This is a genomic window from Cyanobium sp. T1G-Tous, from assembly GCF_024345455.1.
Taxonomy (GTDB): domain Bacteria; phylum Cyanobacteriota; class Cyanobacteriia; order PCC-6307; family Cyanobiaceae; genus Cyanobium_A.
The window spans coordinates 1-43,035 of the sequence record NZ_JAGQBD010000023.1 but is presented as its reverse complement, the minus strand read 5'-3'; the positions used below and the strand labels follow the sequence as shown (position 1 = coordinate 43,035).

Sequence of the window (43,035 nt, the reverse complement as noted above, 5' to 3'; positions counted from 1 at the left end):
GATTAAGCGAACAGCAAAGCGGTGTTGATCATCAGGAATCGCGTCCGCCACGGCTCCGTTTGGAGGTACGGCGACGTTTCCGGAGCACAAACCGATTGCTGGGTTTGTTCCGCTTACGGGTTTTGTAGCCAAGGGCTGGCTTGCCCCAGGGGGTGACCGGACCGGCGCGGCCGATCGGGGCGCGGCCCTCACCACCACCGTGAGGGTGGTCGCAGGGGTTCATCACCGAGCCGCGCACTTCAGGCCGGCGACCAAGCCAGCGCTTGCGACCAGCCTTGCCCAAGCTGGTGTTGCGCACTTCGGAGTTGCCAACTTCACCGAGGGTGGCGTAGCACTCGCGGCGCACCAGGCGCACCTCGGTGGAAGGCAGCTTGAGGGCTACGTAGTCGCCCTCTTTTGCAACCACCTGGGCACTGGCACCAGCGGTGCGGACCATCTGGCCGCCCCGCCCGGCATAGAGCTCCACGTTGTGGACGCTGGAGCCGAGGGGAATGGCAGATAGAGGCAGGGCATTGCCCGTTTCAATCGGCGACTCGGGTCCGGAGATCACCTGTTGGCCGATCTCAATGCCAGCCGGAGCAAGGATGTAGCGCTTCTCGCCATCGACGTAGAAGAGCAGAGCCAGGCGGGCGTTGCGGTGCGGGTCGTAGTGAATGGCCGCCACTTTGGCGACGACTCCGAGCTTGTCGCGGCGGAAGTCGACGATGCGGTAGAGGCGCTTGTGACCACCGCCGCGGTGGCGGCAGGTGATCACGCCACGGTTGTTGCGGCCTTTGCGGCGGTGTTTGGCGACCACCAAGCCTCGCTCCCGTTCGCGGCCAGTTACTTCGGAGAAGTCACTGGCGACACGGGTACGGGTGCCGGGGGTGATGGGTCGGTATTTACGGATAGCCATTACTTTTCAGACCCCTCAGGACTCAGGGAACAGCTGGATGGCATTGCCTTCGGCGAGGCGCACCACTGCTTTCTTCACTTGGGCACGTTTGCCGGCGAAGCGGCCCACCCGCCGGGAGCGGCGAGGGGGATTCATGGTGCTGATGCCGATGACTTTGACGTCGAACAGCTGTTCAACGGCAGCCTTGATGTCGGGTTTTGCAGCCCGATGGTCCACCTCAAAGGTGTACTGGTTCTGCTCGAGGGCCCGGGTGGCCTTCTCGGTGATCAGCGGCCGACGGATCACATCCGCAAGCCGGCTCGAAAAACGTTCAGCCATCGCCGTAGACCTCCTGAATCTTCGCGAGTGCTTCCTCACTCACCACCAACTTGTTGGCGTGGAGCAAATCAAACACGTTGAGCTGATCCGCAGCGATCAGCTTGACCTTCTCGAGGTTGCGCACCGAGCGGCGCACGGCCTCGGAGGCTCCGTCGAGCACCACCAGCACCTTGGTGCCGGCTTCGATACCAAGCCGGCCTAAGCCAGCTGTGATTTCCTTGGTTTTGGGGGTATCGAGCCCAACGCCAAAGCCCTTGACCACGGTGATGTCGTCGATGCGACTCATCAGCGCGGTGCGCAGGGCCAGGCGACGCTCCTTGCGGTTCATCGCCAGGGTGTAGCTGCGGGGCTTGGGACCAAACACCACGCCACCGCCGGGGCGGAGCGGGGTTCGGATCGAGCCTTGGCGGGCCCGACCTGTGCCCTTTTGCTTGTAGGGCTTGCGGCCGCCACCGGCTACTTCAGCGCGAGTAAGCGTGCTGGCTGTGCCCTGACGAGCATTGGCCAGCTGACGCACCACGGCGCGATGCACCAAATCTGTGGCGGACGATTCCTTAGCGACTTTGAGCTCAAGGGCAGCCTTGCCGGCCTCCTTGCCTTGCCAGTCGCGAATTACACAATTAGCCATTGGTTTTCTCCTCAGTTCCCGGCTTTGGCGCCCACCCGGTTCGCCGGGCGGATGTTGAGCAGGGCGCCAGGCTTGCCGGGCACCGAACCCTTCACTACCAGCAGGTTGCGCTCCACATCCACTTTGAGGATGACGAGGCCGCGGGTGGTGATTTGTTTGCCGCCGTAGCGGCCCGCCATGCGCTTGCCGGGGTAGACGCGGCCCGGCGTGGTGCCGGCGCCGATCGAGCCAGGCTCTCGGTGGTTCTTGGAACCGTGGGTCATGGGGCCCCGGCTGAAGCCGTGGCGCTTTTGGAGGCCGGAAAAGCCACGGCCCATGGTGTCGCCGCTCACATCAACCTTTTGACCAGGCTCAAAGGCCGTCACGGAGATGGAGCCACCCAGCTCAAGGCCATCCACGCTGTCGACCCGATATTCCTTCAGGTGGCGCAATACCTCATCACCAGATTTGGCTAGGTGCCCCTTGGCTGGCTTGTTCACGAGTTTTTCGCGAATGTCGCCAAAACCAAGCTGAACGGCGTTGTAGCCGTCGGTGCTGGTGCTTTTGAGTTGGGTGATGCGGCAAGGACCAGCCTCGATCAAGGTGACCGGGATGGACTTGCCCTCGTCGTTGAAGAACTGGGACATGCCCAATTTCTTCCCAAGAATGCCGATAGACATAGGAGGGGAAACAACGCCAGCTGGACCACCGAGCGCAGTGAGCAGGGAGCTCATGCACGACGGTGAAACTGAAGCGGTCAGGATGTTGCCTAGCTCGGCCGAGGGGCCGCTCTTCGCCGCGGAAGCATGGGCTTCCAGCAACGGATTGCGATTTCCAAGGGCTAGCGAGGCTGATCTGATTCGGATCAGCGCGGCTGGGACTTATCGGAACCGGACTGAACTCAACAGACGTGAGGGCAGTGCGTTCTGGCAGTTTCCCGACGGGACCTGCAACCTTTTAAAGCTGCTGGAACCGTGCTGGCCGAGGACGATCACCACCACTGGTGATCGTGTGCCGTGATCTGGAGGCCCGGCTAGCGGTCGGGCACATATCAATGGCACAGTTGATGAACATACCTCACCACCTAACCGGTCCTGGGCTGTCAAAGTGGTGCCTAGCTAGCGATTACCCGTAATGCCCCTGCTGCTCTCCGGTCGCGGTTTCCGCCAGGACCTTGAGCGCGCTGGTGCTCTGGCCCTATTTGCACCCCTTGAGGGTGGTGCAGAGACTCGCTTGATGCGACGGATGCGGGCCGTTGGTTATCGCGCCCAGCTCACCTCGGCGCGGGGGCTTGGTGATCCTGAGGCCTTTCTTTTGCAGTTGCACGGTGTGCGTCCGCCCCACCTGGGTCACCAGAGCGTGGGCAGGGGTGCAGCCGTGGGCGAGGTGCAGCGGGTGATGCCCCAATTGGGGGCTTTGCTCGAGGGCACGCAGCCGATCCTGCTGTGGTTGTTGGAGGGGCAGGTCCTATCTCAAGCTGAATTGGGCTCCCTGATTGCCCTCTGCCAGCGTGAGCCCCGGCTCAAGCTTGTGGTGGAGATGGGCGGTTCCCGGGAACTGCGCTGGCAGCCCCTTGAGCAGCTGCTTGACGCCTGAGCAGGCTCTCGCCTCAGGGCGCTGGGTCAAGTTGATCTGCGGGGCTAGCAACCAGGATCTGGCTGCGATCGAAGACCTCTGCGGCATCTTTTCTCTGGCCGGGGTGCACTGCATAGATGGCGCGGTAGATGCGGCTGTGGTGGCCGCGATCCGCCGCGGGATTGATTGGGCCGAAGCCCGTGGAGCCAGCCGCCCCTGGCTGATGTTGAGCCTCAGCGATGGCGACGATCCCCATTTCCGCAAAGCATGGTTCGACCCCGCTTGCTGCCCGCCGGCCTGCCCCCGCCCCTGTGAGCGGGTTTGTCCAGCCTTGGCCATCGGGCTGGCCGCTACAGGCGCTCCAGGAGTATTGGCGGAGCGCTGCTACGGCTGTGGCCGCTGCCTGCCGGCCTGCCCCCACGGACTGATTGAGGAGCGCAGTCAGGTGCTGGCAGGGGCTGATGTGCCTCCCCTGCTTGCCCAGTTGCGCCCTGATGCGGTGGAACTGCACACCCACCCCGGTCGCGGCGTGGCCTTTGCGGAGCGGGTGAGTCAGCTGCGGGCCAGTGGCGTGCAGCTGCAGCGGCTGGCGGTGAGTACGGGTCTTGAAGGCACAGCCCAGTCGCCGGCTGCGCTGGTGGCGGAACTATGGCAGCGCTTTACTTTGCTGCGCGGCGCCGGCTTTCGTCCCCTTTGGCAGCTCGATGGCCGGCCGATGAGTGGTGATCTGGGGGCGGGTACGGCCCGTGCCGCCGTCAAGTTGGTTGCGGCCGTGCTCCCCCAGGCTCCCCCCGGCCCGGTGCAGCTGGCTGGGGGCACCAACGCCCACACGCTGCCGCAGTTGAGGAGCTATCCCTTGCAGCATCGAATCGCTGGCGTCGCCTTTGGTGGCGTGGCTCGCCGGCTGTTGCAGCCCCTGCTACTTGAGGCCCAGGGGCGGGGACGCTCTTTGCTGGCCGATGCCGAGCTTTTCCCCCTGGCCCTGGGGCTGGCTCGGGAGCTTGTTAATCCCTGGCTAGAACGTACGTAGTGCCATGCGATTCGGTGTCCAGCCCTGCTTTGATCGCCCCCCAGCGCGTCACCGACGACCTCGATCGCCTGCTGGCCCTACTGCCTGAGCTGGTGCAGGCGGCCCTGGCGACCGCCGAGTCGCGTGAGCAGTTGCTGGAGGTTGTGCTGGACCTGGGCCGGGTGCCTGAGGCCCGCTACCCGGGCCAGGTAAGCGCCCTGGGCAATCAGCCCCTGGAGCGCGCCGACCTGGCTGCAGTGGTGGAGCGACTCGGCAGCTTCGGCGGCGACAACCGTGCCGGCATTGAGCGCACCCTGCATCGCATCAGTGCGATCCGCAATCGCAGTGGCACGATCGTGGGACTCACCTGCCGGGTGGGCAGGGCAGTGTTTGGCACGGTGGCCATGGTGCGCGATCTGCTCGACGCCGGCGAGTCGCTGCTGTTGATGGGGCGCCCTGGTGTGGGCAAGACCACGGCCCTGCGAGAGATCGCCCGGGTGCTGGCCGACGACCTGGGCAAGCGGGTGGTGGTGATTGACACCAGCAATGAAATCGCCGGGGATGGCGACATTCCCCATCCCGCCATCGGCGGGGCCCGGCGCATGCAGGTAGCCAGGCCGGAGCTTCAGCACCAGGTGATGATCGAGGCCGTGGAAAACCACATGCCCGAGGTAATCGTTATTGACGAGATCGGCACCGAGCTGGAAGCCCAGGCGGCTCGCACCATTGCCGAGCGTGGCGTGATGCTCGTGGCCACGGCCCATGGCAATGCCATTGAAAACTTGATCAAAAACCCCACCCTCTCCGATCTGGTGGGTGGCATTCAGGCGGTGACGCTCGGCGATGAGGAGGCCCGCCGCCGCCGCACGCAGAAAACCGTCTTGGAGAGGGCTGCCGAGCCCACTTTCGCCATGGCGGTGGAGATGCACAGCCGCCATCGGTGGCACGTGCACAGGGATGTGGCCCGCACGGTGGACATGCTGTTGCGGGGGCAGGGGGGGCGCCCCGAGATTCGGGAGCTCGGCGCTGATGGGCAGCTGCAGCGGCAACAGGAGTCAGCGCCTGCCCCAGCCACCAGGGAGGCGGTGGCGCCGCGGCCCCATGGGCGACCACGGCTGGCGGCCGCACCCCTGCCCGAGTTGGAGGATGCTGACGGGGCGTCAGAGCGCCCAGCGGTTGAAGCCGCTGCAGCGATGTTGCGGGTGTACGGAGCGGGCCTCAGCCTGGGGCCGCTGGAGCAGGTGGTGCGGGCCCGTCAGTTGCCCGTGGAGCTGGTGGGCAGTGTCGAGCTGGCTGACGCGGTACTCAGCCTGCGCCAACATCTCGGCCGTGATCCCCAGGTGCGCCGTCAGGCTCAGGAACTGGGCTTGCCGATTTTGGTCCTGAAATCGGCGGCCCCGCCCCAGCTGCAGCGCGCCCTAGAGCGGCTGCTCCAGCGTCATCGTGAGGGCCAGGCGCAAAAGGATCCAGTTGCAGTTGCTGCCTGCAGCGCCCAGGCCGATGACGCGCTCGCCGGACTGGAGGAATGCCGGCTGGCGGTTGAACAGGTGGTGTTGCCCCACGGCCAGCCCGTAGAGCTGCTGCCCCGCAGCGAGAGGGTGCGGCTGATGCAGGCGGAATTAGCTGATCGCTATCGGCTACGCACCGCCGTATTTGGCCGCGGTGTGGAGCAGCGGCTGCGGCTATTTCCTGCTTGAGCTTGGAGCCGGTGGCTGCTGCGGTTGACGAAGGACCGGGCTCTATGGGTAACTATCTGGGTACCGGAAATTCCGGTTGAGCCCATCCATTAGGTTTGGTTCAAGCTCTTCCAGAGCGCCATTGGGTCGTCGCCAAGCGGTAAGGCAGCGGTTTTTGGTACCGCCATTCCTAGGTTCGAATCCTAGCGACCCAGTTTTGATCCATGTCTTTCGCTCCCCCTGCTGCGACTGGCTTTTGGGCTAGATCTGGCCCCTTGATCGTCTTTGATTTCGACGGGGTGCTGATGGATGGCATGCCCGAATACTGGTGGTCGGCCCGGGCGGCGGCCCTGCAGCTGGCTCCAGAGCTGGCGCTCCCCGAGCAGGCCCCGGCAGGCTTCGCCCGCTTGCGGCCCCTGATTCACAAGGGTTGGGAGATGGTGCTGATGGCGGCGGAGCTGGGCCGCCCGGAGCTCAATCTGCAGGAGTTGCTGGCCGGTTACGACGGGGCCTTACCTGCCGCTCTGGCCCGTTGGGGGTGGCAGCCGGAGCGGCTGCAGCGCCAGCTCGAGCAGGTCCGCAATGCCGCCATCGCTGAAGCGCCTGCTGCCTGGCTTTCCCGCCACAGGCTTTACCCGGGGGTGAAGGAGCGATTACAGCGCTTGGGGCTGGAAGGGGCCGACTGGGTGGTGCTCACCACCAAGGGCGCCGCTTTTGCTGCCAGGCTGTTGGCGGCTGCGGCTCTAGAGCCTTCAGCCCTCTACGGCCACGAGCACGGCAGCAAGCCCGAGGTGCTGCACCAGCTGCTCGATCAGGGGCGACCGCTCTGGTTTGTCGAAGACCGACGCCCCACGCTGGCAACGGTGCGAGCTGATTCCCGCTTGGCAGCGGTGCGTTGTTTTTTGGTGAGTTGGGGGTATTTGGGTCCTCAGGACGCTGAGGCTTTGCCGGCTGACATCGCCTGGCTGACGCCGGAGCAATTTGCTGCCCCCCTGGCGCAATGGCCCCAGTGAGCTAGAGTACGCTCGTACTACAAGCAATTGATACGCCGGCCCGTTTTGGGGGCACTTGCTGCTTAGAGGTCGCAGGATGGCCGTCTTCGGGTTTGCCTGGAGGCCGTACCTGCGGGTCATGCCGATTTACGGCTTGCTCCCGCCCTGCTTTTCGTCTTTGCGGCCTGTTCCTTCGCATTTGATTGCTGTTATGCCCGCTACCCCTAACTCCCCCTCCAGCTCTTCCGTGCCCCCTGCTTCCCGCGCCTCAGCCAGTTCTGCTTCGGCTTCTGCCACTTCTGCGGCTACCACCTCTTCAGCTACTAATTCTTTGGCTTCTGCCTCTTCAGCTAATAATTCGACTGCCGATAGTCGGGCAGCGGCCGAGCGCGACAAGGCCTTGGGGCTTGTCTTGAATCAGATCGAGCGCAATTTCGGCAAGGGTTCGATCATGCGCCTGGGGGATGCGTCCCGCATGCGGGTGGAAACCATCGGCACCGGCGCCCTCACCCTGGATCTGGCCCTGGGTGGGGGTTATCCCAAGGGCCGCGTAGTGGAGGTCTATGGGCCGGAGAGTTCCGGTAAGACCACCCTCACGCTGCATGCCATTGCCGAGGTGCAAAAGCGAGGTGGTGTGGCCGCTTTTGTGGATGCTGAGCATGCCCTCGACCCCGTCTATGCAGCGGCCCTTGGCGTTGACATTGAAAATCTGCTGGTCTCCCAACCGGATACCGGTGAGATGGCCCTGGAGATCGTCGACCAGCTGGTGCGTTCAGCCGCCGTGGACATCGTTGTGATCGACTCGGTGGCGGCCTTGACCCCCCGCGCTGAAATTGAAGGCGAAATGGGGGACCTGGCGGTGGGTGCCCAGGCTCGTCTGATGAGCCAGGCGATGCGCAAGATCACCGGCAACATCGGTAAATCCGGCTGCACCGTGATCTTCCTCAACCAGCTGCGCCAGAAGATCGGTGTCACCTACGGCAATCCGGAAACCACCACTGGGGGTAATGCCCTCAAGTTCTATGCATCGGTGCGCTTAGATATTCGCCGGATTCAGACCCTTAAGCGGGGCACCGAGGAGTACGGCATCCGCGCCAAGGTGAAGGTGGCTAAAAACAAAGTCGCCCCGCCCTTCCGGATCGCTGAATTCGACATCTTGTTTGGCCGTGGCATCAGCACCCTGGGCTGTTTGCTCGACCTGGCCGAGGAGACCGGTGTGGTGGTTCGCAAAGGTGCCTGGTACAGCTATGAGGGCGACAACATTGGTCAGGGTCGCGATAACACGATCACTTGGCTGGAGCAAAACCCAGCCCAAGCTGAGGTGATTGAGCAGCTCACTCGGCAAAAGCTGAAGGAGGGCTCAGAGGTCACCGCCAATTCCATGAAGCCCCTCGCCGCGGCTGCTAAGGCGGCTGTTGCAGCATCAGGGCTCGCTGAAGCGGGCGATGGCCTCGAAGAGTTGTCGGTGGCTAGCTGAGCGGCTGGCCCCAGCTCAAGGGATTTGCCCCAGCTCAAGGGAGAGTGAATGCTCCCTTGAGCTGGTTGGGGTTAGGCAGGTTGGCTGAAGATGGAGTTCGCGATCCTTGTGCTGCCACGGGGCTTTGGAGCACCTGAGCGACTCGCTGCAGCTCCTGGATGGCTTCGGCTCCTTCCAGTTTCACCAGTTCGTGGCCATCGCGGGATTCCACCCAGCTGATGCCGAAATCGGAAACCAAAAACCTAACCATGTGATTCGCGTCGAGGTTGGCGACGAAAGAGGCCCCGTGACCATCCCGGCCATCACCGCACACATAGCAAGTGGCTGCAATGCCTCGGCCTTGAAGGCTTTTGGCGAGAGCCTGAAGACTCATCACCAGGTCGTGAACCACAGATCTGTACTGCTCGGCTAAGCGTGGGAACACGACGACCCGGCGGATTCAAGAAGATTCTAATCTTTTCTTCAGGATTTGGCGGGTTAGCCGTCGGACAGGTTCCACCAGCCGGCGGCGGGGCCGACAAAACGCACCGTCAGCCAGAACAGCACCAGGGCGCCGATGCCTATCCAGGCCCCTTTGGTGGAGAGGGTGACGAAGCGATCAGCCTGGTTGCGCGTCAGAGGCAGCCAGGCTGCGATTCGGGGGGAGGTGTCAATTTCCTTGGGCCGTTTCGGCTTAACCAGCTTGGGTGGCAGACCCTGAATGCTCCGACGTTTGGCTTCCCCCATGGCCTCCGCTACTTGAATGGTGAAGTCAGGATCCCACGTCAGTGAGGCAGTAGGCGGGTGAGGTTGATCCAGGGTTCCAGGGCTGCGAGCACCTGGCGGCCCCAGCTCCGCCCCCGCAGCCGCCCATCCAGTACGGCCAGTCGGCCAGCGCCCTCGCGCCTAAGCCCCGCTACACCGAGCTGCAAACGGATGAGGGCATCTGGCAGCAGGCCCTCTCGAAACCAATCGCGACCCTCCTGGCGCAGGGCCATTACTCGCGCAGCGGTGAGTGGATCTTCGAGGCTGGCGATGGGCAGCAGGGCGATCACGATCTGGCTTGGCAGCGGCAACCGGGCCTGCTGCTCGAGCCACCAGCACCAGCGGCCACAAATCACCCCATTGCCCTCGGGCGCGGTGCTCTCGTGCCCTACGCGACTGCCGAATTCCGCTGCCAGCCCACTGGTAAGTCCCAATCGCAGGGCGTCGTCATCGATCAGCACGACCGTTAGCCCAGCTTGGCCAAGGATCAGGCGCCGGCTTTGCTCGAGCAGGTGCTGTCCGTAGTTCGGGCTATTCGGCAGCGGTTGGCGCAGCGGCGCAAATAGGGGCAGGGGGTCGGCAAGGGGTGCATCGCCGAGATTCAGGTCCACAACCGGCTGCAGCCCCAATTCACTTCCCGGCGCAAGTTGGCCCAGCAGCACCGCACCCCGCCCCTCCAGCAGACCGCGCAGCACCGCCAAGGGCTCGAGGGGGTGGCGGTGCAGTTGCCATTGCAGCAGTTGGGGATTCAGCTGGGCCCAGCTGGTCCAGCCGTCGCCCTTGGCGGCCAGCCAGTCGGGCCATGGCGCGGGTAGGGGGCTTAGCAGCTGCAGCAGATGGCGCAGGGGAGCTTCGTCGTCTGGGGCCAGGGCCACCAGCTGGTTGGGACGGCGGGGGGCGCTGAGCACCCGGCGATTGAGCCGTTGGTGCAGGTTCAGCAGGCTGGACTCGGCCGCGGGCTGGGCCCGCCGCAGTTGGTCCCAGTGCTGGGGTGTGACCACCACCTCCAGGGCTTGGCGCAGCAAGACGTCGAGCTGTTCAGCCTCCGGGATCACCAGTTGACGCTCCCCCAGCCACCCCTGTTGCCAGGCCGCGACCAGCTGCTGATGGCTAAGCAGCCAAACGCGGGCAGCTTCTGGTGCTTGGTCGCCCTCGAAGCAGGCCAGGGCCATGCTTGGTTCGGCCTTTGCCAGCCTGGGCAGCTCCACCTGCAGCAGCCGTTGACGTTGGTCCTCGCCCACCACTATGGCCAGGGGGCACTCGCTCAGGGCCAGGGGTACCAGCAGGCTGATCCACCAGCTGGGCTCGCTGCCTGGTGCTATTCGCACCAGGGTGTGGTCGCCGCGGCGCAGGCTGCGGGCCACCAAGCGGCTGAGGCTGAGGTGGTGGGGCCAGGGAGCACTGCCCTCCTGGCGCAACAGGGCTTTGAGTTGCTGATGGGCGCGGGCTTCGAGCATTCCCAGCCAGCCAACAGATCAAAAGCGTAGGAAGCTGGCGGCATGGCTCCTGCCCCCCGATGACTCCCGATTCCTTGCCCAGCCCCCAGGCTCGTGCTCGCAGCACCGCCAATCCGTGGCGGCAGGGGCCCGTGGGGATCGTGGGCTTGGGATTGATTGGTGGCTCCTTGGGCCTGGATTTGCAGCACCAAGGCGTGGAGGTGCGCGCTCTAGTGCACCGTGAGGCCACCGCCGAGCGAGCCCGGCAGCGGCTTCTGGCCACCGAGGTGGGCACCAACCCTGCGGTGCTGGCCGGCTGCAGCCTGGTGGTGTTGGCTCTGCCCCTAGACCGGCTGCTGGCGCCGCCGCAGGAGTTGCTGGCGGCGTTGCCACCCCAGGCGGTGATCACCGATGTGGGTTCGGTGAAGGCGCCGGTGCTGCAGCTCTGGCAGGGCCTGCATCCCCGTTTTGTCGCCAGTCATCCGATGGCTGGTACGGCTGAGGCGGGCGTGGAGGCGGGGCAGCAGGGGTTGTTTCGCGGGCGCCCTTGGGTGGCGACCCCCTCTGCCGCCACTGATCCGCAGGCGCTGGCGTTGGTTCAGGGCTTGGCCCAGGCTGTGGGGGCCCACTGGCTCAGTTGCGGCGCCGCTGAGCACGACCAAGCGGTGGCGCTGATCTCCCACCTGCCGGTGTTGGTGGGTGCCGCCCTGCTGCAGACGGCTGATCGGGCGGGCGCTGCGGGCGCTGGGGATCTAGCTGGCCTAGTGCGCGCCCTGGCTTCGAGCGGCTTTGCCGACACCAGCCGGGTGGGCGGCGGCAATCCGGAGTTGGGCACCCTGATGGCCCGCTGCAACCGCGAGGCGCTGCTAGTGGCGCTGGCGCTCTACCGGCAGCGGTTGGAAGCCCTCGAGCAGCAGGTGAGCCAGGGGGATTGGCAGGGCTTGCGGCAGGAGCTCGATCGCAGTCAGGAGTTGCGGCCGCAGTTTCTCTGATCCTCCTGACACGGTTAAGTGTTGAGGTCGCTGAGGTTCAGGGTTTGGCCCCGCTCTGCCAGCAGCTGCCTGCAGGCCATCAGGGCTGAGAGGCCCACGGCGGCGGTGCCCTCGCCGGGGTGGATCGAATCGCCGCACAGCCACAGGCCCGGCAGGGGGGTGCGGCTGGCCAGGCCGAAGGGCCCGAAGCGGCTGGGGTGCTGTCCCAGGCCGCCCACAAAGCCAAAGGGCCGCCCGGTCCAGCGCTCAAAACCCCGGGGTGTGGCCAGCTCAGCGTGGCGCCACTGTTCTGAGCTGATCCCCAGCAGCGACTCCAACCCCCGCTGCATGGCGGCCAGCGCTTCTGCCTTGGCTTGGTCGTAGGCGCTGGCTTCGAGGCCAAACCAGGGTTTCGCTGGTGTGAACACGCTGGCGATCACCGTGGCCAGGCCTGCCGGCGCCCGGCCGTCGCCCTCGTGGCTCACCGACACAAACAAGGTGCCCGGATCGGCCCAATCGAGTTGTAGGTGGGCGGGGCAGTTGGCAGGCAGCAGGGCTCGCTCCACTGCGCCATAGAACACCAACGCGCCGGAGGGATCGGGGAGCTGGGCCAGCCGTTGCCGGTAGCCCGCGGGCAGCTGCTCGCCCAGCAGATCGGGCAGGCTTTGCACCGGCAGCGCCAGCACCACATCGGCGGCCTGCCGTTCGAAGCGCTCGCCCCGTACCCGCCAGCCCGCCCCGCCTCCAGGCTCGTTGCTGCGCTCCAGGCCGCTCACCCGGTGACGCAGTCGCAGCTGGCCGCCGCCGGCAGCCAGGGCCTGCTCCAGCTGCTGGCTGAGCACTTGCATTGAACCCTGCAGGTGCCAGAGCCCAAGCGGTGCCTGGCCCATGGCCAGCACGGTGGCGCCATAGAGGGCGGCGGTGCGCTCTGCTGGCTCCTGGGAGTACAGGCGTAGCTGCAGATCCAGGAAGCGGCGCAGGCGTGGATCGCCGCCACAGCCGGTGAGCGTGAGCAGATCAGCCACGCTGGCGGCAGCGAGTAGGCCACTGGCCAGGTTGGCGGGCCTTAGGGCCGGCAGCAGCTGGCCCAGGTCCCAGAGGCTGCGCGGCGGCAGCACCGGATCGCGGCTTGCAAAAGCCCAGTTGGCACCATGCAGGGTGGCGCAGAGCTGCCAGAAGCGGCCGCTGCCGGGAAACTGCTGCTCCCGCTCGGCGTTCCAGCGAGCTGGATCGTGCCAGATCCGCACCGGCGGCCGGCCATCGGCCAGATCCACCACGCAGGCCGGATCCAGGGGGGTGGCCTGCGGTAGGGGCAGACCGAAGTGGGCCAGCAGGCGCTGGTGGCTGCCGCCCGGTTCCAGGCCTGCCACCTGGGTGGCGCCCACATCAAAGGTGTAGGGGCCGCGGCGGAAGGTGCCGGCGCAGCCGCCGCTCTGCTGGTGGGCTTCCAGCAGTTCCACCCTTAGTCCCTCCCGGGCCAGCAGGGCTGCGGCGGTGAGGCCGGCGATGCCGGCGCCCACCACCACCACATCGAGGCGCTTCTCCATGGCGCCATGCTGGCAACCAAGTGCGCGGGCGCGCGATGCAGGCCTGGGTAGAGCAGCAGCTCGGCTGCGCCGTGGTGGCCCAGGCGCCGCTGGGGGGTGGTTGTATCCACCAGGCCTGGCGGCTGGAGTTGGCTGATGGTCGCAGCGTGTTTGCCAAGACCAATGCGGCCGCCGCCCTGGCCATGTTTGAGGCGGAGCTAAACGGCCTGCAGCAGTTGGCCCACCATGCGCCCGCCGCTCTGGTGATTCCAGAGCCCCTGGCATGGGGAGTGGCCGGCGATTGCGCCGTGCTGTTGCTCAGCTGGTTGCAGTTGGCAGGCTCACCTGGCGCCGCAGCTGAAAGTGCTTGGTTTCAATGCGGCCAGGCCTTGGCCCAGCTGCACCGCAGCAGTGCCGGCTCGGCACCAGCCGAGGGCTACGGCGCTGCAGCAGACAACTTCATTGGATCAGCCCCCCAGCCCAACGGCTGGCGCTCCGATTGGGGGGTGTTTTTTGCGGAGTGCCGCTTGGCGCCCCAGCTGGCCTGGGCCGCTAGCCGGGGAGAGCCGCTGCGGGGAGCACGGGAGCTACTGGAGCTCGTGCCGCGATGGCTAAGCGGCCATCACTGTGAGCCGGCGCTGGTGCACGGGGATCTCTGGTGCGGCAATGCGGGCCTGCTGAGCAATGGCTGCAGCACAATTTTCGATCCCGCCTGTTTCTGGGGAGATCGGGAGGTGGATCTGGCGATGGCCCAGCTATTCGGCGGGTTTCCGAAGGCTTTTTTTAGCGGCTACAAAGACGGTTGGCCGCTGGAGCCAGGGGCCAAGGGTCGGGTCGCCCTCTACAACCTGTATCACCTTTTGAATCACGCCAACTTGTTTGGAGGCGGCTGGGGGGGCCAGGCTCAAACCAGCATTGATCAGCTGCTTCTTAATAGCTGCTGATTAGCCCAGATATTCCTTGCGGAGGTTTTGGACCTTGGCCACCACGGCACCACGCTTTTCGCTGGTGGTGAGGTTGTGCCAACTCCATTGGCCGACAACCACCAAGCCCAGCAGCTCCAGCAGGCCGGGAACCACGGGCAGCAGGTTGATTGCGTCGAGCACTCCTTTGATCAGGATCTGAGCGACGATCACAGCCAGAATTACGCCGCTGGCTTTGCCGATCCGGCCCATCTGGCTCCAGTCCACCTGGTCCAGGGTGCCGTTCACCTTGGCAAGTATGTCGCTGTAACGCTCACTGAAGCTGACTTCGGCGGCACCGGAGGTGGCGTCAGTCTCCACTTCAGTGGCAGTGCCCTGCTCAACCGCGTCGGTGGTGGTATCGCTCATGGACCGGTTGGAGGGCGAATGTTTGGAATGATTCATAAGGTATCGGCGTGTTCTCCCATGCGCCAGAGCAAATCAGGGCAGATCTGCACCTGCTCACCGTTTTGCGCCCCATCTTGGCCAGCGCCGAACCGGAGGAGGGTTGTGCCCTGCTGCTGGGCGAACGCTTGGACTTCGAGTGGCAACTGCGCTTGATCTGGCCGTGTTGCAACGTCTGGCCCCAGCCTCAGCAGCGCTGCCGTCGCTTTGCGATTGATCCAAGGGAGCAGCTGCAGGCGCAGAAGTGGGGCAGGGCGCAGGGGCTGGAGCTGCTGGGCTCGGCCCACAGCCACCCCACCAGTGGGGCCGCGCCTTCTGACACCGATCGCAGTCTCTGTGGGGTATCCACTTTGATGGTGATCCTCGGGGCCGAAAACCTTGGCGGGGAGTTGGTTGCCTGGTGGCTGCCGGAAGGTCCGGCCGCGCCCCTGCGCCTGCCATGGAGAATGGTGTCCTGATCCAAGAGGCCATGCTTCCTCCCGACACCAGCGGCGTCCAGCTCAGCCCCGATGAGGTGGCTCGCTTTGCCCGGCACCTGATCCTGCCAGAGGTGGGTATGGAGGGGCAAAAGCGGCTCAAGGCGGCTTCTGTTCTGTGCGTGGGCACCGGTGGGCTCGGCTCGCCCTTGCTCCTTTATCTAGCGGCTGCCGGCGTAGGCCGGCTCGGCATCGTCGATTTCGATGTGGTCGACCACTCCAACCTCCAGCGCCAGGTGATCCATGGCACCAGCTGGGTTGGCAAGCCCAAGATTGAATCGGCCAAGGCCCGCATCCTGGAGATCAATCCCCATTGCCAGGTGGATCTCTACGAGACCGCTCTCACCAGCGAAAACGCCCTGGAGATCATCTCCGGCTACGACCTGGTCTGCGACGGCACGGATAACTTCCCCACCCGCTACCTGGTGAACGACGCCTGCGTGCTGCTGGGCAAGCCAAATGTCTACGGCTCGATCTTCCGCTTTGAAGGTCAGGCAACGGTGTTCAACCTGGATGCAGCCAGCCCCAACTACCGGGACCTTTTCCCTGAGCCGCCGCCGCCGGGCATGGTGCCCTCCTGCGCCGAGGGCGGAGTGGTGGGGGTGCTACCCGGAATCATCGGTGTCATCCAGGCCACCGAGGCGGTGAAGATCATCACCGGCATCGGCACCACCCTCAGCGGCCGGCTGCTTCTGTTTGATGCCCTGGCGATGAAATTCAGGGAGCTCAAGCTGCGGCCCAATCCCGAGCGCCCAGTGATCGACAAACTCATTGATTATCAAGAGTTTTGCGGCGTTGGCGGCACCGCACCTGGCCAGGAAGAATCCGGAGCTGTGGAGAGCATCAGCGTGGGCGAGCTCAAAACGCTGCTCGATGGTGATACCAGTGGCCTGGTGCTGATCGACGTGCGCAACCCCCCCGAGGCTGAGATCGCCGTGATTACCGGCGCCGTTTTGATCCCTCTCGATCAGATCGAGAACGGCACGGCCGTGGAACGCATCCAGCAGCTGGCGACAGGCAAAAGCCTTTACGCCCACTGCAAGCTGGGCGGCCGCAGTGCCAAGGCCCTGATCGCCCTGAAACGCCACGGCATCGAGGGCATCAACGTGGCCGGAGGCATTGATGCCTGGAGCCAGGAAGTTGATCCGAGTGTGATGCGCTACTGAGGCCTCTTCTCAGTAGTCCAGCCTCAGTAGTCCAGCATCAGTAATCCACGCCGCGTTTGAGATCGACGCCGCGCTCGGCGTAATGCTTGTGGCACACCATCTCGGAGTGCACCGAAGCCAGGTCGAAATAGGCAGGCCGGTTTTTACAGCGGCCGGTGAGAATTACTTCCGTTTCAGCGGGTTTGCGCAGCAGGGTTTGCACTATTGGCTCCACCGGCAGCAGCTCCAGATCCACTGTCGGGTTGATCTCATCGAGGATCACCGTTTTGTAGAGGCCGCTAGAGATGGCGGCCCGGGCGATCTCCCAGGCCCGCTCAGCTTCCACGTAGTCGATCGGCTGCTGCTGGCCACGCCACACGATTGCATCGCGCCCGGAGCGCAGGTGATCCACCAGGTGGGGATAGCTCTCGCGCAGAGCGGCTATAGCGGCATCTTCGGTGTAGCCAGCGCCACCTTTGAGCCACTGCAGAATCAGCACCCGGTGGCTTTTGTCCTGGGAGATGCCCCGGCCGATGGCCTGCAGCCCCTTGCCCAGGGCGCTGGTGGATTTCCCCTTGCCTTCACCGGTGTAAATCTCGACGCCTTCCAGGCCGCCGGGGCCCTGGTGGGCGCGCATTTCCGAGTGCAGGTCAGCCAGTTGCACCAGCTGGCGGGGCGCACCGCGACCTGTGCAGATCACCTCCATGCCGTCGGGTTTGGCCGCCAGGGTGCGGGCCACATCTTCGACATCAAGCAGGCCCAGATCCAGCACCGGGTTGAGCTCGTCGAGCACCACCACGGAGTAGAGGTCGCTGGCGATGGCCCCTTTGGCGATGTCCCAGCCCCGCTGGGCCTCCTGCCGGTCGAAGCGGGTGGCTTCCTCGGCGCTGAAAAAGTCTCCCCTGCCGGTGCGCACCTGATCGATTAGATGGGGGAAGCCCTGTTGCAGGGCTTCGATGGCGGCGTCTTCGTCGTAGGCCCGGCCGGGTCCCTTGAGAAAGCGCAGTAGCAGCACCCGTGTGCGTTTTTGCTCGCAGATACCCAGGCCGATGGTGCGCAGAACTACCCCTAGTGCCGCCTGGCTTTTGCCCTTGCCATCGCCGTCGTAGACGTGCAGCTGGCCATGGGCGCGCTCATCGCTGCCGGCCGCCGTACGGATGCCGATACCTCGGCCCGTTCCCCGTTGCGGCGTCTGGGTGCTGCTCATGTGGCGATGTTACCGGCGTCATTGGGGTGGGGGTTGCCAAGATCTGGGCAGGAGTTTGGTGGCGATGTTGTTTTCCCTGTTGGAGCCGTTGCCGCCGCCGTTGGAGCTGGCGCTGGCTTCGTTGCGTCAGCAGTTGGCGTGCCTAGATCGGGTGGTGTTGGCCTATTCCGGTGGGGTAGATAGCGCCCTGGTGGCTGCCATCGCCGTAGAGCAACGCGGTGAGGCAGCTTTGGCGATTACGGGTGTGTCGCCGGCCCTAGCCCCCCACCTGCGGGCGGAGGCGGCGGAGCAGGCTCGTTGGCTACGGCTCGCCCACCGGGAGATCGCTACGGCGGAGCTGGCAGATCCTGCCTACGCCAGTAATCCTGAGCAGCGCTGCTACGCCTGCAAGCGGGAGCTGCACCGGCTGCTGGCGCCGATCGCGGCCGCGGCGGCAGGGGCGACCGTGCTCGATGGCGTCAATGCCGAGGACCTAGGCGATCATCGGCCCGGCATTCGGGCCGCAAAGGAATTCGGAGTGCGCTCACCCCTGGCCGAGGTGGGCCTCGACAAGGCTGGCGTACGCCAGCTTTCTCGGGCCCTGGGATTGCCCTGGTGGGACAAGCCGGCCCAGCCCTGTCTGGCCTCGCGCTTTCCCTACGGCGAACCGATCACGGCGGAGCGGCTGCAGCGGGTGGCTGCAGCGGAAGCCTGGTTGTTGGCAATGGGATGGCCCCAGGTGCGCGTGCGCTCCCAGGGCCAGACGGCTCGGATTGAACTGCCTCCCCTCCAATTGGATCGGGCCCTGGGTTTGTGGGCCAAGCCCGAAGCCAGGCAGGCGCTGGTGGCGGCCTTCCTGGAGATCGGTTTTAGCGCCGTGGGGCTGGATCTGGAGGGGCTGGTGAGCGGCAAACTCAACCGGGAACTGGGCTCAGCTAACCGGTGATTAGCCCCCCGAGATCAGAGGGTCACCGCGGCGGTGAACCCCTGAGCTTGCAAAGGATCACGCGGGCTATCAGCAATCGACGGCGGTGTCTCGCGGCGGAAGCTGATGAGCTTGTGGTCGTTGGCTGAAAGCTCGGCGGCGAGAACCGCACAGGCTTTTTCCGGCATCGTGTGATCACCGCAGGTGAACACATCAACCGCCGCGTAGCCCGATTCAGGCCAGGTGTGAATCGAGATATGGGATTCGGCCAGTAGGGCCAATCCCGTAACCCCTTGGGGTTCGAATCGGTGGGTGATCAGGTTGAGGAGGGTGGCACCGGCACGCTTCGCTGCTGCGGTGATGGTGTCCCTCAGGAAGGCTTCGTCGTCGAGCTTGGCGCTGTCGCAGCCATAAAGCTCAAGGATGCAGTGTTTTCCGACCGTTTCGGAAATCTGGTGAGGCAGGGGAGAGGCTGCGGTGGTAGCAGCAGGGGCCTCGGTCCATCCCGGGTTCGGGTGGAGGCAGGGCAGGGTCTGGGTCATCGAATCCGACCAAACAAGCTTCCAACCATACGCTGTCAGCCAGGTAGCTGCGCCTAGCTGGCCAGGTCAGTTGGCATCTTCGGATCGAGCTGGCCGGCGCGCATCCGCACCACCTGGCTCTCGGCCTGCCAGCCCCCACTGAAGGCTCCTAGGTGGGTGGCACTCACCAGGCACTGGTGACCTTCGCCCACCGCCTCGAGCAGCAATTGTTGCCGCTCCGGATCTAGCTCGGCGAGCACGTCGTCGAGGAGCAGCAGGGGTGGCTCCCCCAGGACGGAGCCCACAAGCTCGAGCTCAGCCAGCTTGAGGGCCAGTACCAATGTGCGCTGCTGGCCAGCTGAGCCGTAGCGGCGGGCCGGTTGGCCGGCCAGGGCGAGCTCTAGTTCGTCCCGGTGGGGCCCCACCGTGCATTGGCCTAGCCGCAGTTCCTCCTGGCGTTGAAGCTGTAGCTGCTCAAGCAGGGATTGACGCCAAGGCTCCTCAGCCTCCTCGCCCGCCAAGACGGTGCCACTTTGGTAATTCAGTTGCAGGATCTCCCGGCCGCCGCTGAGCCGCTCCTGCCAGGCTGCGGCCAGGGGCTCGAGGCGCCGGATCGCCCGGAAGCGACGCCGGTGTAAGCGGGTGCCGATCACGGCCATTTGCAGATCAAAGGTGTCGAGCAGGGCCAGCAAGCTGGTTCCCCCCAGGCCGCGTCGCAGCAATTGGCTGCGCTGGCGTAGCAGCCGCCCGTAGCGACTCAGCAGGTCGCTGTATAGAGGTTCGAGCTGTAGCACCACCCGGTCGAGCCATTGACGCCGGCCGGCTGGCTCGCCCCGCACCAGCTCGAGGTCGAGGGCGCTGAAGCCCACGCAGCGCAGCGAACCCAGCAGGTCGAGCTGGCGCTCCAGCTGCTTGCCGTTGCGCTGGGCCTGCCTGCCAGCACTTCGGCGCAGCTCCAGCTGCAGCTGGTCCCCGCTGCTGGTGAGGGCGCGCACCTGGCCGCTGGCCTCGCCGTGCTGGATCAAATCACGATCGCTACTGGTGCGGTGGGAGCGCAGGCAGCCAAGTAATTCCACCGCTTCCAGCAGGTTGGATTTGCCCTCGCCATTGGCCCCGACCACCAGCAGCCGGGGAGCCTCCAGGCTCAGCTCCAGCCGACTGATATTGCGGAAACGCAGCAGCTCCAGGCGATGCAGCCGGATGGGTCTGATGCGGTGAGCGGCTAAGGTAGGCCAGGCGGGGTGCCTTTAAGGGCATGTAGCTCAGTTGGATAGAGCATCAGATTCCGGTTCTGAGGGTCGGGGGTTCGAGTCCCTCCATGCTCGTCACCCCAGCGCTCCCCGCCCCAACTCTCCCCACCGCCGAGGCAGTCAAGGCCCAGGCGGCGTTGGGGGGGTTCGCTTTGGGATCGTGGTCTGCTGGCCAAGCCCCAGCTTGAGATCAACTCTCCAGCTTGAGCCCCATGGCGCGGATGCCACCCGGATCCACTGCAAACCCGTAGCGCTCCAGGGCAGCAAGGGCCTGGGGCGGTGCTGAAAGAGAGATGCTGCACCCCGCCAGCTCCCGGCGCAGCCGGCCCAGGGCGGCATGGACGAGCACCGCCAGGATCTCTGCTTCAGCTGGATCGGCAGGATCGGCGCAAAGGTCCCAGAGGTTGGCATTGAGGGCGAGGTCGCTGGTAGCCCTGACAAAACCCACCAGTCGGCCATCGGGGCCCGCCACGCCCAAGTGCCAGACGCTCAGCTCCAGCACCCGCTGCCAGCGCTCGGGCTGCCGGGGCTGATCACCCGCTGCCAGCAGCAGCCGGTTGAGCGCCTCGGCACTGGGCAGCAGGCCATCGGCCAATAGGTGATAGCCCTCCCTCAGTCGTGGGGCTTGGGGCTGGCTGCGGAACGGGATCAAGAGGGAGTCCAGAGCTGGGTTTAGCCGGTGTTGCGCATGCCGGCTGCGATGCCGTTGATGGTGAGCAGGGCACCCCGCAGCAGTTCACTGCGGCTGTAGGTGCGCCCATCGTCGCTGCTGCTGGCGCTCGTTTCACTCATCGGTGGTTGGCGGTTTTGGTCGCGTAGGCGTCTGAGCAGGGCTACCTGCAGGAAGCCGAGCGGAATGATCGTGCGGTTGCGTAGATCCACCGAGAGCTGCAAGGCAGGATCGCCATCCAGCAATCGGCTGTGGCCGGTGATCGCCAGCACCAGATCGCGGGTAAGGCCAAATTCGGCAGCGATCGACTGGAAGATTGCTTCAAAGGCCTCGCGGTTTTCGCTGCGGCCCAGGGCCTGGACGTAGTGGTGGGCCAGGTCGAGATCCACCTTGGAGAGGGTCATCTCCACCTTAGAAATCAGCATGCGGAAGAACGGCCAGCGCTGGTAGAGCAGGCGCAGTAGCTCCAGCTGGCCGGGATCCTGGTCGAGCTCCTCCTGCAGGGCAGCTCCCACCCCAAACCAGCTTGGCAACAGGAAGCGGCTCTGGGTCCAGCCGAACACCCAGGGGATGGCCCGCAGGCTTGAAAGGTCCTTGGCGCCACTCTTGCGGCGGGCCGGGCGGCTGGAGATCTGCAGCTTGCTGATCTCTTCGATCGGGGTCACCTGCTGGAAGAAGGCCACCAGGTCGGGGTTGTCGTGCACCAGGGCCCGGTAGTGGTCGCGGGAGCGGGCCGCCAGCCGGCCCATCAGCTCGTTCCAGCTGGGGGTTTCGTCAACGGGGCTGCTGACCAGGCTGTTCTGCAGCACGGCGGTGGTGACCGTTTCCAAGTTGTAGAGCGCTAGCTCCGGCAGGGAGTATTTGGAGGCCAGCACCTCCCCCTGCTCGGTGATCTTGATGCGGCCGCTGAGGGTGCCGCTGGGCTGGGCCAGGATCGCCTGATAGGCGGGACCACCGCCGCGGCCCACCGAGCCGCCCCGGCCGTGGAAGATGCGCAGGGCGATGCCGTGTTCGATGGCCAGACGCTGCAGGGCAATCTGGGCCTTGTGGATTTCCCAGTTGCTGGAGAGAAAGCCGGAGTCCTTGTTGCTGTCGGAGTAGCCCAGCATCACTTCCTGGAGCGGCTGGCCACCATCACTGCCCAGCAGGGCTAGGTAGAAGGGATGGCGGAACAGGGTGCCCATCACCGCTGGCGCCCCCTGGAGGTCCTCCACCGTTTCAAACAGCGGCACCACCAGTAGGCCGGCGCGCTGGGCAATTGGGTCTACCAGCCCGGCCTCTTTGGCCAGCAGCAGCACCTCCAGCAAATCGGACACCGTGTGACTCATGGAGATCACGTAGGTGCGGCAGATGCGCGATCCGAATTCCTGCTGCAGCCGCTGCAGCATCCGGAACACGGCAAAGGTTTCGGCTGTGGCGGCGCTCCATTTGGCGGTGGGCGGCAGCAGGGGGCGGCGGGTTTGGATTTCGCTGAGCAGCCACTCGACCCGCTGGGCCTCATCCATCTCGCCGTAGGGCACGGCTAGCTGTAGGTAGCGGCTCAGTTCGTCGAGGGCATCGCTGTGGCGGGTGCTCTCCTGGCGGATGTCCAGGCTGGCTAGGCAGAAGGCGAAGATCTGGGCCTGGCTGATCAGGTGCTGCAGCGATTCGCAGCTAAGGCCAGTGCGCTCGAGGCTGTCTTGGATCAGCTCCAGGTCGTAGCGGAATTCATCAACCGTGCTGTAGTGCAACTCCTGGGTGGGAGCGGGGGCCAGGCTGCCCCCCATCGGCGGTGGTGGAGCGCTGCCATCGCAGGGAGACTCCCAGCCGGCATCGGCTAGTTGCTGGTTGCGTTGGTGGGTGAGCCGCAGCCGCTCCATGGTGTAACTGAGCTTGAGCCTGTAGGGCTCGAGGCGGTAGCGGGCAGCCCGCTCCTCGTAGATCTCGGGGAAGCGCAGCCGGTCCATTTCCAGCGATTCCAGCAGGGCCGGGCTCACCTGGCTCCACTGCATCGAGATGCTGAGCTGGTCACTGAGCTCAGTCACTGCCTTGAGATAGCGCTCCAGCATCAGCTGGCGTTGATAGCAGGCGGTGCGCCAGGTGATGTCCGGTGTCACCGAAGGGTTGCCGTCCCGGTCTGAGCCCACCCAGGAGCCGAAGGTGCAGAACGAATCCCGTGGCGGTTCCACGTCTGGATAGCTCAGCTTCAGGGCGGCGCGAATGCGATCGCGCAGCTGGGGCATGGCGTCGAAGAGCACCTGCTGGAAGTAGTGCAGGGCGTAGTCGACCTCGTCGAGCACCGTCGGCTTGAACTGGTGCAGCTCGTCGGTGCGCCACCAGAGCCGGATCTCCTCCTCCAGCTGGAGTCGCAGGCCTTGGCGCTCAAGGCCATTGAGGCCGCTGCCCTGCTCTAGTTTCTGGATCAAGGTGGCCACACGCCGCTGCTTGTGCCGCACCGTGTGGCGCACAATTTCGGTGGGGTGGGCGGTGAACACCAGCCGCAGATCAAGGGTGCGCAGCAACTTCTCCAGCTGGGCTGGGGGCACATTCAGGCTGCGCAGGCGGGCGAACAGCTGGCGAAAGGTGGCTGGGTCTGTTTGGTTGGCCAGGGCCGGCAGGAAGGGATCGCTGGGGCCGTTTTCCTGGTTTTTGAGGCTGTTGAGGTAGCTGTCCTCCTCGATGTGTTGCTCGAGGATGTTGACCAGCTGGAAATAAAGCGAAAAGGCCCGGGCCGCGGCGATTGCCTCGGCTAGATCCATCTCGCGGATTAGCTGCACGATCGCCTCAGCGACATCAGCCTCGTTTGGATCACTCAGCTGCTTCAGGCGCAGCAGCCGCTCGGCCTGCTCGGGGGGGCACTCGCTGCGCAGCACCGTCTCCCAGAGATCCTCGACCAATTCGAGACGCTCGCCCAGCAGCCGGGTGACCCGCTGGGAAGCCGGTATGGCCTCGATGGCTGTAGCGGGAGTGGGCATGGACTGCCGCATGGGAGCTGAATTGGCGGCGGAGTGATCTTCGATCATCCCAAAGGGCCAGGCATCCCGTCTGTGGCGATTGCCTCAAGTAGCTCCGCCTCCTGGCTTGCCATCGCCTCGACGGTCTGGTTGAGCAAGGTCGGAATCGACAGGCCAGCCTGGTGTCCGGCCAGCCAGCCCATGGCCTGGTTGCCCTGGTCAAGGACGCCCTGCAGGGGGGCCAGCACGCGGCTCAGCCCCAGCTCTTCGGCAAGTGGAGCCAGATCGGCCAGCTCCTGAGCCAGCCAGTCTCGAACCAGGATCGGGCCCCCATTGCGCCAGTGCATCACGGTGGCATCCAGGCTGGAGCGGGCTGTGGCCCGGTCGTTGGCATCGGCGAGGCTGGCTAGCTGGGATGGGCTCAGGCTGCTGGCGTGGAGGGGGTCGTAGCGCTCCGGTTCTCGCAGCAACTGCTGCAGGCGCAGCTCGGCGAAGGCCGTAATCGCCAAAAGCACGAGTGGATCGGTAACCAGATCGCAGATGCGAATCTCTAGGCGGTTGAGGTCGTGGGGCCGGTTGTCGCCATTGGGCCGTACCGATGTCCAGAGATGGCGCACGTTTTGCATGGTGCCCAAGGCCAGTTGCTCGCCCATCCAGCTGATGTAGTGCTGGTGATCCAGGAATAGGGGCACCTCCGCTGGCGTCAGGGGAAACTGCAGCCAGCGTTGGGAATGGGCAGCGGTTACAAGCCCGTCCAGAAAGGGCGAGCTGGCGCTGAGGGCCAGGAGCAGGGACGCTTCGCAGCGCATCAGGCGCAGGCCTGCAAACAGGCTGGTCATGGGCTCGAGGCCGTGGTCTGCGGTGAGCCCCAGATTGATGTGCACACTGGCTGTAACCACCTTGGTGCCGTAGGTGGCCTCGATGTAGCCGTGATATGGATTGGCCGGATCTGAGCGCTCAAAACGCTGGCTGTCCCCCAGGCTCAGGGTGCTGCCGGGCAGCAGGGTGAGATTGCGGCTGGCGAGCCAGCGGCGCAGCCGCTGGCGGGGCTCGAGCAGCAGTTGCAGTTGCCGGGCGTAGTCGGCATCTGGTGGAGTGATGTATTCGAGGTTGCGGCAATCGGGCTCGGTTACGAACCCATCGAGGGCGGCCGCAGCTTCGGCGCTGCAGCCCACCACCGTGCCATCGGCACGGCCGGTGTAGAGCTCCACCTCAAAACCCTTAAGCAGCAGAGGGGCGCTCATGACTGGGCCGGCAGCAGACAGGCCAGGGCTTTGAGCATGCCGCGGGCTTTATTCAAGGTTTCCTGGTATTCGAGTTCGGGCTTGGAGTCGGCCACTACTCCAGCGCCGGCTTGCACCTGCACGCGCCAGCCCCCTTCGGGGTGGGGGAGCACCACCATCGTGCGGATGGTGATGGCGGTGTTGAGTGCGCCGGCCAGGTCGACCCCGCCGTACACCCCGGAGTATGGGCCTCGGGCGTCGGGCTCCAGGGCGTGGATCAGCTGCATAGCCCGAATCTTGGGAGCGCCACTGACCGTACCGGCGGGGAAGGAGGCCATCAGCAGGTCCCACACCGTTTGGCCCTCGGCCAGCAGGCCCTCCACCTGGCTCACGATGTGCATCACGTGGGAGTAGCGCTCAATCACCATCAGCTCGCTGACCTTGACGGTGCCCGGCTGGCAGACGCGGCCCAGGTCGTTGCGGCCCAGATCCACCAGCATCACGTGCTCGGCCCGCTCCTTGGGATCGGCCAGCAGCTCCGCCTCCAGGGCCAGGTCTTCAGCCTCATCGGCGCCCCGGGGGCGCGTGCCTGCGATTGGCCGCAAGGAAGCCTTAATTCCCCCTGCGGCCGTGGGCTCTGCCTTCACCATCACCTCCGGACTGGAGCCGATCAGATACCAGCCGCCGAAGTTGAAAAACGCCATGTAGGGCGAAGGATTCACCATCCGCAGGCTGCGGTAAAGCTCGAAGGGATCGCGATCAATGCGGGTTTCCAGCCGCTGGCTGAGCACCAGCTGGAACACGTCGCCAGCTTCGATGTGACCTTCTCCGCGGCTCACGGCTGCCTCGAAAGCCTCCTGCCCGACGTTGCTGGTGGTCCGCAAATTGGCAGCGATGTCAGCGGCAGTGGCGTCGTGCCAGCGAAGGGGTGTGCCGGCACCGGGCAGGGGGCCGTGCATGCGCTCCTCCAGGGCCATGATCCGGGCTGCGGCCGCGGCGTAGGCAGCCTGCGGATCCTGGCCGCCACTTAAATCGGCGTAGGCCACCGCGGTGATCTGGCGCTTCACCTGGTCGAACACCAGCAGGCTGTCGGCCAGCATCCAGCAGCCATCAGGCGGTGCACCCTCGGCGGCCGGATGCACCGGCACGCTGGGTTCGATCCAGCGGATCAGCTCGTAGCCCCAGAAGCCAAATAGCTGGCCCACCGGTGGCAGACCGGGGATCGGCGGGCTGGATAGGGGCTCTAGGCACTGGCGCAGTAGGTCGAAGGGATTGCCCTGCAGCCGCTCCTCGGAGCCGGTGCGCCACTGGCGCACACTTTGGTCGCCCCGGCTGGTGAGGGTCCAGAGCGGGTCAGACACCACAAAGCTCCAGCGACCGATGCGCTCACCACCCTCCACCGACTCCAGCAGCACGCCATGACTACTGGCCGCTCCGGCCTTCAGCCAGGCGGTGAGCGGGGTTTCCAGATCAGCAGGCCAGCGCTTCCAGAGGGGGATGAAGTTGTGGCCAGCCGCGACTGCCTCGAGAAAAGCCTCTTGGGCTAAGCCATCGCGATCGGGGCTGGGCATCGGACAAGCGGGCAGGCAAAAAAAACGGGGCGCCTGGCCCCGCCTTTATAGGGGTTGGTCAACGCAGCTCAAGCGTCGAAGGTGTTCTTGCCGGTGAACTTGAGATTGGCGGGGTTCTGGTTGGCGCCGATGCGGCGGGGGTTGTGACCAACCATGGGGCGTCCCTCGTTGACCTTCTCGGGGAAAACGCCGTCCTTGGGGTGCAGGAACTCGGTGTCACCGCCAGGGAAGATGCGGTAGATCTTGTAGTCCTCAATCCGGGGCTTGAACTTGGTGCGCAGCTGGGTGCCTAGGGCGAGGCACTGCTCCTTGCGGGCGAAGTACATCAGATTTTCGCCCGCATTCATGTGGGCGGCGCCACCGGTGGGCAGCTCGAAGACTTGCTCCTTCGGGCTGCTCCAGGTGATGGCGTATTTCTCCTCAGTTTCAGCAGAGTTCAGCAGGCCGCCGGTGCTGCCGATGTACTTCGGGAGTTGACCGCTGAGCACCGTCGCTGCCATGGCTTTGGAACGTTTCAGCCGGAAACTAGCACCGTGTTTTTGACCGGATCGGGGCTTCTGCCGCACTCTTCACACCCGTCAACAAACCGGCCCTTCAGCAAACCGGGAAAAACACGGTCAAGCCGCTGCCGTTGCGCTCGGTGAGGCGGCCGCCGAGGCGATGGAACAGCCGCTGGGTGGCTTGACGGCTCAGCTGCAGGCTGCCGGTGGTGGGGTTCCAGCTCAGCACTGGCCCCACCAGCTCCCGCTGCTCGCCGTTCCCCATCCCATCGTTCTCGCTGGGGTCGTGGCCCTCGCTGTTGAGCTGCAGCTTCAGCCTGCTGCCGGCCGGCAGCAGGCTCACGGTCACGCGGCTGCCGCTGGGCAGGCCGCGGCTGAAGCGGTCGATCAGTCCGCCCAGCATGGTTTCGAGCCGGGCCGGATCGCTCAGCACCGGCGACAAGCCAGCGGCTACCGCCAGCTCCAGTTCCAGGCCGCGGCGCGCCAGTTGCCGCTGCCACAGCTCTTGCTGCTGGTGCAGCACCGCGCTGAGGTCGGTGCGGGCCAGGTCGTGGCTTTCAAGGGGCTGTTCGCAGCCTGGTTGGCGTTGCAGCTCGGCCGCCAGGAAGATCAGGCCGAAGCGATCGATTTGCTCACTGCATTCGCCGTCGATCTGCTCGAGGCGCTGGCGCACTACCGGCGGCAGGTCGCTGCGCCGCAGCAAGGAGCGGATCAGGGTGCGGATCGTGGCCAACGGTGTGCGGACCTCGTGGGTTAGGGCCTCGAGCAGGGCTAGTTCGCTGCTCACCGCTCGGGGGGTGTCGCCGGCCTGGCGCTCCTGGGCCTGGGCTGGGCGAACGCTGCCGCCATGCACCAGGGGCTGCAGGGTGAGGCTGGGGGCCATGGCGGCTAGCCGTTCCCCCAGCCGCGGCCAGAAGCGCAAGCCCAGTTGGTCGTCGCTGCGCAGGGGCCCCAGTCGCTCTAGGGCGCTGCGCAGGTCTGCCGAGGCTGCGGGATCCTGGCTCAGTAGGCGGCCATGAATAAGGCCCAGGGCCTCGGACAGGGCCTCTGGGTCAAAGCGCACAATCAGGCGCCGGGCTTCAGCCGGGCCATCGAGGCAAAGGGCTACCTGTAGCTGGGGGGTTATCACCAGCAGGAGGGGGTCGGTGCCGTCCTCCTCCGCCAGGGCTAGGCGCTGAAAGCTGCCGCATGGAGCTGGGTTGCCGGCTCCTGGCAGCAGGGGAGCCGGGCTGGGCAGCAGGCCATCTAAGTCGCTTGGGGCCCACACCCAGCCCTGCAGCTGCTGCAGTAAGGCTGGTTCATAAAGGGCGGGCAGTGGCGCGGCCAGCCATAGCCCCTGGAGGGGTTGCTGGGGCAGAAGGAAATCCTCCTGCAGGGTGGCCAGGGCTGCCCACCACTGCCGCCGCGCGCAGTCCTCGTTGCCAACTCCGCTTGGCACCCCTTCAGCCAAACAACGTCGCAGGTCGGCCAGGCTCACCAGCGACCCTGGGCCGTGCGGCCCCGGCGGGCGGCTGAGGCGCACAGCCCAAGGGAGATGAAGTTCACCAACATGGCGGATCTTCCATAACTCAGCCAGGGCAAGGGGATGCCGGTGATTGGACCGAGTCCAATGGTCATGTTGATGTTCACCACCACCTGGAACATCAGCATCGCCCCAATTCCCACCACCACCAGGGCCTCGTAGTCGCTGCGGGCCCGTCCAGCGATCTGCAGCAGGCGCCCCATCAGCAGGGCGAAGCCGGCCACCACCAGCACCGAGCCGAGAAAACCGGTTTCCTCCCCAAGGGCGCTGAAGATGAAATCGGTGTGTTGCTCTGGGATAAACCGCAGCTTGGTGAAGGATCCTTGCATCAAGCCGGTGCCCCAGATCTGCCCCGAGCCGATGCCCACGGTGCTCTGCAGCAGGTGGTAGCCGCCGCCGAGGGGATCCTGGGCGGGATCAAGAAACAGGGTGAGCCTGGCTCGCTGGTGGGGGCGCAGGCCGTGCTCCCAGAGCCAGGGGGTGGCGATTGCGAAGATCCCCTGCACGGCGAGGCTGATCGCCAGGGCCACCCGCTTCCAGGGCAGGCTCTTCCAGGCCAGCCAGCCCATCAGGGGCACCCAGCCCAGCAGCAGCCAGGGCAGGGTGCCTGCCACGATCGCCGCCACAAGAGGGGAGAGCAGCAGCACCACCCAGGCCCCAGGCATCCCAGCCCAAAACAGCATCACCAGCAGTACGGCCCCAAACACAAGCGAGCTGCCTAGGTCGGGTTGCACAAAAACCAGTAGCCAGGGCAGGGCGATCAGGCCTACTGGACGGATCAGGTCAACAGGACGATCGACCGGGTGTCTGGCTAGTACCCCGGCGAGCAGCAAAATGGCGCCCACCTTGGCGAATTCCGAGGGCTGCACGTAAAAGCCGCCAATGTTGATCCAGCTCTGGGCCCCTAGGGCGCTGGTGCCGACAACTCGTACGGCCACCAGGCTGGCGACCATGGCGATATAGATCGGCCACTTAAATGGGATCAGCCGATCCAATGGCATTCGCGCCAGCAGTAGGGCCACCACCATGCCCACCGCCGCCGTTACCCAGTGCTGGTACCAGTCGGCGTAATTCGCCTGGCGCTGGGTGCTGGCAATCAGGATCCCGGCGATCGCCACCATTGCCAGCGGTACCCCCCAGAGGATCAGATCCACGTCGGCCAGAGGGTTGCGCCGGCTGGTGCGGCCACTAAAAAATCGCGGATTTCGCCGCCCCAACTGGCTCAGCATGGGTTTCAGGCTGGCGCCAGATGGGCGGCGCTGAGCTGGCGGGCCAAAGCCAAAAAGCCCCGGGCGCTGATCGATTCGGGATGGCTGAGCACTACCGGCCGTCCGGCATCCCCCCCTTCCCGCACGGGCATCTCCAGAGGAAGTTCGGCCAGTAGGGGCACCCCGGCCTCTTCAGCCAGGCGGGCGCCGCCGCCGCTGCCGAATAGGGCATAACGCTTATCTGGAGCGTCAGGGGGGATGAAGACGCTCATGTTTTCCACCACACCCAGCACGTCCACCCCCATCTGCAGAAACATCGCCAGGCCCCGGCGGGCATCAGCTAGGGAAACCAGCTGGGGAGTGGTGACGATGATCGCCCCGGCCATCGGCACAGCCTGGGCGATGGTGAGCTGGGCATCACCGGTGCCAGGAGGCAGGTCGACGATCAGCACATCCCGTTCGCCCCAGTCGACTTGGTAGAGAAACTGGCGAATGATGCCGTTGAGCATCGGCCCCCGCCAGATCACGGGCTGGTTTTCCTGGATCAGCAGGCCCATCGACACCATGGCGATGCCACAGGTTTCGATCGGTTTCATCACTTGCTGGGCGCCTTCGCCGCTCACTTCAGGCGTGCGATCAGCCACTCCCAGCATGGTGGGGGCATTTGGCCCGTAGATGTCTGCATCGAGCAAGCCCACCTTCAGGCCTGAAGCCGCCAGGGCACAGGCCAGGTTCACGGCAACTGTGCTCTTGCCCACTCCGCCCTTGCCACTGCTGACGGCGATGACCTGGCGCACCCCAGGGATGGGCTGGCGCTCTGGCAGTTGACCGCGTTCTGGCACGTGACCACGTTCTGGCACGTGACCATGGCCAGCGGCGCCGATTGGAGCACCGCTGCTGGGCTGGTCCAACTCAATTTGAACGTCGTTGATTCCTGCAAGGGCGAGCAGGGCCGCCTTGGCCTCGGTGGCGATGCGATCCCGCTGGCTCTGGGCAAAGCCAGGTAGGGCAAGCCGAAATACGGCCCGATCATCCACCAGTCGCGTCTGCTGGATCCAGCCCAGCTCGATCAGGCTGCGTCCGCTGCCGGCATCCTGAACGGCGTTGAGGGCGGCCTGAGCCTGCTCCACAGATGCCATCGGAAATCCAATCAGAGACTGCGATCCTAGGGGCCTTGCCGCTGCCTTTGACCGTCAGCATGGCCGTGACAGACCCTCTCGATTACTTGTCTGGGGGCAGGCTGGGCTGAAATGGTTAGACCTTTCCAGCGTCCATGTGGCGCAGCGTCGATGCCTAAGGCCCTGCTGGAAGCTCCACCGGCCGACTCCCGCTCCAGGGCTAAGGCCCTGCTGATGGGCTTGCAGGACTCCATTTGCGCCGGCTTAGAAGAATTTGATGCCGAAGGTTGCTTCGCCGAGGAGAGCTGGGAGCGTCCGGAGGGAGGCGGCGGTCGCTCCCGGGTGATGAAGGGCGGCCGCGTCTTTGAGCAGGGCGGCGTCAACTTCTCAGAGGTAGAGGGCTCCGAGCTGCCTCCCTCGATCCTCAGCCAGCGGCCGGAAGCCAAGGGTCACCGCTGGTTTGCCACAGGCACCTCGATGGTGCTGCACCCCCGCAACCCGTATATCCCCACCGTTCATCTCAATTACCGCTACTTCGAAGCGGGCCCGGTGTGGTGGTTTGGCGGCGGCGCCGATCTCACTCCCTATTACCCGTTCCTGCAAGACGCCCAGCATTTCCACCGCACGCTCAAAGGAGCCTGCGACAGCGTTAATCCCGCTTTTTATCAGGTGTTCAAGCCTTGGTGCGACGAGTACTTCTTCCTCAAGCATCGGGACGAGACCCGCGGTGTGGGCGGCATCTTTTACGACTACCAGGATCCCGGCGGTGTGCTTTACAAGGGCCAGGACCCCAATGGGCCTGCCGCGGCTGTAAGCGACCGTTTAGCCCCGGTGCCGCAGAGTTGGGAGCAGTTGTTTGCCCTGGCCAGTGCCTGCGGCAACGCCTTCCTGCCCAGCTACTTGCCGATCGCTGAGAAGCGACAGCACACCCCCTATGGCGAGCGGGAGCGCCAGTTTCAGCTCTACAGGCGGGGCCGCTATGTGGAGTTCAATTTGGTGTTTGACCGGGGCACGATTTTCGGCTTGCAGACCAACGGACGTACCGAGTCGATCCTGATGTCTCTGCCGCCCTTGGTGCGCTGGGAATACGGCTATCAGCCGGAGGCTGGCAGTCGCGAGGCCCTGCTCACAGACCTGTTCACTCGTCCCCAGGATTGGCTGGAGGACGGCTCGCTTGCGGACCGCTGCGCCCCCCATCAGGCGGTGAATTAGGTGCTGGGTTGATGGTCGCTGGTTTGGTGGCGGCCAGGCCAGGAATTGGTGGGGCTGGTTGCAAGCCCTGCTCCAGACCCCGTTGCAAAGCTGTAACCACCCGCTCAGCGATCGCTTGGATAGCGCCATTGCGGCTGCGGGGATCTCGCAGCGATGCTTCTAGCTGGCCCTCAAGTTTGCCGATCTCGAGAATGGCGATGCCCCGCTTGGGGGCGCCTAGGCCGTCCCGGAAGAGCAGGGGATAGGGGCCAAAGGCCAGCGCCAGGCTTTCGTCTAGGCGGGTTGGGGGGCGATGTAGGGGTGGAATCAGGCCCGAACCGACACCATCTGGACCGTAGGCGTCGTAGTGGATTTCCAGGGCATATCCACCGGCTTGGGCATGGGCTTTGCCCACGCTCCAGTTGGTGCGTGGATCGTCGCCATCAGCAATGCTGCGCAGCGGTGGGTCGTAGAAGCGGATGGCCAGACCCCGCTGCTGGCCAAGGTTCACCACCGCCTGGGCGGTGAGCAAGTTCCAATAGAGCTCGTCGCGCATGCCCGGCTGCATCGGCGCGGCTCCGCCGAGATCGACGGCCTCTCCCCCCGTTCCGGCCCCGCCAATCCCCTGGGAATCGGCATGACCCGCTAGCACCAGGATTTCGGTGCTGCTGGGCAGCTCAGCCAGGCCTCGCCAGTTTCTGCTCAGACGGCTGCGCGGCCCTGTGAGCGGATCAAAGTTGGCCAGCGGCGGCGCTTGGGCTGCAGCGCCCCCAGCTATGGCAAGCACTCCGGTCAAGACGAAAGCCAGGGGACGGAATCGCTGCATTACTGGCAGGCAAGGGTCAGATGGGGGAGCTGAGCAGCTTGCCGTCGCTGAATAGGCCCAGCTTGGGACCCATCTCCAATTCGAGCGCAATTAGCTCATCGCGGTGGGCCCGCAGCCGCAAGGCGCTGCCCGTGGCACTGTCATGGCTGATCAGGCGCAGCTCCAGGGTTTCGGCCCGCATCGCCCGATTGCGATAAATCAGCCCAGCCGCCGGCCCCAGTAAGGCCAGCAGCAGGGGCCACCAGCCCAGCTGGGGCAGCAGCTGGCGCAGCACCAGCCCAAGGCAAGCGGCCCCCACCGCTCCCAGCACCGAGAGCAGCACCGCCAACCAGGGACTGGCCGCCACCTCGGCGCGGAAGCAGAGGTGGCGGCGCTCGGGGTCAGTGGATTCGGCGCGCCAACCGCGTTGCAGCAGCCATTCGCTCAGCTGGCTCAACACCTCCAGAGGCGGCCGCGACGAGCGCACCTCGACTGTGGTGGTGCGGTCTTTGCTGGCGGCGCGCAAGAAAAAAACCAGGCCTACGGCTAGTAGCAGGGTGAGCAGCAGGGTGGAGCTGAGGTTGGCCATCCATCCCATTGTGAAGCTGCCCCTTGGGGGCATGGCTTGTCAGCATGGCAAGGCATTCGCCCTTTCCGTGTGACCGCTTCGTCTGCCCCCAGCAACCTGCCGGCTCCCGCCCGCTTCGCCGTGTTTGACGGTGATCTTGATGCCGAGTGGGCGGCCCTCTACGCCGGGGCTAGGGCGCTGGCGGTGGACACCGAGGCGATGGGTCTGATTCATGGCCGCGACCGGCTCTGCCTGGTACAGATCTGCGACGACCACGACAACGTTTGCTGCATCCGTCTACATCGCGGCCAGAGCTCGGCACCCCGGCTTCAGGTCTTGATGGAAAACCCGGCGATTGAAAAAGTTTTCCACTTCGCCCGCTTTGACGTGGCGGCCCTGGCTGAAAACTTGGCAATTGCGGTCGATCCGATCTTTTGCACCAAGGTGGCCAGCCGGCTGGGCCGCACCTACAGCCCCCGCCACGGCCTCAAGGAAGTGGTGCAGGAGCTGGTGGGCATTGAGCTCGACAAGCAGGCCCAGAGTTCCGATTGGGGCCGGGTGGAAGATCTCTCTGAGGTCCAGCTGGCCTACGCCGCCGGCGATGTGCGCTATCTGCTACCCGCTCGCGATCGGTTGGAAACCATGCTGAAGCGGGAGGAGCGCTGGCAGTTGGCTGAGCGTTGCTTTGGCTGCATCCCGGTGCTGGCCGATCTGGATCGCCAGCGCTTTCACCTGCTCTTTGAGCACTCCACCGGCGGCAACCGCTGAAGGGCCCCGGCCAGCTCAGTCCTCCACCATGAAGTTCTCGTCGCTGCCGACGGCCTCCAGCTGGGAGCTGAGCAACTCATGGTGGTTTTCACCGCTGGCCTGGGCTTCAGCAAGCATCTGCTGGGCCAGGGCGAGCTTGGCTGCGGTTTCTTTCAGTCCCTCCTGGGAGCTGCGCACGTCGACCTTGCGCCGGGCGGCCGCCAGGCTGATGCTCAATTGGCTGGCCAACATGCCGCAGGCGGCGTTGTAGGCCCGATCGGGGATGCCGGCCATGGGCGGCGTAGCTGCGGGGGTGGCCGCATCATCCCAGTAGCTGTTGCTCCACCAGCTCGGCTAGCTGGGCGCTGCCACCGGCGGGCCCCATCCGCCTCCGGCCCAGGGTGCCCCGCCGGGCGCATTCGCTGGGATCGGCGAGGAGTTGGTGCATTTTCAGGGCTAGCTCTTGTTGGGAATGGCAGGGCACCACGGCTCCCCCCAGCAGGCGGCTCTGGCGGCGAGCAAAGCTTGGCTTGAACTGGGGCCCCGGGCCCGGCAGCGACAGGCAGGGCACCCCTAGCCCCGCTAGTTGCTCCGTGGCAGTGCCCGCAGTGGCCAGGCCCAGCTCGGCCCAGCCGGCCCAGCTGGCGAAGCGGTTTTGGCCAAGCAGCAGGGTCCAGCGACCCAGCTGCCAGCTGCTAATTGCTCCGCTGGCGGCGCTAGCTGCCGCAGGCGCTAGGGGCGTAAAGCCCGCTTGCTCCAACAACTCGGCCCAGGCGGCGGCCGTAGGCGCCGATCCAGAGGCCACCAGCACGGTGGTTGGCTGCCGCGGCTGCTGCAGGCTGAGGCAGCCCAGCAGCCGGCGGGCATTGCCGAGGGCTTCGGGCAGGCGGCTGCCGGCCAGCAGGATTAGGCGCCGCTGGCTTGCCAGCCCGGCCGGCAGAGGGGTGTGGCGGAAGCCATCCATCATTGGGTTGCCAGGAGCCAGGGCTGCCACCTTGTGGCGCTGCAGCCCTTGGGCGGTGAGCTGGTCGCGCACGGCCACGAGCCGGCAGCGCCGGCTACCCATCAACGCCCATTCCCACGGATCCCATTCGCTGCCCTTGCAGCGGTGGTAAGCATCAGCGAGCAGTGTCGCCGCCCAGCCCGCTGGGGCCGGAGTGGCCCAGGTGTGGTCGCTTTTGGGGGTGCCGATGAAGCCGAAGCTGCCGCCGCCGCTCCAGGCCAGCAGTAGGGGCAGCAGGTCGCCAATTGCGAGCACCGGGCTGCCTTGACGGGCCGAGTGGCGCACGAGTTGCAGTTGGCGCCAGCTCAGCAGGGGCAGGCCGGCCCCGAGGTCGCGGGCCAGGCCCCTCAAGCTCTGGTTGCTGAAGCCGCCACTAGGCAGCTGCAGCTGGGGGCCGATCCGCTGCAGGTGGCCGGCAGCTGCGTCGGCGCTGAACGCCTCGCCGAGCCCCACCAGGGGCAGTACCTGAATTTCCAGGTTGGGCTGCCGCGCCCGTAGGGCCTGCAGAACCCGTTGGGCGATCAGATCCTCTCCGTGGCCGTTGCTTAGAACCAGCAGACGGGAGGACATGCCGTGGCTGATACGATCCGCTGCAGGGAGTTTGCTCCCCGGACGGCGGCATGGCCAAGTGGTAAGGCAGAGGATTGCAAATCCTTTACCCCCAGTTCGAATCTGGGTGCCGCCTTTATTAATGGCTTCGGCTTAACGCTCCGCCTCATTTCAGAGGCGGGCCTGAGCTTCCCATATCTGACCGTTGTAATCACTGGCCTCGCACCTCAGGCGATGGCGTTCCAGCAGGCATGTTCCTTTGGCTAGCAGGGCCCGGGGCAAGGTGGGTGCTTGAGATCCTTCTAATTCCATGTTGGTGGCCACGCTGGACACATCCAGTCGGATAGGCCATTGCGGTTTGCATTCGCCATCGGCGCCGCAGCGCATCGGTTTTTGACCGGGGGCGAGCACACCGGCGAAGACCAGGCTTCTGCTGCCGAATAGTTGGTTGGCGGAGGGCGTGATCAGGCGCACACTCAGTAGCCCCTCCATGTTTTGTTCAAGCCGCAACCGGACGCAGTCCTGCTTCTGTTCGCGCATCAGCTGGGGTTGCCCCATCTGGCCCTGCCTCAGGGAGCAGCCCATTAGCCCGATCTCCCAGCGCCCGAAACCCCCTGCTTGGGCGGCGCTGGCCCAGGCCAGCAGCATCAGGCCCAGGCTGAACATTCGCGCCATGGGCGTGCTCAGTAGCCCGAGTCGGCCACGCAGCTGCCCTGGCAGCTGATGCCATTGCTGGCGGTGCGTCCGCAGTGTTGGCAAAGAACCGGCTCGAGGGGGGGCTCTGGCTCGCTGGTGTTCTTAGCCAAGCTGGCGCAGCCGGGTGTGGGGGAATCGGTCATTTTGGGAGGTATCCGCTTTGGCACCTAACTCCACGATGGCGCATCCAGTGGGGCAGCCCGGCATCGGCGTCGGCACTTGGGCCTGGGGAAATCAATTTCTTTGGGGCTACGACCCGAGCCAGGATCCGGTGCTTGAAGCCACCTTTCAGCGGGCTGTGGCCTGCGGCCTGCACACCTTTGACACCGCGGATTCCTACGGCACTGGCAGGCTTAACGGCCGCAGTGAGGCCCTTTTGGGCCGCTTTGCGGCGGCCCTACCGGCGGCCCATCGCGACCAGCTGCTGGTGGCTACCAAGCTCGCCCCCTTCCCCTGGCGACTGGGGCGCCGCGGCTATGAACGGGCTTTTGCGGCTTCGAAACGGCGCCTGGCCGGTCGAATTGATTTGGTGCAGCTGCACTGGAGCACGGCTCGTTACGCCCCCTGGCAGGAGGACCCTCTGCTTGAGGGTCTGGCTGATCTGGTGCAGCAGGGGGATGTGGCGGCCCTTGGCGTTTCAAATATGGGCTCCCGTCGCCTGCGGGAGGTGCACCGGCGCTTGGCCGAGCGGGGAGTGCCGCTCAGCAGCCTCCAGGTGCAGCTATCGCTGCTGGCACCCAATCCGATCCAGCCGGGCGGTGTGGCTGAAGTCTGCCGTGAGCTGGGTGTCCGTTTGATCGCCTACAGCCCCCTGGCCCTGGGGCTGCTGGCCAGATCAACAGCGGCTGGGCCTCTGCCTAGGGGGCCAAGGGGAGCTTTGTTCCGCCGGTTGACTCCCGGCTTGGTTGAGCTCCAGGCTGAGATGGCCCGAATCGCGGCCAGTCGCGACGCCAGCCTGGCGGCCGTGGCCCTCAACTGGTGTCGTGCCCACGGCGCTTTGCCGATTCCCGGCCTGCGCCGGCCGGAGCAGGTGGAGCAGGCTGCGGCTGCCTTGGCCTGGAACCTGTCTGAGCAGGAGCGTCGCCGTCTAGATGATTTGGCGCTGGGATTGCAGGTAGGCATGCCTGCCAATCCCTTCCAGAGCGACTAGCCGGCCTGGGGGGCTGGATCGAGGGTGAGCACCACGGGCATGGCCTGGGGGCGTACCAGGGGCACCACAGGGCTGGGACCGTGGTCGCCGTGGCTTTCGGCTTCGGCGGCCGCTTCGGGGCCGCAGGCTGCCAGGGCTTCCTGCAGCAGGGAATCGAAGGTGGCTCCAGGCAGCCGGTGGCGTGCCAGCTCTAGGAAGGCTCGAGCCAGAGACTCCCCAGCCGCTGCCCTCAGGGCGGGGTTGTTGTGGCGAAGCTGCAGCTCGTCATCGATTGAGCGCAGGAAGCGTTCCGTGACATCCCGTTTGGTGGAAGCCCGGATCCTGGTGTCCTGTTCGGCCTGGGATAGGAAAGGCTGAGCCTCTAGCTCCTCCAGCCGGCGGCCCAGGCTTTCAAGCACCTCCCGCGCTTCCTTGGTCACGTGGGCCAGTTGGCCGTCTGAGAGACGGGGTAGGTCAGCTACATAGACCTTGCCGTGATCTCGCAGGGTGAGAAAGGTGGGCCTCAGCCCCCCCCGCTGGGGCGCTGCCTGAAGCTCTCGGGGGCGTTGCGGCCGGGTTGGGGCTACGGGGCCGGCCGAGCTGCGGCGGCGGGTGATGCGTTGACCAGTGCCGAGGGGAGGTGCAGCGGAGGAGCTCAAGGGGCTTGGGGCCGCTATTCGGTGTGGTGAACCTATTGATTGCGTCATGACGCCACTCCTAATACAACTATGTATGGCTCGAACATCGCCCTGGCTCAGGAACCGGGGCGATAGGTGTTGATCAACTTCGAGGCCATCACCTTAGGCAGGTGAGCGGCTTCAGACCGGGCCAGCAACCCACTCTGATGCAATTAGCCATTGGCAGCCGGGCTGATCAAGCGTTGAAGGGAAGTCCTGCCAGCGGTTGCTCTCCAGCACTGCCGTTGACCACCGCGCCCAGCTCCCAGGCTTCATAGCCGCAGTCTTGGCAGATTGCGAGAGCTTGATCCTCTGCAGCTGCCGGCACCACCAGGCAGTAGCCCACCCCCAAATTGAAGGTGTTCCAGAGATCGGCCTCCGGCACCTCGCCGGCTTGCTGCAGCCAGTGGAACAGAGCTGGACGCTGCCAGCTGGTTGGGTCGATCACGCCGTGCACACCAGAGGGCAGGCAGCGGGGCAGGTTTTCAGGCAGGCCGCCGCCGGTGATGTGGGCCATGCCGTTTATGGGCACCTTGCTGGCAAGCAAGGCTTTGACCAGAGTTCCATACAGACGGGTGGGAGCGAGCAGGGCGTCTATCAGGCTTTGGTTGCTGTTGGGCAGGGTCGTGAGTTCATCGACCGCCTGGCTCTCAAGAATGCGGCGCACCAGGCTGAAGCCATTGCTATGGACCCCACTGCTGGCCACCGCCAGGATGCGATCCCCGGCGCTAACGGCCCGTCCATCGATCAGGGCGCTTGCCTCGACCACGGCCACGCAGAAGCCGGCCAGGTCGTAGCGGCCAGGGGCATAGAAGCCAGGCATTTCGGCTGTTTCGCCGCCAAGCAGGGCGCAGCCGCTTTGGCGGCAGCCGTCGGCGATGCCCTCCACCACCTCAGCCATGGCCTCCGGGCTGAGCTTGCCTGTGGCGATGTAATCAAGGAAGAAAAGCGGCTCGGCCCCGCTGGTGATTACGTCGTTGACGCACATCGCCACTAGGTCGATGCCCACATCGTGGTGGCGGCCGTAGGCCTGAGCTAGCTCAAGCTTGGTGCCAACCCCGTCGGTGCCGGAAACCAGCAGGGGATCCCGCAGCCCGGCGGGCAGTCGGCATAGACCCCCGAAGCCTCCGAGCCCGCCCACAACCTCAGGGCGCCGGGTGGCTTCAACACTGGACCGGATCCGCTCGACAAACTCCCTGCCTGCGACCACATCCACCCCGGCTGTGCGGTAGTCCATCCCGTGCGAACCCATCTGCAGCTCCGATCCTCTGATGCCACCTGCCCAAATTCGGGGCCAATTGCTCGATTGGCACTTCAGGTGATTAGCTGCGCTGATGATTGTGATTTGGGTCGCTGATCCTCGCTGGCCTTGCCGACCCCCGCTCAGCCCTGTAGGGGCCTGCCCTGGCCGCTTGGATGACAATTGCTGATCAATCTTGTAGGTGTCGTTTTTGACCTAAACGGCCAGATGAAGCAGTTAACTTTGCCCTGTCGTCAATTCCCGATAGGAACCCCGAACGCGAATTCGTATCTCAACTCCATTTAGTTTGAGACCGAATCCAACGCTGACGAATCACTAATTGCCTTTGGCTGGTGATTGCCGCATTAGCGGCGAGTTTCGTTTGTTATGCGCAGCACCTTCTCCCTTGGGGCCCTCGCCCTGCTTCTCTCCGGCAGTGCTTTGGTTCCCGCCATCGCCGAGTCCAGCCTCGCCGCAACCAGCAATGATGCTGTAGCGATGGCTGTTTCCAGCCCTGAGCCCCAAGGCCCCAAGCCCGCAGTCGCCATCCGCGAGGTCGATGTGGAGCTGTCACCAAGTGACACCCAGATCAAGCAGGCTCCTCCGACCCGTATCGCTCCTGCTCCAAAGCCAGCGCCCCGTGTGGTGCACAGCTCCAAGGGACAGGCAAGTTGGTATGGCCCCGGATTCTTTGGAAACCGCACTGCCAACGGTGAAGTCTTTCGTCCTGGCACCCTCACGGCGGCCCACCGCACCCTGCCTTTCGGCACCAAGGTGCGTGTGACCAACCTCTGGAACGGCCGCACCGCCGTGGTGCGCATCAACGACCGGGGTCCTTTCCACGGCAACCGTGTCATTGACATTGCCCATGGTGCTGCCCAGTCCCTAGGCCTCACAGCCAGTGGCGTGGCCCAAGTGCGTCTCGAAGTGCTCCAGTGAGCTGAGCCAACCAGGCTTCCTTGATCAGCCCATCCGCCAATCTGGCGGGTGGGTTTTTTGTTGGCTGCCGCCGCTCTTTCCTTGGACCTGCTCGAAACATGCCAAGACCTAGCCGCCTGGCGGCAGCAGCAGCAGGGCCCCCTGCATTTCGTGCCCACGATGGGGGCCCTGCACGAGGGTCATCAGCAGCTGATTCGCCGGGCAGCGGCACTGAGGCAAGGGTCAGGCCAGCCCCCATCTGTGTTGCTGAGTGTGTTTGTCAATCCTCTGCAGTTCGGCCCTGGGGAAGATCTCGATTCCTATCCCCGGGACCTCCGCTTCGACATTGATCTAGCCGCCGTCGCCGGTGCCACGGCCCTGTTTGCTCCCAGCGTGGCGGAGATCTACCCCCGGGGCGAGGCCGGCTTGACCCGGGTGGCGCCGCCATTGCTTTTGCGCCAGGGGCTCTGTGGCCGCCACCGGCCCCAGCACTTTGAGGGGGTGGCCACCGTGGTGATTCGCTTGTTAACCCTGGTGCGCCCTGATCTCCTGTTGCTTGGCGAAAAGGATTGGCAGCAGCTGGTGATCCTGAGGCGGGTGGTGGCGGATCTGGGCTTGCCGCTGCGCATTCAGGGCTGTCCCACAGTGCGAGAGGCCGATGGGCTCGCCTGCAGCTCCCGCAACCGTCGCCTTTCCCCCTCCCAGCGCCAGCAGGCCGCGGCATTGCCCGCTGGTCTGGCGGCTGCGGCTGCCCAAGTGCGTGGCGGCCTCTCCCAGGCCACAGCGCTGACCTCCCAGCTGGCCCAGCAACTGGAAGCGGCGGGGCTGAAGGTGGATTATGTGGAGCTTGTGGCTCCCCATAGCCTGGAGCCATTGCAGCAAGTGCAAGGCCTGGCCCTGCTCGCCGCTGCGGTGCACTGCGGTTCAAGCCGCCTGATCGACCATTGTTTTCTGATGTCTCGTCTGCCGATCGTTGCCATTGATGGACCAGCGGGGGCGGGCAAGAGCACCGTCACCCGTGCCTTTGCCCGCCAGATGGGCCTGGTTTACCTAGACACCGGCGCCATGTACCGGGCTCTCACCTGGTGGGTGCTTCGCCAGGGGGCTGACCCTGCCGATGCGGCGGCTGTGGAACCCCTTCTGCTGGGCCTGGATCTGCAGCTCAGTGCCGGCGGCGCCGGCGAGCAGTTGGTGAGCATCAATGGCTTCGACGTGACCGAGGCGATTCGCAGCCCGGAGGTAACGGCCCAGGTCTCCCTGGTGGCTGCCCACGGCTGTGTGCGCCAGGCCCTCACGGCCCAGCAGCAGGCCATGGGGCTCAAGGGTGGGCTGGTGGCCGAGGGCCGCGACATTGGCACCGCCGTTTTCCCCGACGCTGAGCTCAAGGTTTTTCTTACGGCCACTGCGGCGGAGCGGGCCCGCCGCCGCGCCCAAGACCTCGAGAGCCGGGGCTTTCCGGTGCCTCCGCTGGCTGAGCTGGAGGCCCAGATAGCTGCCCGTGATCAGCAGGACTCCAGCCGGGAGGTGGCGCCGCTGTGTCAGGCAGAGGATGCGGTGCAGCTGGTTACGGACGGTATGGCCATTGAGGCTGTGATCCAGGCTCTGGTGGACCTATTCCGCCAGAGGGTCCCGGAGGAGGCCTGGCCGGCCGCGGCTGACGGCGTTTAGTCGTCTATGGCCTGCAGCAGACCGCTGCAGGCGTCTTCCAGCAGGTCGAGTACGTGCTCAAATCCCTCGGCTCCCCCGTAGTAGGGATCGGGCACTTCGCTGAGATCAAACCGGTTGCGATAGCTAAGCAGGGGCTCGATGCGGGCGACGCTGCTGCCGCCAGCCTCTTGGACTAGGGCCTGCACCTGACTGAGGTTGCTGGCGTCCATGGTGAGGATGTAGTCGAAGCGGTTGAGATCGGCCAGCTCCAGCTGGCGTGCCCGGCTGGGTATGCGGATACCGCGGCGGCTGGCGGCTGCGCGCATGCGGGCATCGGCAGCCTTGCCCACATGCCAGCCCCCGGTGCCAGCCGAATCCACCACAAACCGGTCACAGGCCTGAGATTGCTCCAGCAGGTGCAAAAACACCCCTTCAGCGGCTGGGGAGCGGCAGATGTTGCCCAGGCAGACAAACAGCACCCGTTTCTTCATTGCAGCTCCAGCCGTGAAAGGGCCAACGTGGCGCGCCTCTGCACCACTGGAGGAGTGCCATCAGCCGCTTCCTGGAGTGTGAGCAGGCCCTGTTGGGCCAGCTGCCTCTCCGGGCCTGCCGCGGGCAGGCCAGCTGCCAGCAACTCCAGCCCCACCGCCACCGCGTAGCGCACCACCCACTCGCCGTCGCTGGTGGCGGCCAGTAGGGCTCCTAGGCACTGGCGCTGGACGTCCTGCTTTTGGTCAGGGGGGAGCTCGGTCAGCTGCAGCTGGCCGAGCCCCTTGGCGGCAGCCCGGCGCACGCTGGCAGCTACGTCGCTGCCGAGGGCATCGAGCAGCAGCTCTAGCCCGCGCACATCGCCGATGCCGGCGAGGGCGCGCACGGCCCAGGCCCGGGCTCCGTAGTTTTCGGGGTCGAGCTGCAACAGGGCCTCCACGGCCGCTGTCCCCAGGCTGATCAGCCCCTCCACGGCGGCTACCGCCGCACCGGGGTTGTTGAAGCCCAACACCTCCACCAGCACCGGAGCGGCGCT

At 65.3% G+C, this 43,035-nt stretch carries 46 protein-coding genes and 3 tRNA genes; 18 read left to right on the top strand and 31 right to left on the bottom strand.

All coding sequences use genetic code 11. The annotated features are described in order from the left end of the window. Positions 1-31: 31 nt before the first annotated feature. From rplB to rplC, 4 genes are read right to left on the bottom strand one after another with little or no spacing between them, the layout of a single operon-like run. Positions 32-895 carry a 50S ribosomal protein L2 gene (rplB, locus tag KBY75_RS12400; protein WP_255019278.1) on the bottom strand — a complete coding sequence of 288 codons (864 nt, stop codon included), beginning with the start codon at positions 893-895 and terminating at the stop codon, positions 32-34. A 15-nt stretch (positions 896-910) separates the two neighbouring features. Then, positions 911-1,213, bottom strand: coding sequence for a 50S ribosomal protein L23 (locus KBY75_RS12395; RefSeq protein WP_094560045.1), 303 nt, complete (start codon positions 1,211-1,213; stop codon positions 911-913). Then, a complete protein-coding gene (gene rplD / locus KBY75_RS12390) occupies positions 1,206-1,841 on the bottom strand; it encodes a 50S ribosomal protein L4 (RefSeq protein WP_255024105.1) in 636 nt (211 codons plus the stop codon). The genes KBY75_RS12395 and rplD overlap by 8 nt, the downstream gene beginning before the upstream one ends. Positions 1,842-1,852: 11 nt before the next feature. Next, complete coding sequence (gene rplC / locus KBY75_RS12385; protein WP_106632380.1) at positions 1,853-2,500, bottom strand: 50S ribosomal protein L3; 648 nt, start codon at positions 2,498-2,500, stop codon at positions 1,853-1,855. Positions 2,501-2,954: 454 nt separating this feature from the next. On the opposite strand from rplC, the gene KBY75_RS12380 reads away from it, so the two are divergent. The 5 genes from KBY75_RS12380 to KBY75_RS12360 all read left to right on the top strand — a co-directional run bounded on the left by KBY75_RS12380 (position 2,955) and on the right by KBY75_RS12360 (position 7,093). Continuing rightward, positions 2,955-3,416: an NAD(P)H-quinone oxidoreductase subunit N gene (locus tag KBY75_RS12380; RefSeq protein WP_255021739.1), complete on the top strand. Its 462-nt coding sequence runs from the start codon at positions 2,955-2,957 to the stop codon at positions 3,414-3,416. Beyond that, positions 3,406-4,425 (top strand): LdpA C-terminal domain-containing domain, encoded by a 1,020-nt coding sequence (locus KBY75_RS12375; protein ID WP_255024104.1) that lies wholly within the window; start codon positions 3,406-3,408, stop codon positions 4,423-4,425. The genes KBY75_RS12380 and KBY75_RS12375 overlap by 11 nt, the downstream gene beginning before the upstream one ends. 32 nt (positions 4,426-4,457) lie before the next feature. Continuing rightward, complete coding sequence (locus KBY75_RS12370; protein ID WP_255024111.1) at positions 4,458-6,101, top strand: AAA family ATPase; 1,644 nt, start codon at positions 4,458-4,460, stop codon at positions 6,099-6,101. Positions 6,102-6,223: 122 nt separating this feature from the next. Further along, positions 6,224-6,295: transfer RNA gene (locus tag KBY75_RS12365), tRNA-Gln, on the top strand. 9 nt (positions 6,296-6,304) lie between these two features. Then, on the top strand, positions 6,305-7,093 hold the full coding sequence (locus KBY75_RS12360) for an HAD family hydrolase (protein WP_255024103.1): 789 nt from the start codon (positions 6,305-6,307) through the stop codon (positions 7,091-7,093). A gap of 126 nt (positions 7,094-7,219) precedes the next feature. Here KBY75_RS12360 and KBY75_RS12355 read toward each other — a convergent pair whose 3' ends face one another. Continuing rightward, positions 7,220-7,468, bottom strand: a complete 249-nt coding sequence (locus KBY75_RS12355; RefSeq protein ID WP_255024112.1) for a hypothetical protein — start codon at positions 7,466-7,468, stop codon at positions 7,220-7,222. On the opposite strand from KBY75_RS12355, the gene recA reads away from it, so the two are divergent. Beyond that, positions 7,404-8,549: a recombinase RecA gene (gene recA, locus KBY75_RS12350; protein ID WP_255024110.1), complete on the top strand. Its 1,146-nt coding sequence runs from the start codon at positions 7,404-7,406 to the stop codon at positions 8,547-8,549. The two genes, KBY75_RS12355 and recA, sit on opposite strands and share 65 nt — an antisense overlap. 34 nt (positions 8,550-8,583) lie before the next feature. Here the strand turns inward: recA and KBY75_RS12345 are convergent, their stop codons facing one another. Genes KBY75_RS12345 through KBY75_RS12335 form a run of 3 tightly spaced genes read right to left on the bottom strand, consistent with a single transcriptional unit; the run spans position 8,584 to position 10,750 of the window. Next, entirely contained in the window at positions 8,584-8,973 is a 390-nt protein-coding gene (locus KBY75_RS12345) for a DUF1815 family protein (RefSeq protein ID WP_255024102.1), read from the bottom strand. A gap of 53 nt (positions 8,974-9,026) precedes the next feature. Further along, on the bottom strand, positions 9,027-9,275 hold the full coding sequence (locus KBY75_RS12340) for a DUF2839 domain-containing protein (protein ID WP_255024101.1): 249 nt from the start codon (positions 9,273-9,275) through the stop codon (positions 9,027-9,029). 38 nt (positions 9,276-9,313) lie between these two features. Beyond that, on the bottom strand, positions 9,314-10,750 hold the full coding sequence (locus KBY75_RS12335) for a helicase (protein WP_255024100.1): 1,437 nt from the start codon (positions 10,748-10,750) through the stop codon (positions 9,314-9,316). A gap of 74 nt (positions 10,751-10,824) precedes the next feature. Here KBY75_RS12335 and KBY75_RS12330 point away from each other — a divergent pair, with 74 nt between their 5' ends. After that, complete coding sequence (locus tag KBY75_RS12330) at positions 10,825-11,721, top strand: prephenate/arogenate dehydrogenase (RefSeq protein WP_255024099.1); 897 nt, start codon at positions 10,825-10,827, stop codon at positions 11,719-11,721. A 14-nt stretch (positions 11,722-11,735) separates the two neighbouring features. Here the strand turns inward: KBY75_RS12330 and crtD are convergent, their stop codons facing one another. Continuing rightward, positions 11,736-13,247 (bottom strand): C-3',4' desaturase CrtD, encoded by a 1,512-nt coding sequence (crtD, locus tag KBY75_RS12325; protein ID WP_255024098.1) that lies wholly within the window; start codon positions 13,245-13,247, stop codon positions 11,736-11,738. A 35-nt stretch (positions 13,248-13,282) separates the two neighbouring features. Here crtD and KBY75_RS12320 point away from each other — a divergent pair, with 35 nt between their 5' ends. After that, a complete protein-coding gene (locus KBY75_RS12320; RefSeq protein WP_255024097.1) occupies positions 13,283-14,170 on the top strand; it encodes a fructosamine kinase family protein in 888 nt (295 codons plus the stop codon). On the opposite strand, the gene KBY75_RS12315 is transcribed toward KBY75_RS12320, so the two are convergent. Beyond that, a complete protein-coding gene (locus KBY75_RS12315) occupies positions 14,171-14,557 on the bottom strand; it encodes a CAAD domain-containing protein (protein WP_255024096.1) in 387 nt (128 codons plus the stop codon). Positions 14,558-14,604: 47 nt separating this feature from the next. Here KBY75_RS12315 and KBY75_RS12310 point away from each other — a divergent pair, with 47 nt between their 5' ends. Together KBY75_RS12310 and moeB are read left to right on the top strand one after the other, a co-directional pair. Continuing rightward, entirely contained in the window at positions 14,605-15,051 is a 447-nt protein-coding gene (locus KBY75_RS12310) for a M67 family metallopeptidase (protein ID WP_255024095.1), read from the top strand. 11 nt (positions 15,052-15,062) lie between these two features. Then, positions 15,063-16,235, top strand: coding sequence for a molybdopterin-synthase adenylyltransferase MoeB (gene moeB / locus KBY75_RS12305; protein WP_255024094.1), 1,173 nt, complete (start codon positions 15,063-15,065; stop codon positions 16,233-16,235). 37 nt (positions 16,236-16,272) lie between these two features. Here the strand turns inward: moeB and KBY75_RS12300 are convergent, their stop codons facing one another. Further along, entirely contained in the window at positions 16,273-17,421 is a 1,149-nt protein-coding gene (locus KBY75_RS12300) for a cob(I)yrinic acid a,c-diamide adenosyltransferase (protein WP_254937611.1), read from the bottom strand. A gap of 64 nt (positions 17,422-17,485) precedes the next feature. On the opposite strand from KBY75_RS12300, the gene larE reads away from it, so the two are divergent. Continuing rightward, the gene (gene larE, locus KBY75_RS12295; protein WP_255024093.1) at positions 17,486-18,346 is read left to right on the top strand and encodes an ATP-dependent sacrificial sulfur transferase LarE; all 861 of its coding nucleotides are present in this window, start codon (positions 17,486-17,488) and stop codon (positions 18,344-18,346) included. A gap of 14 nt (positions 18,347-18,360) precedes the next feature. Here the strand turns inward: larE and speD are convergent, their stop codons facing one another. Both speD and recF read right to left on the bottom strand, forming a co-directional pair. After that, the gene (gene speD, locus KBY75_RS12290; RefSeq protein ID WP_255024092.1) at positions 18,361-18,867 is read right to left on the bottom strand and encodes an adenosylmethionine decarboxylase; all 507 of its coding nucleotides are present in this window, start codon (positions 18,865-18,867) and stop codon (positions 18,361-18,363) included. Positions 18,868-18,920: 53 nt separating this feature from the next. Continuing rightward, positions 18,921-20,048, bottom strand: coding sequence for a DNA replication/repair protein RecF (gene recF, locus KBY75_RS12285; protein ID WP_396098310.1), 1,128 nt, complete (start codon positions 20,046-20,048; stop codon positions 18,921-18,923). 49 nt (positions 20,049-20,097) lie between these two features. Between recF and KBY75_RS12280 the strand changes: the two genes are divergently transcribed. After that, positions 20,098-20,171: transfer RNA gene (locus KBY75_RS12280), tRNA-Arg, on the top strand. 115 nt (positions 20,172-20,286) lie between these two features. Here the strand turns inward: KBY75_RS12280 and KBY75_RS12275 are convergent. From KBY75_RS12275 to KBY75_RS12240, 8 genes are all read right to left on the bottom strand, one after another. Then, positions 20,287-20,748 carry an N-acetyltransferase gene (locus KBY75_RS12275; RefSeq protein ID WP_255024091.1) on the bottom strand — a complete coding sequence of 154 codons (462 nt, stop codon included), beginning with the start codon at positions 20,746-20,748 and terminating at the stop codon, positions 20,287-20,289. Positions 20,749-20,768: 20 nt separating this feature from the next. Beyond that, positions 20,769-23,768 (bottom strand): phosphoenolpyruvate carboxylase, encoded by a 3,000-nt coding sequence (gene ppc, locus KBY75_RS12270; protein ID WP_396098302.1) that lies wholly within the window; start codon positions 23,766-23,768, stop codon positions 20,769-20,771. Next, on the bottom strand, positions 23,765-24,943 hold the full coding sequence (gene gshA / locus KBY75_RS12265) for a glutamate--cysteine ligase (RefSeq protein ID WP_255024090.1): 1,179 nt from the start codon (positions 24,941-24,943) through the stop codon (positions 23,765-23,767). The genes ppc and gshA overlap by 4 nt, the downstream gene beginning before the upstream one ends. Continuing rightward, on the bottom strand, positions 24,940-26,493 hold the full coding sequence (locus tag KBY75_RS12260) for an anthranilate synthase component I family protein (RefSeq protein ID WP_255024089.1): 1,554 nt from the start codon (positions 26,491-26,493) through the stop codon (positions 24,940-24,942). The genes gshA and KBY75_RS12260 overlap by 4 nt, the downstream gene beginning before the upstream one ends. A gap of 68 nt (positions 26,494-26,561) precedes the next feature. Then, positions 26,562-26,993 carry a photosystem I reaction center subunit II PsaD gene (locus KBY75_RS12255; RefSeq protein WP_255024088.1) on the bottom strand — a complete coding sequence of 144 codons (432 nt, stop codon included), beginning with the start codon at positions 26,991-26,993 and terminating at the stop codon, positions 26,562-26,564. A 94-nt stretch (positions 26,994-27,087) separates the two neighbouring features. After that, positions 27,088-28,473 carry a histidine kinase dimerization/phospho-acceptor domain-containing protein gene (locus KBY75_RS12250; RefSeq protein WP_261347713.1) on the bottom strand — a complete coding sequence of 462 codons (1,386 nt, stop codon included), beginning with the start codon at positions 28,471-28,473 and terminating at the stop codon, positions 27,088-27,090. Next, positions 28,467-29,744 carry a rod shape-determining protein RodA gene (rodA, locus tag KBY75_RS12245; RefSeq protein WP_255024086.1) on the bottom strand — a complete coding sequence of 426 codons (1,278 nt, stop codon included), beginning with the start codon at positions 29,742-29,744 and terminating at the stop codon, positions 28,467-28,469. The genes KBY75_RS12250 and rodA overlap by 7 nt, the downstream gene beginning before the upstream one ends. Positions 29,745-29,749: 5 nt before the next feature. Beyond that, on the bottom strand, positions 29,750-30,862 hold the full coding sequence (locus KBY75_RS12240) for an Mrp/NBP35 family ATP-binding protein (RefSeq protein WP_255024085.1): 1,113 nt from the start codon (positions 30,860-30,862) through the stop codon (positions 29,750-29,752). Between the two features lie 111 nt (positions 30,863-30,973). Here KBY75_RS12240 and hemF point away from each other — a divergent pair, with 111 nt between their 5' ends. Beyond that, positions 30,974-32,053, top strand: coding sequence for an oxygen-dependent coproporphyrinogen oxidase (gene hemF / locus KBY75_RS12235; RefSeq protein ID WP_255024084.1), 1,080 nt, complete (start codon positions 30,974-30,976; stop codon positions 32,051-32,053). On the opposite strand, the gene KBY75_RS12230 is transcribed toward hemF, so the two are convergent. Both KBY75_RS12230 and KBY75_RS12225 read right to left on the bottom strand, forming a co-directional pair. After that, positions 31,980-32,858: a dehydrogenase gene (locus KBY75_RS12230; RefSeq protein ID WP_396098298.1), complete on the bottom strand. Its 879-nt coding sequence runs from the start codon at positions 32,856-32,858 to the stop codon at positions 31,980-31,982. The genes hemF and KBY75_RS12230 overlap by 74 nt on opposite strands. A 16-nt stretch (positions 32,859-32,874) precedes the next feature. Then, positions 32,875-33,459, bottom strand: a complete 585-nt coding sequence (locus tag KBY75_RS12225) for a cofactor assembly of complex C subunit B (protein WP_396097155.1) — start codon at positions 33,457-33,459, stop codon at positions 32,875-32,877. 36 nt (positions 33,460-33,495) lie between these two features. On the opposite strand from KBY75_RS12225, the gene KBY75_RS12220 reads away from it, so the two are divergent. Then, complete coding sequence (locus KBY75_RS12220; protein WP_254937598.1) at positions 33,496-34,173, top strand: ribonuclease D; 678 nt, start codon at positions 33,496-33,498, stop codon at positions 34,171-34,173. A 15-nt stretch (positions 34,174-34,188) separates the two neighbouring features. Here KBY75_RS12220 and KBY75_RS12215 read toward each other — a convergent pair whose 3' ends face one another. Then, a complete protein-coding gene (locus KBY75_RS12215) occupies positions 34,189-34,446 on the bottom strand; it encodes a hypothetical protein (RefSeq protein ID WP_255024082.1) in 258 nt (85 codons plus the stop codon). A 28-nt stretch (positions 34,447-34,474) separates the two neighbouring features. Continuing rightward, positions 34,475-35,725 (bottom strand): lipid-A-disaccharide synthase-related protein, encoded by a 1,251-nt coding sequence (locus tag KBY75_RS12210; RefSeq protein ID WP_255024081.1) that lies wholly within the window; start codon positions 35,723-35,725, stop codon positions 34,475-34,477. Between the two features lie 44 nt (positions 35,726-35,769). On the opposite strand from KBY75_RS12210, the gene KBY75_RS12205 reads away from it, so the two are divergent. Then, positions 35,770-35,840: transfer RNA gene (locus tag KBY75_RS12205), tRNA-Cys, on the top strand. A gap of 35 nt (positions 35,841-35,875) precedes the next feature. Here the strand turns inward: KBY75_RS12205 and KBY75_RS12200 are convergent. Both KBY75_RS12200 and KBY75_RS12195 read right to left on the bottom strand, forming a co-directional pair. Further along, the gene (locus tag KBY75_RS12200) at positions 35,876-36,379 is read right to left on the bottom strand and encodes a hypothetical protein (protein WP_255024080.1); all 504 of its coding nucleotides are present in this window, start codon (positions 36,377-36,379) and stop codon (positions 35,876-35,878) included. Positions 36,380-36,387: 8 nt separating this feature from the next. Continuing rightward, positions 36,388-36,543 carry a hypothetical protein gene (locus KBY75_RS12195; RefSeq protein WP_254929503.1) on the bottom strand — a complete coding sequence of 52 codons (156 nt, stop codon included), beginning with the start codon at positions 36,541-36,543 and terminating at the stop codon, positions 36,388-36,390. Positions 36,544-36,578: 35 nt separating this feature from the next. Between KBY75_RS12195 and KBY75_RS12190 the strand changes: the two genes are divergently transcribed. After that, on the top strand, positions 36,579-37,550 hold the full coding sequence (locus tag KBY75_RS12190) for an aldo/keto reductase (RefSeq protein WP_254929502.1): 972 nt from the start codon (positions 36,579-36,581) through the stop codon (positions 37,548-37,550). Here KBY75_RS12190 and KBY75_RS12185 read toward each other — a convergent pair. Beyond that, a complete protein-coding gene (locus tag KBY75_RS12185) occupies positions 37,547-38,188 on the bottom strand; it encodes a hypothetical protein (RefSeq protein ID WP_255024079.1) in 642 nt (213 codons plus the stop codon). The genes KBY75_RS12190 and KBY75_RS12185 overlap by 4 nt on opposite strands. A 214-nt stretch (positions 38,189-38,402) precedes the next feature. Then, entirely contained in the window at positions 38,403-39,443 is a 1,041-nt protein-coding gene (gene purM / locus KBY75_RS12180; RefSeq protein ID WP_255024107.1) for a phosphoribosylformylglycinamidine cyclo-ligase, read from the bottom strand. A gap of 390 nt (positions 39,444-39,833) precedes the next feature. On the opposite strand from purM, the gene KBY75_RS12175 reads away from it, so the two are divergent. Continuing rightward, positions 39,834-40,385 (top strand): septal ring lytic transglycosylase RlpA family protein, encoded by a 552-nt coding sequence (locus KBY75_RS12175; RefSeq protein WP_255024078.1) that lies wholly within the window; start codon positions 39,834-39,836, stop codon positions 40,383-40,385. 81 nt (positions 40,386-40,466) lie between these two features. After that, positions 40,467-42,032 (top strand): bifunctional pantoate--beta-alanine ligase/(d)CMP kinase, encoded by a 1,566-nt coding sequence (locus KBY75_RS12170; RefSeq protein WP_255024106.1) that lies wholly within the window; start codon positions 40,467-40,469, stop codon positions 42,030-42,032. Here the strand turns inward: KBY75_RS12170 and KBY75_RS12165 are convergent. Together KBY75_RS12165 and KBY75_RS12160 are read right to left on the bottom strand one after the other, a co-directional pair. Beyond that, positions 42,029-42,502 carry a low molecular weight protein-tyrosine-phosphatase gene (locus tag KBY75_RS12165; protein ID WP_255024077.1) on the bottom strand — a complete coding sequence of 158 codons (474 nt, stop codon included), beginning with the start codon at positions 42,500-42,502 and terminating at the stop codon, positions 42,029-42,031. The two genes, KBY75_RS12170 and KBY75_RS12165, sit on opposite strands and share 4 nt — an antisense overlap. Beyond that, on the bottom strand, positions 42,499-43,035 hold a 537-nt coding region (locus KBY75_RS12160), incomplete at its 5' end, for a HEAT repeat domain-containing protein (protein WP_255024076.1). The genes KBY75_RS12160 and KBY75_RS12165, both read right to left, overlap by 4 nt.

Coding starts and splice junctions, on each gene's coding strand:
- rplB (WP_255019278.1), bottom strand. CDS start 895: ATGGCTATCCGTAAATACCGACCCATCACCCCCGGCACCCGTACCCGT.
- KBY75_RS12395 (WP_094560045.1), bottom strand. CDS start 1,213: ATGGCTGAACGTTTTTCGAGCCGGCTTGCGGATGTGATCCGTCGGCCG.
- rplD (WP_255024105.1), bottom strand. CDS start 1,841: ATGGCTAATTGTGTAATTCGCGACTGGCAAGGCAAGGAGGCCGGCAAG.
- rplC (WP_106632380.1), bottom strand. CDS start 2,500: ATGTCTATCGGCATTCTTGGGAAGAAATTGGGCATGTCCCAGTTCTTC.
- KBY75_RS12380 (WP_255021739.1), top strand. CDS start 2,955: ATGCCCCTGCTGCTCTCCGGTCGCGGTTTCCGCCAGGACCTTGAGCGC.
- KBY75_RS12360 (WP_255024103.1), top strand. CDS start 6,305: ATGTCTTTCGCTCCCCCTGCTGCGACTGGCTTTTGGGCTAGATCTGGC.
- KBY75_RS12340 (WP_255024101.1), bottom strand. CDS start 9,275: ATGGGGGAAGCCAAACGTCGGAGCATTCAGGGTCTGCCACCCAAGCTG.
- KBY75_RS12335 (WP_255024100.1), bottom strand. CDS start 10,750: ATGCTCGAAGCCCGCGCCCATCAGCAACTCAAAGCCCTGTTGCGCCAG.
- crtD (WP_255024098.1), bottom strand. CDS start 13,247: ATGGAGAAGCGCCTCGATGTGGTGGTGGTGGGCGCCGGCATCGCCGGC.
- KBY75_RS12320 (WP_255024097.1), top strand. CDS start 13,283: ATGCAGGCCTGGGTAGAGCAGCAGCTCGGCTGCGCCGTGGTGGCCCAG.
- KBY75_RS12315 (WP_255024096.1), bottom strand. CDS start 14,557: ATGAGCGATACCACCACCGACGCGGTTGAGCAGGGCACTGCCACTGAA.
- moeB (WP_255024094.1), top strand. CDS start 15,063: ATGCTTCCTCCCGACACCAGCGGCGTCCAGCTCAGCCCCGATGAGGTG.
- KBY75_RS12300 (WP_254937611.1), bottom strand. CDS start 17,421: ATGAGCAGCACCCAGACGCCGCAACGGGGAACGGGCCGAGGTATCGGC.
- larE (WP_255024093.1), top strand. CDS start 17,486: ATGTTGTTTTCCCTGTTGGAGCCGTTGCCGCCGCCGTTGGAGCTGGCG.
- speD (WP_255024092.1), bottom strand. CDS start 18,867: ATGACCCAGACCCTGCCCTGCCTCCACCCGAACCCGGGATGGACCGAG.
- ppc (WP_396098302.1), bottom strand. CDS start 23,768: ATGATCGAAGATCACTCCGCCGCCAATTCAGCTCCCATGCGGCAGTCC.
- gshA (WP_255024090.1), bottom strand. CDS start 24,943: ATGAGCGCCCCTCTGCTGCTTAAGGGTTTTGAGGTGGAGCTCTACACC.
- KBY75_RS12260 (WP_255024089.1), bottom strand. CDS start 26,493: ATGCCCAGCCCCGATCGCGATGGCTTAGCCCAAGAGGCTTTTCTCGAG.
- KBY75_RS12255 (WP_255024088.1), bottom strand. CDS start 26,993: ATGGCAGCGACGGTGCTCAGCGGTCAACTCCCGAAGTACATCGGCAGC.
- rodA (WP_255024086.1), bottom strand. CDS start 29,744: ATGCTGAGCCAGTTGGGGCGGCGAAATCCGCGATTTTTTAGTGGCCGC.
- KBY75_RS12240 (WP_255024085.1), bottom strand. CDS start 30,862: ATGGCATCTGTGGAGCAGGCTCAGGCCGCCCTCAACGCCGTTCAGGAT.
- hemF (WP_255024084.1), top strand. CDS start 30,974: ATGGTTAGACCTTTCCAGCGTCCATGTGGCGCAGCGTCGATGCCTAAG.
- KBY75_RS12230 (WP_396098298.1), bottom strand. CDS start 32,858: ATGCAGCGATTCCGTCCCCTGGCTTTCGTCTTGACCGGAGTGCTTGCC.
- KBY75_RS12225 (WP_396097155.1), bottom strand. CDS start 33,459: ATGCCCCCAAGGGGCAGCTTCACAATGGGATGGATGGCCAACCTCAGC.
- KBY75_RS12215 (WP_255024082.1), bottom strand. CDS start 34,446: ATGGCCGGCATCCCCGATCGGGCCTACAACGCCGCCTGCGGCATGTTG.
- KBY75_RS12210 (WP_255024081.1), bottom strand. CDS start 35,725: ATGTCCTCCCGTCTGCTGGTTCTAAGCAACGGCCACGGAGAGGATCTG.
- KBY75_RS12200 (WP_255024080.1), bottom strand. CDS start 36,379: ATGGCGCGAATGTTCAGCCTGGGCCTGATGCTGCTGGCCTGGGCCAGC.
- KBY75_RS12195 (WP_254929503.1), bottom strand. CDS start 36,543: ATGACCGATTCCCCCACACCCGGCTGCGCCAGCTTGGCTAAGAACACC.
- KBY75_RS12190 (WP_254929502.1), top strand. CDS start 36,579: ATGGCGCATCCAGTGGGGCAGCCCGGCATCGGCGTCGGCACTTGGGCC.
- purM (WP_255024107.1), bottom strand. CDS start 39,443: ATGGACTACCGCACAGCCGGGGTGGATGTGGTCGCAGGCAGGGAGTTT.
- KBY75_RS12175 (WP_255024078.1), top strand. CDS start 39,834: ATGCGCAGCACCTTCTCCCTTGGGGCCCTCGCCCTGCTTCTCTCCGGC.
- KBY75_RS12165 (WP_255024077.1), bottom strand. CDS start 42,502: ATGAAGAAACGGGTGCTGTTTGTCTGCCTGGGCAACATCTGCCGCTCC.